Below are 55,316 nucleotides of genomic sequence, written 5' to 3'. Positions count from 1 at the left end.
GTCGTTGTCCCCTACGAGGTGCAGACGGGTACGGCCCTGGGATGTGTGCGGAAGGCGGCTCCCTTTCGGGGCAGTTGGGAACCGGAGGCGGGACGCAAGCGTCCGGGCGCAAGAAGAGGCGTCGCCGGGCGCTGCGGTGACGCTCGGAGCGTCCAACCGCCGGTGGCTAGTAATGAAACTGTAGCAAACCTCACAGGAAAACGGAAGGACGCCCGCGGCCGCCCCGTCCCCGCTCGTTACCATGAGCCGGTGCTCCCGCCCTCCGGCGAGCAGTTCCTCCTCGAGTCAGGGACCGCCCGCGCCGTTGTGACCGAGGTCGGCGCGACGCTGCGCAGCCTCGAGCTCGGCGGCGAGGAGGTGCTCCTCTCCTTCGCTGAGCACGAGCTCTGCCACGACGGCCGGGGGCAGGTCCTCGCCCCCTGGCCGAACCGCCTCGGGGAGGGCAGCTACTCCTTTGACGGCGTCGAGGGCGTCGCGCCGCTCAACGAGCCGGAGCGCCACAACGCGATCCACGGCCTCGTGCGCTGGAGCTCCTTCCGCCCCGCGCTGCGCAGCGCCTCCGAGGTCGTCCTCGAGACGCTCCTCCAGCCCCAGCCCGCCTACCCCTGGCGCCTGCGCCTCGTCGTCCTCTACTCCCTCACCGACCGTGAGCTCGCGGTGACCGTGGTGGCGACGAACGAGAGCGGCCGCCCCGCCCCCTTCGGGGTGGGCTTCCACCCCTACTTCGCGGCGCCGCGCGGCGCGGGGGCGGCGGCGGTCGCGCTCCCCGCGGCGCGCCACCTGCTGCTCGACGAGCGCGGGCTGCCGACCGGCTCCGAGGCCGTCGCCTCCTCGGCGAACGGCGCGCTGCTCTCCGGTGAGGAGGCGCTCGGCGAGGCACACTTCGACGACTGCTACGCAGCGCTCCCGGCCGGTGCCGACGGCCGCTGGAGCGTTGTCTTCACCCCCGTCGCCGGCGCGCCGCGGCGGCTCGCGCTGCGCGGCGACGGCGCCTTCAGCCACGTGATGCTCTACAGCGCCGACCAGCTCAGCGGCAACGAGCGGCGGAGCGCGGTGGCGATCGAGCCGATGACCTGTCCGCCGGACGCCTTCCGCAGCGGGGAGGGCGTCGTCGCGCTGCAGCCCGCGGAGGAGTTCCGGGCCTCCTTCGCGATCTCGCTCCTCTGAGCGGCGCGGCCCCGATCAGGCGGGGGCCGCTCCCGGGCTCGCGCCGATCGCCGCCTCTAGCGCCGCGGCGACGGCGTCGGTGCGCGCCGGCGACTCGAGCTTCGCGCCCGCGGTGTCGCGGACGTAGAAGGTGTCGATCACCTCGTGGCCGAGCGTGTCGACGAGGGCCGACACGACGTCGACCTCGAGCTCGGCGAAGGCCTCGGCGATGTGGTGGAGGAGGCCGATGCGGTCCGGGACGCGCACCTCGATGATCGTCGCCAGCGCCGAGGTCTCGTTGTCGATGAGCACGTGGTGCTGGGCTGGGGTCGCCGAGGAGGGGCGCCGGCCGCGGGCGTAGGCGGCCTCCTGGCGGGCGAGCTCGTCGGCGAGGGGCATCTGGCCGTCGAGGGCGGCGGCGAGGTCGCGCTCCACCTTGGCCCAGTCCGGGAGGCGCTCGAAGACCGGCTCGACGTCGAAGACGTCGATCGCCATCTCGGCGTTCCCGCTCCCGGCGGTGGCGCGTCGCACGTTGCAGCCGTGCAGCGCGAGGACGCCGGTCACCGCGGCGAGGAGGCCGGGGCGGTCGGGGGCGACGACGGTGACCCGCTTGCCGGAGGCCTCGACGGCGAGCTTCCCGGCGGCGAGCAGCTCGCGTTGCGCCGGCGTCGGCTCGACCGCGGCGGCGACGGGGATCGGCTTGCCGTCGAGGACCTCGCCGGCGCGCTCGACGAGGCGCTGCACGAGCTCGGCCTTCCACGATCCCCAGGCGGCGGTGCCCGTCGCCTGGCCGTCCGCCTGGCAGAGCGCGGCGAGGAGCGAGAGGCGGCGCTGGTCCTTCACGAGACGGGCGACGACCGCGGCCGTCGAGGGGTCCTCGAGGTCGCGGCGGGTGGCGAACTCCGGGAGCACGAGGTGGAAGGCGACGAGGTCGACGATCGTCTCCACGTCGGGCTCGGGGAGGCCGATGCGGCGCGAGATCCGGGCCGCGACCTCCGTGCCCACCTCGGAGTGGTCCCCGGGGAAGCCCTTCCCGATGTCGTGCAGGAGGGCGCCGAGGACGAGCAGGTCGGGGCGGTCGACCTCGCCGAGGTGCTCCGCGGCGCGCGCCACGGCCTCGAGCAGGTGACGGTCGACGGTGAAGCGGTGGTAGGCGTTGCGCTGCGGCTTGTTGCGCACGGCCGACCACTCGGGGATGAGGAGCTCGAAGAGGCGGCGCTGGTCGAGCGACTCGACGACGGGGACGAGCGCGTCGCCGGTCTGCAGGAGGGCGAGGAAGGACTCGCGGGTCGCGAGGTTCCAGGGCTCGCGGGGCGCGCTCGCCCGTGAGGCGAGGCGGTCGAGGGTCTCCTCGGCGATCAGCGCATGGCGCTGCGCGGCGGCGAGCGCGACCCGCAGCAGGAGGCTCGGGTCGATGCCGGGGTCGGCGCCGGGATCGAGGGCGACCTGGCCGTTCGAGAGGTGGAGGTCGTCGCCGATCGGCCGCTCCTCGGGCTCGGTCGGAGCAAGCGTCGCACGCGCCCGCTGCCAGGCCTCCGAGGCGGTCGCCGCCACCGTGCGGCCCGCCTCGGCGACCGCGGCCATCAAGAGGTCGGCGTCGCCGAAGCCGAGGATCTCGGCGACCTGGTCCTGCTCCTGGAGGAGGAGGCGGTCGCCGGTGTTGCCGGTGCGCGACTGGAGGGCGACGCGCGCCGCGAGGATCGTCTGCTCGGCGTCGCGCACCGCCGGCGAGTTGGCCATCGGGGCGAGGGCGGGGATCGCCTCGGCGATGGCGCGCAGCGCGCCGAGGTCGCGCAGCCCCCCGGCGGACTGCTTGAGGTCCGGCTCGAGGAGGAAGGCGAGCTCGCCGAAGCTCTTGTGGCGGGCCCCGACCGATTCCTCGAGCTCGCTGAGCAGCTCGCGCGACTCCTTGCGGTAGCGGGCCCTCGCCTCGCCGAGAAGGCTCTCGGCGAGCGCCCGGTCGCCGGCGACGAGGCGCGCGTCGAGGAGGCCGAGGGCGACCTTCAGGTCCGAGCGCACCATCGTGAGCGCCTCGCCGCGGGTGCGCACGCTGTGGTCGAGCCCGATCCCGGTGTCCCAGACCGCGTACCAGAGGTGGTCGGCGACCGCCGCGGTGCGGCGGCGCCCCTTGTGGAGGAGGAGGAGGTCGAGGTCGCTCCCCGGGCAGAGCTCGCCGCGGCCGTAGCCGCCGACGGCGAGCAGGGCGAAGCCCTTGGCCTTTCCACCGGTCGCCTCCGCGAAGCGCTGCGCCAGCCACTCGTCGGCCGCCGCGGCGTAGCGGCGCGGGAACTCCGTCGCGGCGAGCTGGCCGGCGCGCACGGCCGAGAGCAGCGCCTCGCGCGCGCCCTTCAGCGCCACCGCCTCCACGCTCATTGTGATGGTGGAGGTCCTTGGCTGCTCGCTCGGCACACGCGACAGGCTATTGCCCGACGGCTCACCCGCCTTCGACGGCGCCGCGTCGCTCAGGCCGGGGTCGCCTCGAGGACGCCGGCGTGCGCGCGGCGCACATAGACCCGCTCACCCTCGCCGAGGGCGAGCTGTTCGAAGCTGCGGCGGGCGAGCTGCACCGTGGTCGGGGCCTCCCCAATAGGGAACCTCCCCCGGGGTGTCAACGCGGGCCGTCCCGCTCGCGCATCCACGGCCGGTCGCGGCTCCGTAGACACTCCGAGCGCCCGACCGCACCGGCCGGCCCGATCGCCTGGAGGTCCCTTGGAATCCATCAGCAGGAGAAGGTTCTTCAAGCAGGCGGGAGGTGCCGTCGCGATCGCCGGGGCGGCCGCGGTGGCACCCGCCGCCGTCGCGAGCGCGGTCACCGCCGGCCCGCCACGCAAGGGCACGGCGAGCGAGCCCGAGCTGCTCGCCTCCGAGCAGCTGAACGAGGGGGACAGCATCATCGCCCACGTCGTCGACCCGCAGAGCGGGGCGATCAGCCTGTTCGTCGGCACCCGCGAGGTGCTCATCCACGACCGCACCGTCGCCGCACGCCTCGTGCGCGCGACCCGCTGAGAGGACTCGCCATGTCGTCACACCGTGAAGCCCCCGAGATCGCCAAGGACCCCGTCGCCGACAGCACCGACCTGTACGCGTTCGTCAGCCCGGACAGGCCCGGCACCGCGACGATCATCGCCAACTACATCCCGCTGCAGGCGCCCGCCGCCGGACCGAACTTCTTCGAGTTCGGCGACGACGTCCTCTACGAGTTCCACGTCGACAACAACGGCGACGGCGTCGCCGAGGTCACCTTCCAGTTCGAGTTCCACAGCCAGAACACCGACCCGGAGACCTTCCTCTACAACACCGGCCCGATCGAGTCCCTCTCCAGCAAGTACTGGAACCGCCGCCAGTACTACAGCGTCACCCGCGTCGCGCGGCACGGGCGCACGGTGAGGCTGGCGAAGGACCTCATCTGCCCGCCCTGCAACATCGGGCCACTCTCCACGCCGAACTACCCGCTCCTCGCGAGCGAGGCCGTGCACCCCCTCCCGAGCGGGCGCCGGGTCTTCGCCGGCCAGCGGGCGGAGGCCTTCTTCGTCGACCTCGGCTCGATCTTCGACCTCGGCGACCTGCGCCCGATCGAGAACCTGCACGCCACCTTCGGCCTCCCGGCGCTCAAGGCCGCGGCGGGGGTGAACGCCACCGCCTCGGTGAACGTGCACAGCATCGCCCTCCAGGTGCCGATCGAGGACCTCACCGAGGGCGGCAGGATGCCCGCCAGCGCGACCTCGCCCCACGCCACGATCGGCGTCTGGACGACCGCCAGCCGCCGCCGTGCCCGCGTGCTCGGCTCGAGCGGCGGCGCAGGCGCCGAGAGCGGCCCCTGGGTGCAGGTCTCGCGCCTCGGCAACCCGCTCGTGAACGAGGTGCTGGTGCCGCTGTCGAAGAAGGACTACTGGAACGCTCAGGCCCCCAAGGACGACCACCAGTTCCTCGCCGGCGCGGCCCACCCCGAGCTCGCAGGGCTGCTCAACGTCTTGTACCCGGGCGCCTTCCCGAACCTCGCGGCCTACACCAAGGCGCGCGCCGACCTCGCGGCGATCTTCCTCACGGGGATCCCCGCCGGCGTCGTCTCCCCGGCCTTCTCGACCTTCACCGGGAAGACTGAGGCCGACATGCTGCGGCTGAACGTCGCCATCCCGGCAGCGTCCTCGCCCAACGCGCTCGGGGTCGTCGGCGGCGACGTGGCCGGCTTCCCGAACGGCCGCAGGGTCGCCGACGACGTGGTGACGATCGAGCTGCGCGCCCTCGCCGGGGCGACGATCCCGCTCGTCGACAAGAGCTTCACCCCCGACAAGGCGATCTCCGCCGTGAGCGACGGGGTGAGCGGCACGGGGATCCCGCTGCTCGCGACCTTCCCGTACCTCGGGACGCCGCACAGCGGCTACGACGTGCCGGCCGCCGCGGCCCCGGCGGCCTGAGCCGTGGCCGAGGCGGAGCTCGCGCCGAGCACCGTGGCGAGCGTCGTGCTCGACATCGGCGGCGACGTCGGCGCCCTGGTGCTGCACGCCGCCGCCGAGCGGTTCGGCGACGAGATCGACCTCAACCCCGACGACCCCGCCCGCCCGCACACCCACAGCGCGGTGCGGGAGCGCCGGGTCGGCTCGCAGCGGCGGTACGCGGCGGTCTACCCCGAGCTGCTCAAGGGCTCCTACACCCTCGCCGGCTCGGGGCAGAGGGTGACGATCGAGGGCGGGAGGATCACCGAGCTCACCTACGAGCCGGCGAAGTAGCGGTACCGAGGAACGTCATCACCCTCTCGGCAGCGCCGGGAGGCCAACCCGAGGAGGGAAAGATGCTGGCAATGATTCTTGGTCCGGACGGTCTCATCGTGGTCGTCGTCGCGGCGGCGGTGCTGCTCTTCGGCGGCGCGAAGCTGCCGCAGCTGGCACGCGGCCTCGGCAGCGCCTCGCACGAGTTCAAGAAGGGCATCGCCGAGGGCGACCCGCCCGCGGCCGAGCAGAAGAGCGTCCCCGCGGAGGGCACGACCGCCCCCGCCCCGGACGGCGCGCACTTCCCGGCCTGACCTCGGAGCCCCTCGGCGCCGCGCCGCGCCCGTCCAGTTCGACAAAGGTGCTGTTGGTAGGGTCGGTGCAACAAGAGAGGCTGGTGGCTCATGATCCGACCGACTGGAAGGTCCTCAGGGCTGCGCCCGGTGCACGGTGTGGCTGTGGTCGCGGGAGTCGCGGTGGCCGCGGTCGTCGCCTTCGTGGTGCTGTCGTCGCTCGTGAGCGTCGTCGGCTACGTCGTGAAGTTCGCCATCGTCGTGGCGATCGTCGCCCTCGTCGTGAAGCTCGTCCTACGGTCGGGGCGGCGCCCCTAGCGCACGGCAATTGCCGGGCGCGCTTCAATTGCACGGTGTGCGGTCGCTACGTCCTCACGACGCCGAGCGACGAGCTGGTCGAGTTCTTCGGGGTCGACCACAGCGTCGTCGAGCCCGCTGAGCCACGCTTCAACGTCGCACCCACCCAGCTCGTTCCGGCGGTCGCCTGCGAGTCCGACGGCACGACCCGACGCCTCGAGCAGTTCCGTTGGGGCCTCGTCCCCCCCTGGGCGGAGAGCCCCGCGGTCGGGAACCGGATGATCAACGCGCGCGCCGAGACGCTCATGAGCTCGCGGGCCTACCGGGACGCCTTCGTGAAGCGCCGCTGCCTCCTGCCCGCCGACGGCTTCTACGAGTGGCAGCGCCCCGAGGGCGGCGGGCGGGCCCCCCGCCTCCCCTGGTACTTCGCCCCCCGCGAGGGGCCGCTCCTCGCGCTCGCCGGCCTCTGGGAGCGCTGGCGCCACCCCGAGGGGGCCTGGCTGCTCACCTGCACGGTGATCACCACGCGGGCGAACTCGCTGATGGCGCCGGTGCACGAACGGATGCCCGTGCTCCTCGCCCCCGAGGACTTCTCGCGCTGGCTCGAGCGCCGTCCCCTCACCCCCGCCGAGCAGGCCGCGCTGCTCGCCCCCGCCCCCGAGGACTTCCTCACCGCCCGGCGCGTCCCGAGCGACGTCTCGAACGTGAAGAACGACGGGCCGCAGCTGCTCGCCGAGGTGGCGGGCTAGGCGCCGAGGTTCGCCTCGCCGGCGCGGCGGAGGGAGGGCGCGCTCGCGGCGGTCCCGGTGAGCGCGGCGGCGCGGGTGAGGGCCAACTATCGAACGTGTGTTCGATAGTTGGCTACAGTCGTCTTCCCATGGCCGCGGCGCCCCTTCCCCGCGCGAGCACCGAGCAGCGCGAGGAGCTGCGCGCCCTCGCCCTCCGCCATCAAGGGCCGCAGCTCGCCGGGGAGCGCTTCGTCCCCCTCCTGCCCCCGCTCGCCGCCCTCCTCGCCCTCCCTGGCCTGCAGCGGGGGAGCACGGTGCTCATCGAGAACTCCCCCTTCCCCGGGAGCACGGCGCTCGCCCTCGCCCTCCTCGCCGCGGCGAGCAGCGAGGGGTTGTGGTGTGCGGTCCTCGGCCTTCCCGAGCTCGGCCTCGCCGCTGCCGCCGAGCTCGGGGTCTGCCTCGAGCGGCTCGTGCTCGTCCCCGACGCGGGGGGGCGGGAGGCGATGTTCCTCGGCACCCTGCTCGAGGGGTGCGACGTCGTCTGCGCGACCCTGCAGCGACCGCTCCCCTCTCTCGAGGCGCGGCGCCTCACCGCCCGCGCGCGGGAGCGCCGCGGGGTGCTGCTCCTCCTCCCCCGGCGGCGCAAGCGGCGCTCCGCCCCTTCCTGGCCGGAGGGGTGCGACCTGACCCTGACGGTGACCGGGGGGAGCTTCGTCGGCCTCGGGGCGGGGGAGGGCCGCCTCGCCGCCCGCCGTCTCGAGGTGGCGGCGCGCCGCCGCCGGGGTGGCGCCGCCCGCAGCGGCGCGCTCTGGCTGCCCGCCGCCGACGGGCGCATCGTCTTCGAGGAGCCCGATTCCCGAGGCGGAGATGGCGCGGCGCTCTCGCTCGGCTGACCCGCCGCCGCCCCCGCCCCGCGGCGCGGCGCGCCCGGCGCGCGTCCTCGTGGTGCACTGCCCGGACTGGCCGGTGGTCGCCCTCGGGGAGGGTGCCGAGGCCGTGGCGGTCATGGAGAAGGGGCGCGTGTTCGCCACCTCGGCCGCGGCGCGCCGCTTCGGGGTGGCGCGCGGACAGCGTCGCCGCGATGCCCAGAGCCGCTGCCCCGCCCTCGTCGCACGAGCGCGTGACGAGGCCGCCGAGCGGCGGGCCTTCGAGCCGGTGGTGCGCGCCCTCGAGGCCTTCGGGCCGCCGGTCGCCCTCGGTCGCCCCGGCTGGGCGGCACTCCCGACGCGCGGCCCGGCCCGCTACTTCGGGGGAGAGGGGGCCTTCGCCGAACGGGTCGGCGAGGCGCTCGAGGCGCTGCTCGGGGCGGGGGCCTTCCGGGTCGGGGTGGCCGACAGCGCTTTCGCGGCGGGGCTGGCGGCGCGCACCGGCGCCCTCGTCCCCTCCAGGGAGACGGCGACCTTCCTCTCCCCTTTCCCGGTGGCGGTGCTCGGCGACCCGGCGACCGCCGACCTCCTCGGACGCCTCGGCGTCTACACCCTCGGCGAGTTCGCGGGGCTCGGTGAGCGCGACGTCCTCGCCCGCTTCGGGGTGGAGGGGGGGCGCCTGCAGGCACTCGCCCGCGGCGAGGAGGTCACCCCCCTTTCGCCGCGCGCCCTCACGGAGGCGCTCGTCGTCGAGGTGGCCCCCGACCCGCCGATCACCCGCGTCGACGAGGCGGCCTTCGTCGTGCGCGCGCTCGCCGCCGAGCTCGCCCACCGCCTCTCGGTGGGCGGCCTCGCCTGCAGCCTCCTCGAGGTGGCGGTCGAGCTCTCCGACGGGGGGCGGGTCGTCCGCCGCTGGAGCCACGAGGGCCCCTTCTCCGCCGTGCTCGTCGCCGAGCGCCTCCGCTTCCAGCTCGAGGTCTTCCTCCTCGGGCGGGGGGAGGGGGAGGAGGGCGCGAGGGAGGGGCGCGGGATCGAGGGCCTCCGCCTGGAGGCCCTCGAGGTCGCGGCGGACTCGGGCCGCGCCTTCGAGCTGTGGGGGACGCCGGTGCACGACGAGGAGAGGGTGGGGAGGACCTTCGCCCGCCTGCAGGGGATCGCCGGCCCGCAGGCGGTGCTGCGCGCCGTCCTCGTCGGCGGCCGTGGACCGGGCGAGCGGGTCCGACTCGTCCCCTTCGGGGAGGGCCTCGCCGTCGGCGAGAGCCTCGCGGGCGCCCCCTGGCCGGGTGGCCTCCCCCCGCCGTCGCCGGCCCTCCTCGACGGCCGCCCGCTCGGGGTGCTCGACGCCGCCGGCCGGAGCGTGGCGGTGAACGGGCGGGGGGCCGTCACCGCCCCGCCGGCGCTGCTCCTCGAGGAGGGGGTGGGGTGCGCCGTCGTCGCCTGGAGCGGCCCGTGGCCCGCTGACGAGCACTGGTGGGAGGCGGCGCGCCACCGTCGCCGCGCCCGGATCCAGGTCCTCCTCGAGGACGGGAGGGCGCTGCTGTTGAGCCTCGAGCAGGGCGCCTGGCAGCTCGAGGGGCAGTACGACTGACGCCAGGGGAGAGCGCCGACGCATATCGAACATACGTTCGATATCGTGCGGCCGATGGGCACCTTCAACCCGATCGTCCCGTGGTCCGAGCTCGAGCGGCGCCTCTCCGGCCGCCCCGCTGGGAAGGGGGAGCGTCCCCTCCTCGTGGGGGACGGGGGCGACGCCCCGGGCTTCTCCCGCCACCGCCCCGAGTACCTCCCTCCGCCGGCGCTCTCCCGCGCCCCGGGCACGGTGCCCTACGCCGAGCTCCACTGCCACTCCCACTTCAGCTTCCTGGACGGCGCCTCGAGCCCGGAGGAGCTCGTCGAGGAGGCCGTCCGCCTCGGCCTCGAGGCGCTCGCCCTCACCGACCACGACGGTTGTTACGGGATCGTGCGCTTCGCCGAGGCGGCGAGGGCCTTCGGCCTCCCGACCCTCTACGGCGCCGAGCTCTCCCTCCCCGGCGCGACGGGCGAGCGCGCCGAGGCGCGCGCCGGGGCGATCGACCCGCAGGGGACCCACCTCGTCGCCCTCGCCGAGGGCCCCGCCGGCTACGCTCGCCTTTCGGCGGCGATCGCTCGCGCACAGCTCGCTGGCGGGGAGAAGGGACGGCCGCGCTTCTCCTTGGAGGAGCTCGCCGCCGCGCACGGGGGGAGCTGGACCGTCCTCACGGGCTGCCGCCGGGGGGCCGTCCCGCGAGCGCTCGAGGAGCAGGGCCCGGCGGCCGCGGCGCGCGAGCTCGCTCGTCTCGTCGCGGCCTTCGGGCGCGAGCACGTCGTCGTCGAGCTCTTCGACGAGGGCGCCCCCCTCGACGGGGCGCGCAACGACGCCCTCGCCGCCCTCGCGGCGCGTGCCGGTGTCGCGCTCTGCGCCACGACCAACGCCCACTACGCGACGCCGCGGCGCTACCCCCTCGCCACCGCCCTCGCGGCGATCCGCTCCCGGCACAGCCTCGAGCAGGTGGAGGGGTGGCTCCCGGCATGGGGCGGCGCGTCGCTGCGCTCGGGGGCCGAGCAGAGCCGCCGCTTCCGCCGCTACCCCGGCGCCGTCGAGACCGCGGCGGCGCTCGGGAGGGCCTTCTCCTTCGACCTCTCCCTCCTCGCGCCGGGCCTCCCCCCCTTCCCCCTCCCCGCGGGCGAGCGGGAGATCGACCACCTCCGCCGCCTCGCCGAGGAGGGGGCGCTGCGGCGTTACGGCCCCCCCCAGGCGGAGCGGGTCCCCGGCGCCCGCCGGCAGATCGCCCACGAGCTCGAGGTGATCGAGGCCCTCGACTTCCCCGGCTACTTCCTCGTCGTCTGGGACATCGTCGAGTTCTGCAACCGGGAGGGGATCTACTGCCAGGGAAGGGGCTCGGCCGCGAACTCGGCCGTCTGCTACGCCCTCGGGATCACCAACGCCGACGCCGTCGGCCTCGGCCTGCTCTTCGAGCGCTTCCTCTCGCCGGCGCGCGAGGGGCCGCCCGACATCGACCTCGACATCGAGTCGGGGAGGCGCGACGAGGTGATCGCCTACGTCTACGAGCGCTACGGCCGTGAGCACACCGCGCAGGTGGCGAACGTCATCACCTACCGCCCCCGCTCGGCGATCCGCGACGTCGGCCGTGCGCTCGGCTACCCGCCGGGGACCCTCGACGCCTGGTCCAAGGAGCTCTCGACGCACTTCTTCGCCCACGTCCCCTCCGCCAGCGAGCCCGAGCTCGGGATCCCCGCCGAGGTGCGCGCCCTCGCCGGGGAGCTCGAGGGCTTCCCCCGCCATCTCGGCATCCACTCGGGGGGGATGGTGATCTGCGACCGCCCCGTCATCGAGGTCTGCCCGGTCGAGTGGGCACGACGCGAGGGGCGGACGGTCCTGCAGTGGGACAAGGACGACTGCGCGGCGATCGGCCTCGTGAAGTTCGACCTCCTCGGCCTCGGGATGCTCGAGGCGCTGCACCGCATGGTCGATCTCGTCGCCGCCCACCACGGGGAGGCGCTCGACCTCTCCCAGCTCCCCCAGGAGGAGGCGGTCTACGAGATGCTCTCGCACGCCGACTCGATGGGGGTCTTCCAGGTGGAGAGCCGCGCCCAGATGGCGACCCTGCCGCGCCTCCGGCCGAAGGAGTTCTACGACCTCGTCGTCGAGGTCGCGCTCATCCGCCCCGGGCCGATCCAGGGAGGCTCGGTCCACCCCTACCTCCGGCGGCGCAACGGCGAGGAGGAGGTCACCTACCCCCACCCCTTGATGAAGGCGGCGCTCGAGAAGACCCTCGGCGTCCCGCTCTTCCAGGAGCAGCTGATGCAGTTGGCGATCGACGTCGCCGGCTTCAGCGCGGCCGAGGCCGACCAGCTCCGCCAGGCGATGGGGTCGAAGCGCTCACGGGAGAAGATGGAGCGCCTGCGCGGGCGGCTCTACTCGGGGATGGCCGAGCGGGGGCTGAGCGAGGAGGTCGCGGACGCCGTCTTCGAACAGCTCGCCGCGTTCGCGAACTTCGGCTTCCCCGAGTCCCACGCCGTCTCCTTCGCCTACCTCGTCTACTCCTCGTCCTGGCTGAAGCTGCACTACCCGGCCGCCTTCCTCGCCGGCCTCCTCAACTCCCAGCCGATGGGCTTCTGGTCGCCGCAGAGCCTCACCGCGGACGCCCGCCGCCACGGTGTGGTGGTCCTCGGCCCCGAGGTGAACCGCTCCGGTGCCGAGGCCACCCTCGAGGGGCCGCCCGCCGCGCCGGCGGTCCGCCTCGGCCTCTCCTCGGTGCGCGGCGTCGGGGTGCCCCTCGCCGAGCGCATCGTCGCCCTCCGCCCCGAGGGCGGCTACGGCGACCTCGAGGCCCTCGCCGCGGCGAGCGGGGCGGGCGCCGCGCAGCTGGAGGCGCTCGCCACCGCGGGCGCCCTCGGTGACCTCGCCCCCCTCAGCGACGGCCGCTCGCGCCGCGGCCTGTCGCGACGCGAGGCGCTGTGGGCGGCGGGGGCGGTGGCGGGCGCCGCGGGGCGCCTCCCGGGCACCGCCGTCGGGGCGCACGCCCCGCCGCTCCCGGAGATGACCCCCCTCGAGGAGACCGCGGCGGACCTCTGGGCGACGGGGGTGCACACCGGTGCCCACCCGCTCGCCCTCCTGCGCCCCTTCCTCGACGGCCGCGGGGTGCGCACCGCCGCCTCGCTCGTCGGCGGGGAGGAGCAGGGAGGGAGGGTGGTCGTCGCCGGGGCGGTCACCCACCGCCAGCGCCCCTCGACCGCGGGGGGGACGGTCTTTGTCAACCTCGAGGACGAGACCGGGGTGCTGAACGTGATCTGCTCGGCGGGGCTGTGGCTCCGCTACCGCAGGGAGGCGGCCTCCCCGGCCCTCCTCGTCACCGGCCGCCTCGAGCGCTCGGGCTCGGGCGGCGAGGCGGTGAACGTCGTCGCCGAGCGCCTCGAGCGCCTCGAGCTCCCCCTCGCGCTCGCCCGCTCGCGGGACTTCCGTTGAGGGCGACTGGGGAACGCGGTCGATCTGCCATCATCGCCCCCGTGAGCCAGGCACCCGACCCGACGCCCCCCGCCGGCGAGCCGATCGTCTCCTGGGCGGGACGCTTCTTCGAGGACTTCCGCGTCGGCGACCGCTACCGCCATCCGCTCGGGCGGACGGTGACCGAGACCGACAACATCTGGATGACCCTGCTCACCCAGAACACCGCGCCCGTCCACTTCGACCGCCACTACGCCTCCCAGACCGAGTTCGGCCGCCCCCTCGTCGACTCGACCTTCACCCTCGCCCTCGTCACCGGGCAGAGCGTCGTCGACGTCAGCCAGAACGTCTTCGCCAACCTCGGCTGGGACGAGGTGCGCCTCCCCGCCCCCGTCTTCGAGGGCGACACGATCTACTCCGAGTCCGAGGTCCTCGAGGCCCGCGAGAGCCGCTCCCGCCCCGAGGTCGGGATCGTCACCGTGGCCACCACCGGCTTCAAGCAGGACGGGACGATCGTGATCACCTTCAAGCGGACCCTGATGGTCTACCGGCGGGGCTTCGGTCCGCAGGTGCGGGCGGTCGAGCCCCGGCGCTGAGGGCTCCCCCAGCCCGAGAAGCTCAGCCCGACAAGCTCGGGTCCTCGACGAACTCGAGGAGCACGCCGCCTGGCCAGGCCGGGTCGACGAAGCCGATCTCGGTGCGCCGGCTGCCCGGCCGCTTGGAGTGGTCGATCAGGGTGCAGCCCTCGCGGGCGCAGGCCGAGAGCGCGGCGTCGACGTCGTCGACGGCGAAGGCGAGGTGATGCAGGCCACCCCCCTGGCGGGCGACGAGCGCCTCGACGCCCCCCGAGGCGGTGGGGGCGAGCAGCTCGACCAGGCACTCCCCGGCCTCGAAGAAGCGCAGCTCCACGCCGGGGAGGCTCTCGTCGAGGAGGTGCGGGAGGCCGAGCACCTCCCCGAAGACGCCGCTCCCGGCGTCGAGTGCGGGCACGGCCCAGCCGAGGTGGTGCAGTCGGGTGGCGCGCCCCTGCAGGCCGATCTCATTGACGTCGAACATCGCTGTTCGCCTCCTCGGCGGCGGCGCTCTTTGCCGCCACCGGCGAAGGTTCGCGCGACTTCGCCCCCGCTGCACGGGAACGGTCAGCGCGTCGCGGCGGTGAACCAGTCGTGGATGCCGCTTCCGTCAAGGAAGGTGCAGTCGTCGCGGGCGGCCAGCAGGTCGAGCGCGGCCGTGAACGAGCCGATGCGGTGGGGGACGCCGAGGAGGTGCGGGTGGAGGGGGAGCGAGAGGACGACCGCGCCCTCCTCGAGGTCGGGGGCGAGGCCGTCGAGGGTCGCGTGCAGGCGGGCGAGGTACTCGCCCGTCGGGTATTCGTGGGCGGCGAAGAGCACCGAGTCGTTGAGCTCGAGGGAGTAGGGGACCGAGAGCACCGGCCGGGGCGAGGCCTCGAGCCAGACCGGGACGTCGTCGATCACCCAGTCGAGGACGTAGTCGACCCCTGCGCCCGAGAGGTGGTCGAGGGTGGCGAAGGTCTCCTGCAGGCCGGGGCCGAGCCAGCCCCGCACGGGCCTCCCCGAGAGGGCCGCGAGGCGGCGCAGGGACTCGGCGATCACGAGGGCCTCGTCGCCTGCGCGGTGCAGGGTCTCCTGCTCGACGCCGTGGCCGACCAGCTCGTGGCCCGCCTCGGCGAGGGCGGCCGCGGCCTCGGGGTAGTCCTCGATCACCGAGGCGTTGAGGGCGACCGTCGCCGGCAGGTGGCGGGCGGCGAGGGCATCGAGGAGGCGGGGCAGGCCGCGGCGCATGCCGTAGGCGACCCAGCTGAAGTTCGGGACGTCGGGGACGGTCTCGCTGCCGTGCGGCGCCCCGAGGATCCGCCGCGGCATCGGCCGGTCGTAGGCCCAGCTCTCGGCGTTGATCACGACCTGCACGACGAGGCGCTTGCCCGCGGGCCCCTCGAGGTCCCGTCGTGCCGGGCCGCGCGCGATCGGCGCGTGGCGACCGGTCACCTCAGTGCGCGGTCCGCCGCTTGGTAAACCAGGCCGCGGGGGCGTCCTCGCGCAGCGCGTGCGTGTCGACCAGGGCGTCGAGGATGCGCTGGGAGAACTCCTGCCCCGCCCGCTCGAGCTGCGGGGTGTCGAGGGGGAGCTCGGTGAGGCAGGCCTCGACGCGCAGCGTGTCGCTGTTCAGGGTGTAGGTGAGCTCGATCCGACCGCGCGTCGCGTGGCGCTCGATGAGCGAGAGGCACAGCTCGTCGATCGCCAGCCGGAGGTCGGCGATCTCGTCGTAGGTGAAGTCCGCGCGCGCCGCCACCGCGGCGCCGGTGGTGCGCGCGAGGGCGAGCCAGTCGGCCTCGATCGGCAGCACGAGCGTCACCTCGGTCTCCTCGTGGGGCACGAGCTCGAGGTTGGGGTGGGTCACGTACAGGCCTCCGCCCGGCTCGGGAAGAGCCGGAAGACGGTCGTCAGCCCGGTGATCTCGAAGACCTTCAGCAGGTTCGGCCGGGTGATCACGAGGCGCAGGTCACCACCCGCGCTCTCCCGGCGCTTCAGGGCGCCGATCAGGATGCCGAGGCCGGTCGAGTCGAGGAAGGTGACGTCGGAGAGGTCGAGCACGACGACCGGCGGCTCCTCCTCCTGCAGGCGGACGAGCGCCTCGCGCAGCTGCGGGCTGCTCGAGAGGTCGATCTCGCCGCGCAGCGCGAGCACCGGGACGCCGTTGTCCGAGGTCTCACTGATGTCGAGCAGCTCGTCCATCTGGCTCCTGCCGTTCTCGTGCCCGGCCGCGAGGGGTGGCCGTGCTCAGGCGGCCCTTTCCGGGTACAACTCTAGATCGCGCTTCCAGCCCGTGACATGGGATTCCGCGCGCGCAAGGAGGCGGCGGCGGGGAGAACTCCAAAGGTTGCTACCCGGTCCCGGAGGCTCGCAAACCTATGCGCCGCGCGGCTGGGCCGCGGTCTCGTGCTCGTCGCGGCCGAGCTCGTAACGGATGAAGCGTGGCATCAAGCGGGCGACGATCGCGATGCCGACGATGCACCCGAGGCCGCCCGAGACGACCGAGAGCTGGTTGCTCGAGGCTGCCGCGACGAGCCCCGCCTCGGCGTTGCCGAGGCGGGGGCCGCTTTGGACCACCGCGAGCTGGATCGAGGTGAGCCGACCGCGCAGGCGGTCCGGCGTCTCGGTCTGGATGATCGTCGAGCGGAAGACGGCCGAGATGACGTCGGCGCCGCCGGCGATCGCGAGCAGCCCGAAGGCGAGGACGACCTGGCGGGCGAAGCCGAAGGCGGTGAGGGCGACCCCCCAGCAGACGATCGCCACGCAGACGGCGTAGCCGGGGCGGCGGATGCGGCGCGTCCAGCCGGAGAAGGCGGAGGCGACCACCGCGCCCGCCCCCGGCGCGGCGTAGAGGAGGCCGACGGTCCCGGCCCCGCCGTGGAACTGGACGGTGGCGAGCGCCGGGAAGAGCGCAGTCGGCATGCCGAGGATCGTGGCGTTGAGGTCGGCGATGAAGCAGCCCTGGATCGCCTGGCGCCCTTTCAGGAACTGGAAGCCCTCGGCGATCGAGCGCAGCCCGAAGCGCGTCGCCCCGCCGAGCGGCGGGTGCGCGCCGACGGTGAGCACCGCGCCGACGGCGACGACGAAGCTCCCGGCGTTCAGGAAGAAGACGATCTCCACCCCGAACGCCGCGAGCAGGATGCCGCCGAGGGAGGGGCCGAGGACCTGGGAGACCTGGCCGATCAGCTGGCGGAGGGCGTTCGCCGAGATCAGCAGCTCGCGCTCGACGATCGAGATCAATAGCGCCTGCCGGGCCGGCCCGTCGACGCCCTGCAGCGCGGCGTTCGCCCCGGCGAGGACGTAGATCAACAGCAGCGAGGGGTGGTGGCGCGCGGCGTTCAGGGCGAGGCCGCAGGAGACCACCGCCATCGTGCTCCCGGTGAACAAGAGCAGCCGCCGCCGGTCGAAGGCGTCGGCGATCGAGCCGCCGAGCACCGAGCCGACGAGGGAGGGTCCGAGCTGGACGAGGCTGATGAGGCCGACGTCGAGCGAGGAGTGGGTCAGCCGGTAGACCTGGTAGGCGACGGCCACCACGGCGAGCTGCGAGCCGACCGCGGAGACGGCGGCGCCGATCCAGACCCTGCGGAACTCGGGGTAGAGCCGGAGCGGCGTGGTGTCGACGAAGAATTTGCCCACGACCGACGCCACCCTACTGGCTGCGGGTCGGTCCTTCGCAGTCCGAAGGATCGACCCGGCGCCCCCGGGAGGAGCGCGCGCTCCCGGGATAGGGTGTCGACGCTTCAGCGGAAGAGCGGCGCCGCCGCTCCCGACACCTCCGGAGGCAGCGCGGTGAGTGACGTGCGCGCGCTCGTAGAGCGGCTCGAGAAGATGGACACCTGCACGGTGTCCGACGCCCTGGACGCCCTCGGCCTGCCGGGCTCCATCATTGGCATCCGCCCCCTGTGGGAGTGCCCGAAGATCGCTGGCCGCGTGAAGACCGTGGGCCTCGGCCCCGCCGCCGAGGCGAAGGGCCTGCCCGCCCGCCACCTCGGTTCGGCGGCGATCGCCGCCTCCGAGCCGGGCGACGTGATCGTCGTCGACAACCGCGCCGGCAAGGGCGAGTCGGCGGGTTGGGGCGGCCTGCTCTCGCTGGCGGCGAGCATCAAGCAGGTCGCCGGCGTCGTCGTCTACGGCGCGGCGCGCGACGTCGACGACGTCGCCGAGGTCGGCCTCCCCTACTACGCGCACTCCGCGACCCCCCGCACGGCGCGGGCGCGCACCGTCGAGATCTCCAACGGCGAGCCGCTCGAGCTCGAGAACGTGGTGCTCGAGGAGGGCGACCTCGTCCTCGCCGATCGCTCCGGGGTGGTCTTCCTCTCGGCCGCGAACGCCTCGGAGGTGCTCGACAAGGCCGACGAGCTCTACGCCAAGGAGGCGGAGATGGCCGCTCAGCTCCGCGCCGGGGTCACCGTCACCGACGTGCTGAGCGGCAACTACGAGTCGATGCTGAAGAAAGGATGACGATGGCCGACGACGAGGTCCTCACCAGTCTGCGCAAGCTCAACACCGCGGTGGTCTCCGACACCTGTGACCGTCTCGGGCTCATCACCCAGGCGAGCGGGATCATCCGCGTCGCCGGGTCGGGCACGATCGCCGGTCGCGCCTTCACGGTGCAGTACGTGCCGGTCGGCACCGAGGGCGGCACCGTGGGCGACTACATCGACGACGTCGAGCCGGGCTCGGTGATCGTGCTCTCCAACCACGGCCGCACCGACGTCACCGTGTGGGGCGGGATCCTCTCCGAGGTCGCCGAGCACCGGGGCATCTCGGCGACGGTGATCGACGGCATCTGCCGCGACGTGCAGCGCGCCTTTGACGTCGACTACTCGCTCTACGCGCGTGCGCACTGGATGCGCACCGGCAAGGACCGCGTGCGCGCCGAGGCGATGCAGATCGCGGTCGCCGTCGGCGGCTGCCTCGTGCGCCCCGACGACGTGATCGTCGGCGACGCCGACGGGATCATCGTGCTGCCGCGCGAGCGGGCCGAGGAGATCGCGAAGCTTGCCACCGAGATCGAGTCGACCGAGCAGGCGATCAGCGACGAAGCGCTGAAGAACAACACGCGCCTCTCCGACGCGCGCGCGAAGCACGGCTACCACAACCTGCAGACCAAGCGATAGAGCGCCCGCGCCGCCGGCCTCCCGGCCCTCACGGGGCGGGGCGAGGGCTCTAAGGTGCGGACGCCCTGCGGGGCAGAGCCTCCGGCCGGCACTCCGCCGCCGGTGCAGCACGTCACGGGCGCGAGGGCGCCGGACGAAGGGAAAGGAGCACCGAGATGATCCTGGTGACCGGGGGACTCGGTTTCATCGGCCTGCACACGGCGCGGGCGCTGCTCGACCTGGGGGAGACCTGCGTCCTCACTCAGTACCGCGTGGCGCGCGAGCCCGACTTCATCAAGGACGAGGTCGGCAAGCGGGTCTTCATCGAGCAGCTCGACGTGACCGACACCGAGTCGTTCATGGCGATCGGCAAGAAGCACCACATCGACGGCATCGTCCACCTCGCGGTGCCGGGCCTCGGTGCCCTCAGCCCCGCCGACGACTTCCGCGTGAACATGAACGGCCTGCTGAACGCCCTGCAGGCGGCCCAGGACTGGGAGGTCAAGCGGATCGGGATCGCGAGCTCGCTCGCCGTCTACTCCGGGGTGCGCGAGCTCCCCTACCGCGAGGACATGCCGCTGCCGATGACCGGCGGCAACCCGACCGAGGCCTTCAAGAAGTCCTACGAGATCCTCGGCACCCACTTCGCCGGCCGCACCGGGATCGACCTCGTGAACCTCCGCATCGCTGGCATCTGGGGGCCGCTCTACCACTCGATGGCGAACCTCCCCTCCAAGCTCGTGCACGCCGCGGTGAAGGGCGAGAAGCCCAACCTCGAAGGGCCGCGCGGCGTCCCCTACGCCGAGGACGGCGGGGACATGTGCTACGTGAAGGACTGCGGGCGGGGCATCGCCCTGCTGCAGGTCGCGGAGAAGCTCAACCACCGTACCTACAACATCGCTTCCGGGCGGGCGACGAGGAACGAGGACCTCGTCGCCGCGGTCCACAAGGTGCTCCCCGACGCCGAGCTCGAGCTCCCCGCCGGCCACGCCCCGAACAGCCCCGGCGAGGTGCCCTACCTCGACCTCAGCTGGATCCACGAGGACACCGGCTTCGAGCCGCAGTACTCGACCGAGTCGGGGATCGCCGACTACGTCGGCTGGCTGCAGGCGGGCAACGCCGAATAGCCCCGCGGCGCGAAGCGCCGAGACCACTACCACGGCCCGGGCGTTTTCTGCCGGGGCCGTGGCCGTTCGAGGAGGAGCCGATGCTCGGACCCGATGAGCTGCTGAGCACCACGCGGGCGGTGCGCCGACGGCTCGACCTCGCTCGGCCCGTGCCCGAGGAGCTCGTCGAGGAGTGCCTCGCCCTCGCGCTGCAGGCACCGAGCGGCTCCAACCGCCAGGGATGGCACTTCGTCGTGGTCACCGACGGCGCGCTGCGCGCCGGCCTCGCCGCCCTCTACGCGCGGGCCTTCTCCCGCTACGAGGAGCGCATCGCGGCGGGGCCGGCCCCCGACGCGGCGACGGCGCGGGTGCACGACTCGGCGCGCTACCTCGCGGAGCACCTCGGCGAGGTCCCCGTCCACCTCGTCGCCTGCGCCGAAGGGCGCCCCGAGGGGCGGTCGACCTCCTCGCTCGCCGCCTACTTCGGCTCGATCCTGCCGGCGGTGTGGAGCTTCTGCCTCGCGGCGAGGAGCCGCGGCCTCGGCACGGCGTTCACGACGATGCACCTCTCCTACGAGCGCGAGGCGGCCGAGCTCCTCGGCATCCCCTACGACGAGGTCGCGCAGGTCGCGCTCGTCCCCGTCGGCTACCTCCTCGGCGCCGCGCTCAGGGCCGCGCCCCGCCGCGACCTCGGGAGCGTCGTCCACCGCGACCGTTTCTGAGCCGCGGCGCGCCCCTCAGAGCTCGAGCGAGGGCGGGTAGAAGATCTCCTCGAGGGAGAGCTTGCGGGGGGTGAGCCCCTGCTCGTGGGAGTAGCTCGTCATCGCCTCGAGGATCTTCCGGTTGGCCTGCACCCCGTAGGGGAAGAGGTCGCTCGAGAGCTGGGACTCGATCTCGCCGCCGACGACGCCGGCCTCGAGGAAGGGGCCGAGGTCGGTGACGACCGCCTCGCGGGCGCGCTCCTTGGCCTCGAGGAACGCGGAGTAGAGGTTGAGCATCACCCAGGGGTGCGCCTCGGCGACGTCTCGGCGCACGGCGACGCAGTGGTTGATCGGGAAGAAGCCGCTCGAGGTGTAGTAGCGGCGCGCCTCGGCGACGGGGTCGGGGAACAGGCGCCGCACGCCCGAGCCGGGGCCGAACTGGATGCGGCTCTTGTCGACGAGGTTGTTGTCGGTGATGTAGCCGAGCGCGCAGTCGAGCTCGCCGGCCATCAGCATCTCGCCGATGTTCGAGTCCGCGGGGACGTACTTGAAGTCGACGCCGTCGGGCGCGACGAAGCCGGTCGCGCCGCCGTGGCTCATCTCCGGCTGGCGCTCCATGAACCAGTGCATCTGCTCGGGGGCGACCCCGAACTCGTGCAGCAGCACGGCCCGCTTCCACAGCGCCGCGGTCTGCTGGTACTCGGGGATGCCGACGCGCTTTCCGACGAGGTCGGCGGGGGCCGCGATGCCGGCGTCCTCGCGGACGAGGATGCCGAGGTGGAAGAAGCTCCGCGAGGTGAAGACGGGGAGGCCGATCCAGGTGTCGTCGCCCCGCGCGCGGGCGATCATGAGGCTCGACATCGAGAGCTCGCTCGCCTCGAACTCCTGGAAGTGGAGCTGGCGCCAGAAGATCTCCGAGCCGTGCACCTTGCTGGCGTGCAGGTTGATCCCCTGCGGCTTCACCGCCCCGGTGAGGATCGCGCGCGAGCGGGGGTTGTCGCCGATGGCGAAGGCGAGCTCGAGGTCCGGCATCGGAATCTTCCTTTCCCCGGCGGCTTCGCGGGCGCGATCACTTCGGGCCTCGAAGCTAATGGCTCGGCGCGCGCTTCGGCCCGGGCGGCGCAGGGGCCGCGGTTAGCGTCGGGGAGGTGGAGCGCGCGCTCGAGGGGCCGGCGGCGCTGCGCGCGGCCCTTCAGGGCGGCGGCGTGCTCGTCGCACCGAGCGTCTTCGACGGCCTCTCGCTGCGTGCCGTCGAACGTGCGGGCTTTCGGGCCGCGCACGTGAGCGGGAGCGCCGGCGCGGGCTCGGCCTTCGGCCTCCCCGACATCGGCCTCGTCTCGATGACCGAGGTCGTCGAGCACGTGCGTCGCCTCGCGGCGACGACGAAGGTCCCCCTCGTCGCCGACGGCGACACCGGCTACGGGGGGCCCTCCCAGGTGGCCCGCTTCGTCTCGCTCCTCGAGAGGGCGGGCGCCGCCGCAGTGCACCTCGAGGACCAGTCCTTCCCCAAGCGCTGCGGCTTCCTCCCGGGCAAGAGCGTCGTCGACGCCGCCGAGTTCGCCGAGCGCCTCGCGGCGGCGGCCGCGGCCCGCAGCGACCCCGATTTCCTCGTGATCGCCCGCACCGACGCGCTCGACCTGCTCGGCGTCGACGAGGCGGTGGCGCGCTGCCGGCGCTACCGCGCGGCGGGCGCGGACCTCGTCTTTGTCGAGGGGATCTCGTCGCGCGACGAGCTCGAGGTGATCGGGCGCGAGGTGGCGGGACCGAAGATGCTGAACATGGTGGGCTCGATCGCCTCAGTGGAGGTCACCGACGACGAGCTCGCGGCGCTCGGCTACGCCCTCGTCATCTATCCGGCGCTGCTCGTCGACGCCGCCTCGCGGGCGATGGACGACACCCTCGGCGAGCTCGCGCGGGAGGGGCGTGCCTTCCGCGCCACCCCCTACCTCGGGCCGGTCGGGCTGGCGCGTTCGATGGGGATCGAGGCCTGGCTGCCCGGGCTCTTCGACGCCGCGCCGTGAGCCGCGCCACCCCGCCGTCCCGGACTGCGCAGGAGCGGTCGGGCGTCATGTGGGAGGGTCGGTAATCGAATCGTCACCCGAGAAGCTCGAGCTGGGCGGCCTCGTCCGCGCGATGCGCCGCGCCGACCCCTCCGACGTCGCGGACGCGATGGCCTCCGCCGCCGCCTCGCTCGGCGGCGCCGACCTCGTGCTCTACGTCGTCGACTTCGAGCAGCAGGTGCTCGAGCCGCTCCCCAACCGCTCCGCCCACGAGGAGCTGCCGCACTCCGAGGACGTGAACAGCACGGTCGCGGGGAGGGCCTTCCTACAGCGCGAGGTCGTCGCGGTCGAGCGCGCCGACGGTACGCGCGTCTGGGCCCCGATCGTCGAAGGCTCCGATGTCACCGGGGTGCTGGCGCTCACGCTTCCCGCGGGCGACCCCGCAGTGCTGGCGCAGTGCGAGGACCTCGGCGTGCTCGCCGGCTTCGCGCTCGCGATCCAGAGCCGGGTCACCGACACCTACGGGCTGCATCGCCGGCGGAAGTCGATGTCGCTGGCGGCGAGCATGCAGTGGGACCTGCTCCCACCCCTCACCCTCGCCACGCCGCGCGTCGCGGTGGCGGGCATGCTCGAGCCCGCCTACGAGGTCGGCGGGGACTGCTTCGACTATGCGCTGAACGGCTCCCAGCTCGACTTCGCCTTCATGGACTCGATGGGCCACGGGCTGCGGTCGGCGATGCTCGCCGCGCTCGCCCTCGGCTGCTACCGCCACGACCGCCGCGAGAGCCGGACCCTCGAGCACATCCACGAGAGCGTCGACCGCGTCGTCGCCTCCGAGCACCGCGGCGACGGCTTCGTCACGGGCCAGATCGGCCGCCTCGACCTCGACAGCGGCGTCCTCCACTGGATCAACGCCGGCCACCCCGCGCCGATGCTCATCCGCCACGGGCAGGTGGTCGGGGAGCTCGTCGGGCCACCGACGGGGCCGTGGGGCACCGGTCACGGCGTCTGCACGGTGCACCAGGAGCCCCTCGAGCCCGGTGACGGCGTGCTGTTCTACACCGACGGGATCACCGAGGGCCGGGGGACCGAGGGCTTCGGCACCGAACGGCTGATCGACCTCGTCGATCGCTGCGCCTTTGACGAGGTCCCCATCCCGCTCATCGTGCGGCACCTCGTCCGTGCCGTCGTCGAGCACCACGAGGGAGCGCTCCGCGACGACGCCACGGTGCTCATCGTCCGGTGGCAGAGGCCCGCCGACGACGCCGCCGACCGGTAGGGAGCGGCCGCCGCTTCAGTGCAGGATGCAGAAGTCCGACGCGCCCTGCGGGGTGGCGTCGCTCGCCGCCAGCCCCTCGACTCGGGCGCGCGCCGGGCCGTGCCCGCACCAGGCGACGAGCGCCTCGACGGCCGGCTCGGGGCCCTCGAAGTCGCCGCGCAGCCTCCCGTCGGTGAGGTTCTCGACGGTGCCCGAGACGCCGAGACGCCCCGCCTCGACGCGGCAGCTCTCTCGGAAGTAGACCCCCTGCACGAGGCCGCTCACGAGGATGATGCGCCGCACCGTCGGCGGGGCGTCGGGCACAAAGGGAACCTACCGGCCCCCTACGCGGCCGCGCGCTCGAGGGCCGCCTCGGGCTCGGCGAGGACGACGGCGAGCAGCTCGTCGACGTCGCTCACGAGGTGGAAGCGCATCGCGATGCGCACCGACTCGGGCAGGTCCTCGAGGTCGGGGCCGTTGCGGGCCGGCAGCGCGACCTCGGTGAGGCCGGCGCGGTGGGCGGCGAGCACCTTCTGCACGACGCCGCCGATCGGCAGCACCTTGCCTCGCAGCGTGACCTCGCCGGTCATCCCCACCTCGGGCCGGACGGCGCGCCCGGTGAGCAGGCTCACGAGGGCCGAGGTCATCGTGACGCCCGCCGAGGGGCCGTCCTTTGGGACCGCGCCCGCCGGGACGTGCACGTGGAAGTGGCGCCCGGCGAGGGCCTCGGGGCCGATCCCGAGCTCGGGGGCGTGCGCCCGCACGTAGGAGAGGGCGATCTCGGCCGACTCCTTCATCACCTCACCGAGCTGGCCGGTGAGGGTCAGGCCCTCGCCGCCGGCCGCGGCGTTCGCCTCGACGAACAGCACGTCGCCCCCGGCACCGGTGACGGCGAGGCCCGTGGCCACACCCGGCACGCTCGTGCGCTCGGCGACCTCGGTGAAGACCTTGCGGCGGCCGAGCCAGGAGGCGACGTCCTCCTCCCCGACGACCACCGGGGCGCTGCGCTCGCCGGAGACGATCCTGGTCGCCGCCTTGCGCAGCAGGCGGGCGATCTCCCGCTCTAGCTGGCGGACGCCCGCCTCGCGGGTGTACTCGGCGACGATGCGCAGCAGCGCGGCGTCGCTCACCTCGACCTCGGACTCGGCGAGCGCGGCGCGCTCGAGCTGGCGGGGGAGGAGGTGGTTGCGCCCGATGCGGACCTTCTCCTCCTCGGAGTAGCCGTCGAGGCGGAGCACCTCCATGCGGTCGAGGAGCGGCCCGGGGATCGTCTCGAGGACGTTCGCCGTCGCGAGGAACAGCACCTTGGAGAGGTCGAGGGGGACCTCCAGGTAGTGGTCGGTGAAGGTGTGGTTCTGCGCGGGGTCGAGCACCTCGAGCAGCGCCGAGGCGGGGTCGCCGCGGAAGTCGCTGCCGAGCTTGTCGACCTCGTCGAGGAGGAGCACCGGGTTCATCGTCCCCGCCTCGCGCAGCGCCCGCACCAGGCGGCCGGGCTGCGCGCCGACGTAGGTGCGGCGGTGGCCGCGGATCTCGGCCTCGTCGTGGGTGCCGCCGAGGGCGACCCGCACGAACTTTCGGTCAAGGGCGCGCGCCACCGACTCGCCGAGGGAGGTCTTGCCGACCCCGGGGGGGCCGACGAGGACGAGGATCGCCCCCGCGCCGCGCCCCACCGAGACGAGGCCCCGCTCGTGCTGCAGCTTGCGCACGGCGAGGTGCTCGAGGATGCGCTCTTTCACCTCGGGGAGCCCTTCGTGGTCCTCGTCGAGGATCGCGGCGGCGGCCTTCACGTCGAGGTTGTCCTCGGACTCGACCCCGAAGGGGAGCTCGAGGACGGTGTCGAGCCAGGTGCGGATCCAGCCGCCCTCCGGGCTCTGCTCGTTGGTCCGCTCGAGGCGCCCGATCTCGCGCTCGACGGCCTTGCGCACCTCGTCGGGGAGGGTCGCCTGCTCGGCGCGGCGGCGGTAGCCGGCGGGGTCGTCGGCCCCTTCCTCGCCCTCCTCGGAGAGCTCGCCGAGCTCCTTGCGGATCGCGTCGAGCTGGCGGCGGAGGAGGAACTCGCGCTGTGTGCGCTCCATCCCCTCCTCGACGTTGGTCTTGATCTGCTCGCGCAGCGTCAGGTCGGCGAGGACCTCGCGCGCCCAGCCGAGCACGAGGCGCAGGCGCGCCTCGACGTCGAGCGCCTCGAGCACCTCCAGCTTCTGGGCGAGGGTGAGGTCCGGCGAGTAGCCCGAGAGGTCGGCGATCTCGCCGGGCTCGGTGGCCTCGCGCAGCTCGCTCGCCAGCCGGTGCGCACCGCTGGTGAGGAGGATGTTCTCGAGCACGGCGCGGTACTCGCGGGCGAGCTCGCGCACGGCGTCGGTGATCGGGGCCTGCTCGACCGCGTCGACCTGCACCCACAGCGCGTCGCCGGTGCTCGGCACCGCCGCGCCGACGTGCACCCGCTCGACGCCGCGCAGCACGACCGCGAGCGGCCCCTTCGGGATCTCGCCGCGCTCGAGGATCTCGGCGACGACGCCGATCGAGGAGTAGCGCCCCTCCAGGTGGGGGACGAGGAGGAGGCGGTCCGAGGCGGCTCGCGCCGCCTCGGCGGCGGCACGCGCCTCGTCGGACTCGAGGGCGAGGGTGAGCATCATCCCAGGGAGCACGACCCCCGAGGTGAGGGGGAGCAGCGGCAGGGTCTGGCGGAGTTCAGGCATCTTCTCCTCGCCGTTCAGCGGGTGTAATTTCGATTACGCGTCGTTGCGTGAATGTTCTAACGCCCCCGGGGCCGCGGTATTCCGCCCCCCCTCGACAGGCCTGCGGGTGCTCAATACGATCGGCTGGGCCGGGCGTCCGCCGCGGCGCGGAGGGGAGCCACATGGGCAACATCGAGCTCGGCGCGGCGCTGTCGGGGAACGCGAGGACCGAGCCGGTCCACCAGGGGCGGGTGAAGGCCCAGGGGATCGACCTGCACGTCACCAAGGTCCACCCCTCGGAGATGTTCTGGCGCCAGCTCCACTTCCAGGAGTTCGAGGTCTCCGAGATGTCGATGTCCTCGCTGCTCGCGGCGCGTGCCCACGGCGACGACACCTGGGTCGCGCTCCCGGTCTTCACCTCCCGGCAGTTCTTCCACACCGGCATCCTCGTGCGCGCCGACGCCGGCATCGCGAAGCCCGAGGACCTCGTCGGCAAGCGCGTCGGCGTCCCTGAGTACCAGCAGACCGCGGCGCTCTGGGGACGCGGTGTCCTGCTCCACGAGTTCGGGGTGAAGCCCGAGGACCTCCACTGGTTCATGGAGCGCCCCCCCGAGCAGAGCCACGGCGGCGCGACCGGCTTCACGCCCCCCGCCGGGGTGCAGCTCGACTACGTCGACCGCGACTCCAACATCGGCGAGATGCTGATGGCGGGCACCCTCGACGCGACCCTCCTCTACATCGCCGACCGCAACCTCGTCGACCGCAGCCGTGCCGACCTCAGCACCGGCACGACGATCACCCGCCTCTTCCCCGACCCCCGTGCCGAGTCGATCCGCTACTACGAGAAGACCGGCTTCTACCCGATCAACCACTGCGTGGTCGTCCGCCGGGACGTCGTCGAGGCGTACCCGTGGGTGGTGCTCAACCTCTACTCGATGCTCCTCGAGGCCAAGCAGCTCGCGCACGCCGAGGCGCTCGCCACCGCGACGCCCTACCGCGAGGCTGGGCTGCTCAGCGGCGAGAGCCTGCAGGCGCTCCACAAGGACCTCTTCCTCTACGGCGTGCAGGCCCAGCGGGAAACCCTGGAGACGATCACCGAGTACTCCCACGAGCAGGGGCTGACGCCGCGCCGCCTCGGCCTCGAGGAGCTCTTCTACCCGCCGACGCTGGAGCTGTAGCGATGGCCGCCTTCAGCGGGGACAAGGCGCGACTCGCCGCCGAGATCGCGCAGTCGTGCCGGATCATGGGCAAGCTCGGCCTCACCCACGCCGCCCTCGGCCACGTGAGCTACCGCCCCGAGGGCGCCGACACCGTCCTCATCAAGGGGAAGGGGGTCGACGAGGCGGGGCTGCGCTACACCTCGGTCGACGACATCTTGGAGATCGACTTCGACGCCGAGAAGGTGGGCGGCCCCGACGGCCTGCAGCCGCCGTCGGAGAGCTTCATCCACCTCTGGCTCTACAAGCTGCACCCCGAGGTGCGCTCGGTCGCGCACATCCACCCCGTCCCCGCGGTGCTGCTCACGATCGGCGAGCGGGAGATCGTGCCGATCGTCGGCGCCTTCGACATCGGTGCCGCGCAGATGGCGATCGAGGGGGTGCCGACCTACCCGAGGAGCGTCACCGTCGCCAACGACGAGCTCGGCGAGGGGCTCGCGACCTTCATGGGCGACCACAAGGTGACGATGATGCGCGGCCACGGGATCAGCGCGACGGGCTCGAGCGTCGCCGACGTCACGGTGCGCTGCGTGACCGCTAACCGCCTCGTCTCGATGATGTACCAGGCCTGCCTGATCGGCGACCCGCAGCCGATCCTCCCCGAGGACCAGGAGATCATCTCCGCCCCCCTCGACCCGGCGCGCCCGCGCGGCTCGGCGGGGGGCGAGGTGGGGATGCTCGCCGCCTATCGCTACTACCGGAGCCTTGCCGACGAGGAGGCCCTCGCCTAGCCCTCGGCCAGCTCCGACCGCCTGGAGGTTCCTCTCGCCGAAACCACAGCTTGGCCGTCTAGCCTGTCCCGCCATCCCCGGGGTAGTTGCACGGCGGGGGCAGGATCGAGCGAGGGGCGGGTTCGCGGGCGTGGAGAACGGGCAGACTTCGGCGGCATTGGCGCGCGTCGCGGCGGCGGTCGGCTCGGTCGTCGTCGGCAAGGAGGCAGCGCTCGAGCAGCTCCTCGTGGCGCTGCTCTGCCGGGGGCACGCGCTGTTGGAGGACGTCCCCGGCGTCGGCAAGACCCTCCTCGCTCGCTCGCTCGCCACGGTGAGCGGCGCCTCGTTCGGGCGCGTGCAGTTCACCCCCGACGTGCTCCCCTCCGACGTCACCGGTTCGAGCGTCTACAACCAGAAGAGCGGCGAGTTCGAGTTCCGCGCCGGGCCGGTCTTCACCCAGGTCCTGCTCGCCGACGAGATCAACCGGGCCACCCCGCGCACCCAGTCGTCGCTGCTCGAGGCGATGGAGGAGCGGCAGGTCACCGTCGACGGCGAGACCCGCCGCCTCCCCGAGCCCTTCTTCGTCGTCGCCACGCAGAACCCCGTCGACCTCGAGGGGACCTTCCCCCTCCCCGAGGCCCAGCTCGACCGCTTCCTCGTGCGCGTCGACCTCGGCTACCCGAGCCTCGCCGAGGAGCACGAGATCCTCACCCGCTACGAGCGGGCCGACCCGCTCGCCACGCTCACGGCCGTCACCTCCCCCGAGGAGATCGTGGCGCTGCAGGCCGCCCGCACCGAGGTGCTCGTCTCAGAGGAGGTGCGCGACTACCTCCTCGACGTCGTGCGGGCGACCCGTGGCGATGCGCGGGTCCGCCTCGGGGCGAGCCCCCGCGCCGCCCTCGCGCTGCACCGTGCGGTGCAGGCCCGCGCCCTCATCGCGGGCCGCGCCTTCGCCCTCCCCGACGACGTGAAGGCGCTCGCCGGGGCGGTCCTCGCCCACCGCCTCGTCCTCTCCGCGCAGGCGCGCCTCAGGGGCGTGAGCGAGCTGCAGGTGGTGGCGAGCATCGTCGACGGGACGAACGTCCCCGTCGAGGAGCTCGATCCCGAAGCCAGCCCCGCGAGCTGAGCCGCCCCGCGATGAACTGGCTCTGGGACCTCAACCCCGAGCTCGTCGCCATCGTCGTCTTCGCCGGCATCGCCGGCGTCGGGGGCTGGCTGCATGCCGCGGCGCTCGCCCTCTTCGGGGCGCTCGGCCTCATGGCGAGCCTCGTCCTGTACCTCTGGCAGCGGACCTGCCTCGTCGGTCTCGCCTACTCGCGCCGCCTCTCCCAGCACCGCGCCGAGTTCGGGGAGCACGTCACCTTGGAGAGCGAGCTCGTGAACGACAAGCTCCTCCCGCTCCCCTGGATCCGGGTGACCGACGTCGTCCCCGAGCGGCTCGACTTCCCCGGCCTCTCGGTGGAGCACCGCGAGGAGGAGGGGGACCGGGCGCTCCTGCAGGCCTTCTCGCTCCTTCCCTTCCAGCGCTCGCTCCGCCGCATCGAGATCGTCTGCGACCACCGGGGGCGCCACCTCTTCGGCGGCAGCGAGGTGCGCTCGGGCGACCCCCTCGGCCTCCGCCACCGCGTCGCCCGCCAGGAGCGGGCCGACGAGCTCGTCGTCTACCCGAAGATCCTCGCCGTGCCGCCGCTCGACCTCGCGGCGCGCACCCCGATCGGCGAACGCCGCGCCCGCTCGCTGCTGCTCGCCGACCCCACCCGCATCGCCGGCATGCGTCAGTACCGCGCCGGCGACCCCCTCCGCCACGTCGACTGGCGGGCGACGGCGCGCTCGGGGGAGCTCCTCGTGCGCGACTTCGAGGCGACGACGAACCCGCGGGTGGCGGTCTTCTTCGATCTCGACCAGTCGGGCTCAGAGGGCGCCGAGGAGGCGCGGGAGTTCTCGCTCAGCCTCGCCGCCTCCTTCGTGGTGCACTTCGGGGGCAAGGGCCTCCCGGTCGGCCTCTTCGGGCCGGGCCTCGCTGACGGCGACCCCGTCGCCGCCGACCCTTCGAGCGCCCCCGACGCGATCGGCCGGATGCTCGAGCTGCTCGCGCTCTGCGAGCCCGACCCGCAGGCGAACCTCGCCGGGGTGCTGAACCTCGAGAGCCGTCGCCTCCGCCGTCAGGCGCTCGTGCTCGTGATCTCCTCCCGCTTCTCGCCGACGGTGCTCGGCGTCCTCGCCGAGGTGCGCCGCCGGGCCCCGGTGACGGCGCTGTTCGTCGACGGCCCGGGGTCGCTCGCCCCCCCGGCGGGCACGGTCGACGCGATCCTCCGCACCGAGCGGCCACGCGACTGGCGGCGAAGCGATGCGCTGGCGCTCACCGAATAACCCGCTCCCTGCGGCGGCGCTCGCGGCGAGCGAGGCGACGTGGATCGCGCTCGTCATCTCCGCGCTCGTGAACACCACGGGCACCCTGCGGATGGACGTCCCCTACCTCGCCCTCGCCCTCCCCGCGGCGGCGGGCGCGCTCGTCGGGCGGGCGATGCGCTGCGTGCGCGCCCCGCTGTGGCCACGGGTCGTCCTCGGGAGCGTCGCCGGCCTCGCCGTGATCGCCCTCGGCGCGGGGGCGCTCGCCTCGCGCAGCGTCGCGGGGGCCTTCGGGCGGGTCGCCGTCGACCCCTTCAGCGTCCGCGGCGCGACCCCCTCGGCGGTCTCGACGATCGCGTGGCTCGCGGTCGCGGTGGTGGTGCTGCGGGGCGTCGTTCTCGGCCTCTCGCACGGCTCGTTCCGCCAGATCGGACGCTCCGCGGCGTGGACCGGCCTCGCCTTCCTCACCCTGTTCATCGTGCTCGCCGCGGTGCCCGGCCGCGCGCTGCACGCCGCGACGCGCGGCGCCGGGCCGCTGTTCGTCGTCTACTTCCTCGAGGTCTTCCTCCTCGGCTACGTGATGCGCAACCGCGAGGCGTCGTCGGTAGGGGCCGGGATGACCCGCGGCGGCGACCGCCGGGTGTGGGGGGCGATCCTCCTCGTCCCGGTGATCGTCGTCGTCGGCGCCGGCTTCCTCGCCGCCGCCGCGCTCGGCGCCTGGGGGAGCGGCCTCACGACCGCGGCTCTCGACGCCGGGCACGCCCTCGGCGGGGCGTTGCGGGCGGCCGGCCTCGGGCTCGTCTTCGCCATCGTGCACGTCACGTTGGGCATCGCCGCGGGGATCGGGGCGATCGTCGGGCTGTTCGTCCACCACCCGATCCCGAAGGGCGGCGCGCTGCACGCGGCGAAGAGCGCGAAGCCCCCGAAGGTCTACCCGCCGCCGAAGATCCCCCCCTTCGTCGGCGGCATCGTGGCGGCCGGCCTCCTCGGGGGGCTGGCGGTGCTCGTCATCCGCCACCGCCCACCGCGCGCCAAGGCGCCGAAGGTGGCGACGCCCCCCGAGCTCGTGAGCTCGGTCTTCACCTGGGGGAAGCTCTTCGCGCTCCTCTTCGCGGCCGCCCGGCGCCTCCTCTCCCGCCTGGGCTCGCGGCTCTCCCGGCGCCGTGCGCCGCGGCGCCGGACCGCGCACCCCGTCGGGGTGCGCGGCGACTACCGCCGGGTGCTGCTCGCCGCGCACGAGGCGGGCCGCGGGCGCTCCCTTTCCGAGACGCCGCGGGAGTTCGCGAGCCGCGTCGCGCCCGAGCTCGGCGAGGGGGCGGAGCTGCTGGCGGGCCTCACCGACCGCTACGAGCGCGCCCGCTACGCCGGCGCGCCCTCCGAGGGGGGCTCGGAGGGCGCGGCCGACGTCCTCGTGGCGGCGTTCGCCGCCCTCGTCGGCGGCGCGGCGGACGGGCCTGCGGTGGCGGCAGCGGGTACAACTTCTTCTGACTGACGGGGAGGCGCGATGGCCGAGGACGAGATCGAGAGCGGCGCGGCGGCGGAGCTGCCCGCGGAGCCGCAGCCGCACCGCATCGAGAAAAGCGGTTCGGGTGCCGCCTGGGTCGGGGCGGGGGCCGGCGCGGTCGTCCTCGCGGCGCTGATCGTCTTCATCGCGGAGAACGCGAAGGCGGTGCACGTCACCTTCCTCTTCCTCCACGCGCAGCTCGACCTCGGCCTCGCGCTGCTCATCGCCGCGCTCGTCGGCGCGGTGCTCGTCCTCATCATCGGCACGGTGCGGATCCTCGTGCTGCGCCGCCTCGCCAAGCGTCACGGCGTCGAGGACGTCGCCGCCTTCCGCCGCCTCGGTCGTGCCGTCGCCCGCCGCCGCGGCGAGCGCCCACCCGGTTAGGCGACGACGCCCGCCGAGTAGAGGCCGGCGATCGCCGCCTCGGCGTAACCGAGGGTGGCGAGGACCTCGCGCGTGTGCTCGCCAAGGAGCGGCGGCGGCCCGCTCGGCCCGAGCTGGTCGCCGGCGCCCGCCAGCGGGTAGCCGGTCCCCACGTACTCGCCGACGGTCGGGTGCTCGAGGCGGACGAGCTGGCCGCGCTCGGCGACCCAGGGGTCGTCGTAGAGCTCGCCGGTGGTGTTGATCGGACCGCAGGGGACCCCGGCGGCGACGAGGCGTTCGAGGAACTCGGCGCGCGTCCCGCTCGCGAAGCGCGCTTCGAGCAGCTCGGCGAGGGCATCGCGGTTGGCGACGCGCCGCTCGTTGGAGGAGAAGCGCTCGTCGTCGGCGATCGGGAGGCCGAGCGCTGCGCAGAACTGCTGCCAGAGGCGCTCGGAGCCGACGGCGACGTTGATCGCGCCGTCGCTGCAGCGGTAGGCCTGGTAGGGGGTGATGATCTGGTGCGCGGTCCCCATCGGCGCCGGCGAGCTGTCTCGGTAGAAGTGCAGGCCGGTGGCGTAGACATGCAGCGCCAGCTGCGCCTCGAGGAGCGAGACGTCGAGGTACTGGCCCCTGCCGGTCGACTCGCGGGCGTAGAGCGCCATCAGCACCCCGATGATCGCCCAGTTGCCGGCGTTCAGGTCGGCGATCGGCAGGCCGATCTTCACCGGCTCGCCGCCCGGCTCGCCGGTCGCCGCCATCAGCCCGCCCATCCCCTGGGCGATGAGGTCGTAGCCGGGCCGGTCGCGGTAGCGACCGCTCTGACCGAAGCCCGAGATGGCGACGTGCACGATGCGCGGGTTCAGGGCGGCGAGCGCCGGGTAGTCGAGGCCCCAGCGCTCGAGGGTCCCGGGGCGGAAGTTCTCGACGACGATGTCCGCGCCCTGTGCGAGGCGGCGGATGATCTCCTGGCCCTCGGCGCGCTGCAGGTCGATGACGACGCTCTTCTTGTTGCGGTTCGCCGAGAGGAAGTAGAGCGACTCCGGCGCGTCCTCCGGGCCGACGAAGGGAGGCCCCCAGAGCCGCGTGTCGTCCCCGTGACCCGGCGGCTCGACCTTCACGACCTCGGCGCCGAGCTCCCCGAGGAACTGGGTGCAGTAGGGGCCGGCGAGCACGCGCGAGAGGTCGAGGACCTTGATGTGCTCGAGGACGCGGGCCATTGCGCCGGGATGCTAACGGGGCACCGCCCGCGGCTCAGGGGCGTGCCCCTCCGACCCTCGCGGTGGGCACGCCCGAGAGCGGGAAGACTTGTCGCGTGGCGAAGCTGAAGCTGGACCTGCACGACATCTACAACCGCGGCCACGACATCGACGCCGCGCTGCGGGGGATCATCGACGAGGCGGTCCGCATCCACGCGAGCGAGGTCGAGATCATCCCCGGCAAGGGCTCCGGGGCCCTCAAGAAGCACGTGCTGCGCTTCCTCGACGAGCCCGAGATCAAGGCGCTCTACCACCGGGTCGAGAAGGACTCGAAGAACTTCGGCCGCCTGTTCGTCCACTTCCGCTGGAAGTAGCAGAAAGTGGCCAAAATCTGCTACGAGCTGCTCTTTTGTCGGTCGGGGACACCAGTCTGACGCAGATCTGACGCAGCGGATTGAAACACCTCGTCGACTGCCGACCGGGTGCGATCCTCGCTGCCGGGACGCGGCCTCCGCCACGGTTAGTCGTCGGTAGCCTGCAGGACGTGTCGGGAAGTATTCGTCACTATCGGCGCTACCAGCGCTTCCCCGTCTATCCCGTAGGTGTGCCGCGACCTCGCAGTCGCCGCGTGCGCCAGCCTGACCAGAAACCGCGGACTTGGCGGAGTCGAGCCGGCGCCTGGATCCTCCGGCTCCTCGGGGGCTAGGAAGCACTCGTTGTTGCGTATCCCAGACGCCCGGAGATCGCGTCCCGCGTGGAGGCTGTCGCACAGATGGACAGCAGTGCGGACCTCAACGTGGATGACTCGAGCGACATCACTCGCTGATCAGGGTCGGATCCATCGATAGCCGCCGATCAAGCCATCCGGAGCCGGTGATTTCGCACCTTGAAGAGGTTGTGAACGGTGCAGATGAGTCTCCACTCGCTGGTAGCAAGCACGATGCCGCGTCCCGACAGTCGTCGGAAGCGGAGGTTCGCTTTGATGTTGCCGAAGACCGGCTCGGTCGTCACCTTCCGGAGCGCGTAGCGGCGCCGTCCTTCGGGTGAGTCGAGCCGTTCGAGCATCTGTTTACGTAGCACTGCGGGGTCGCCTCGCCCCCGCTGCCGGTTGGTGAACAACCTCCACGCCCAGGCCGCGGAGATGTCCATCTCGACTGCTGCTGCGGGGAGCGAGAGCTCGCCTCGTTCGACACGAGCAAAGATTGCCTCCCGAAGCTCGAGCCGAGTGTCGCCAGGTTCGAGATTGCCGTTGACCACGGGCATCGGGGTGACGAGTAGCTCTGCGTCGACATCCATCGTCACGTTCTCGACATTCCAGTAACCGGTGTCGGCAGCGAAGGTCGCGGCTGGTGCAGCGCCGGCACGTGCGAGGTTCTCCTCGGTTGCGCGCACCATCGGGATGAACATCGTCGTGTCGCTCGCGGCGTTCGTCACCTCGGCGGCCACGATGACCTGGTCAGCGCTGACCGCGGCCTGCGCGTTGTAGCCCTGGATGAAGTGGCCGTGACTGCGCAACGGACGGGAGTCCGGATCGGTCGGGTTCGCGATCCGTTCCTTCGCGCGGCCACTCGTTGGTGACGGCTTGGCGCCCGAGAGCTTGTGCCCGAGCTCGGCCTCCTTTTGTGCACGGGCGGCGAGACGGAACTCATAGTCCGAAGCGTCGGCCTCGTCGAGCTGGCGAAGCGCCTCGGCAACGCGAGCCCGGCGGCCATCGCGACGTCGCCAGCGATCCGGAAGCTCGTCGCCGCGGGCGTCGCCCAGTCGCTCGTCGTCATCGTGGTCGACCTGCTCTGCTTCGCCCAGGACCTCCTCGGCGAGCTGTCGGCGCGTCCGGTTTGCCGCCAGCGACGCGTTGGCCTCGAGTTTCGTGCCATCGATCGAGACCACGCCCGACATGACGAGCCCTTCGGAGACGCAGAGTCCGAGCACCTGAGCGAACAGGTCGCAGAGCGCATCGGCGTGTCGGCGACGAAAGCGCGCGAGCGTCGCGTGGTCGAACTGCTGGTTCGCGGCGACGACCCGGAAGGCGACGTCCTCTATGAGCCGCTGCTCGATCCGTCGCGAGGAGCGCTCACCGACGCTGTAGGCGTAGAGCAAGGCGGCGAGGACCGTGGCTGGGTCGTAGGCCGCGCCGCCGCGGCCGTCCTCACGGAGTCCCGCGTAGAACGCGGTGAGGTCGAACTGCGCGACGACATCGAGAATGAAGTACGCGAAGTGGTCCTCGGGCAGCCAGTCAGCGACCGACGGCGGTAGCAGATAGAGCTGGTCGCGGTCGGCTTCGCGCAAGTTGATCGCCATGGACAATTGTCTCGCGCGCCCTCGGAAAACGCGAGTACCGAGGCATTCGTGCGACAGCCTCCGTGGTGGTGTAAATCGTCAGAGACGAGCTGACCCGACGTAGCAATGCACTCACTCGTTCTTCTATCTGTGCTTCTCGCCGCGCAGACGAGAGGTGCGACGGGCGGTAGAGCGCGGAGTCAGACGCGGCTCCGACTGCCGACGCAAAAGCGCCTCGTAACGCCGGGATTGGGTGCAGCGACGCGCTGTGCCGACGGAACGCCTGCTATCGTTACATGTAACGAAGGAGGCATCATGGCTCCAATAGGTGCATCGAGACATCGCGTCGCTGAACACCGCGCGCGCTTGCGTGCCCAGGGGCTGCGGCCCGTGCAGATCTGGGTGCCTGACGTGCGTGCTCCGGGATTCGCAGCAGAGGCGCACCGCCAGGCGAGGGCTGTCGCTGCGAGCGAGCACAGTGCTGACGACCAAGCTTTCGTCGATTCGGTGTCGCTCTGGCCCGAGGAGTGAGACGAGGCGAGATCTGGACCGTCGCCGGTGGCAGTGACTACGCCGGCAAACCGAGGCCAGCAGTCGTCCTCCAAGACGACAGGTTCGATACCGACTCCGTGACGGTATGTCCGTTTACGACTGACCGCACTGAGGCGCCACTGTTTCGGGTGGAGATCGAGCCGGGCACTGACAACGGGCTGAACCAGGCGTGCCGGCTCATGGTCGACAAGATCACGACGGTCCGTCGTTCGCGGCTCGGTGATCGTATAGGCGAGCTTTCCGATGCCGACATCGTCCGGCTCAATCGGGCCGTCGTCGTCTTTCTCGGTGTTGCTTCGAGCGGCTGAACGGGTCCCTCGGGCCAGTCCGATAACGCGACTGTCGCTCGACCACCGAGGTGCCCCACAACAGTGAATGGGCCTGAATCGGTTGGCTGCTCCTCGGTGCACCCGAGCGCGGCGGCGCTCGGTCATGATTCGGCGGGAGTGAGCGAGAGGGCGAGCTCCACAGCCTCCTCCCGCTGCAGCGGGCAAGGCTGAATCTCGGCCCGGATGCCTCCCACCACCGTTCGGACATTGCGGACACACGATGTCGGGTCGACGCTCGAGATCTCGACCACGCGGCCATCGCGCTCGACCGGTATCCAGTCGATGTGCGTTGGTCGCTCCTCGGCCTCGACGGGCGCCTCGGCGATGGTGAAGCCCACCCCCGGACCTTTGATGTAGATCAAGGCGACGCGGGGAGGACCGTCTCCTTCCTCGAAGACGGCTCCGCCGCTGAAACGCCAGCCTTCCGGCACCCGCGGGACGAGGACCTGGAAGGGCACCGCCTCAACAATCTCGGACAATTGCCGGTAGTGGCGAGGTCCAGGAGTGGACGGCAGCACGCGGCCGCTCGGCGGCGCGAACAGTGCGTCGTCGAATGCCTCTGGGAAGTCGAGATCGGTGACCTCCCTCTCGAGAATCGGCTCACCCCGGTAGTAGTTGATGCGCCTCAGGGTGCAGCCGGTCGCAAGATCGATAATTAGTCGATGCTCGTTGCCGAGATCGAAGGCACGCGCCGCTCGCGGCCGGGGTGCTTCGTGCACGAGCTCGAAATCGATCGGCGTGAACAGGACCGTCGCCGCCGGTCGGCCGGAGTACTCACCGACGGCCTCGACTTCGAGGCTGCCTGGCTCGCTCGACCAGGAGGAATCGCACACCCAACCTGCATGCACGGGACGAGCCATGCTGCGGTTCTCCAGCGACCGGCTGCCGAGACCGTCGGCGTTCTCCCACCAGAAGATTGAGCCGTCGGTCGCTGCGATCCCCGAGAGCTGCGCTGCGCGGCGACCCTCACCGACGCCCTCCTCCCGGTAGCGCGCGGGACGAAGGGTCGAAAACGGGTCTCGCCAAGACTGCGCGTCGAGTTCCATCCACGTTTCGCCGTGCCAGTTCGGCTGGTTCGAGGGAACCCTCGTCCGTCCCTCGGACGGGACGAATGTGCGGCCGAGGGCCCGCTCACGTTCCTCGGTCATTGCCCGAGCGCCCGGGCCACTTGTCTGTCGTGTAGCCACGTGGACACGGCGAATTGCCATCGGCAGGTCGTGCGCCAACACGAACAGGTCACCCAGCTCAATCGCTGGCTGTGTGGCGTCGCGATTGGCGAACAGATTGGACCTCGCCGTCGAGTAGGTCTCGCCCGTCCGTGACATGCGCTCGCGAACGAGTCGCTTCAGGTCTTTCTCTTCCCTCGGCATCGAAACCTCCGGCGCCGACGAAGACGCCCCAGCAGCGCAGTTTCGCCGACGGCGGTCGGTCTTAGGCGGGCCGGTTCGGGAGTGTGCCCCCCTTTGCCCCTGGGCCGGCTCCGCTGGGAGGAGCCGATGGGGTTGTGCGATGAACCCTCGCTGAACCGATTCTCGGACCTCTTGGTCGACCAGTCAGGGGACTTCGCAGGTATCACCTATCGCGTATACACGTGTGATCCATCGTGCATCCCCGCGCCGTCCGCGACATCTCACCCGTTGACGCAGTTCTGACACGCGAGCATGGAAACTCGAGGTCACCAACGGTCAACAGTGGACCATCAAACTACCTGGTCAGGAGCCACTTCTACGGACTCGGCCTCGTTGTCGGACTGCCTCTGTCACTTCCGCTGGAAGTAGCAGAAAGTGACGAAAAACGAAGCCGTCGTCGCCTCGCCTCGGGCCCCTGCGGATCACTGCGAGGTCGACAGGCGGCGCGCGTTCCGAGCCCGAGCAGCCTCGAGGGCGCTTGTGGCTGCGGCCGCGGGCGAGACGATCGTGGCGCGGGGTTGGCCCGCAGGCTTTAAGGTCGCGCCGAACCGGAGGGAGCATCATGGAGATCTCGGTCAGCCTGCCCACAAGCCTCCCCGCCAAGGGCGTCATCACCTGGGCGCGGCGCGCCGAGGGTGCCGGTTTCAAGATCCTCACCTCGGGCGACCGCATGATCACGACCGACCTCGAGACTCTGGTCTCCTTCGCCGCGGTGGCCGCCTGCACCGAGCGGATCGAGCTCATCACCTCGGTGATCCTCTCTCCGCTGCGGGCCAACCACCTCGCCTTCGCCCGTGAGGTGGCGACGCTCGACCACTTCTCCGAGGGGCGGCTCACGCTCGGCCTCGGTGTCGGGTCGAGGGCCGAGGACTATGCCGAGTCGGGGGTCGACTTCCATCGCCGCGGTGCGCTGATGGACGCGCAGCTCGAGCGGATCACCTCGATCTGGCGGGGGATGCTCCCCGAAGTCGGCCCCGCCCCGTACACGCCGGGCGGCCCGCCGATCCTCTTCGGGGGCCGCGCGCCCGCGGTGCTGCAGCGAGTCGCGCGCTGGGGCGCGGGGTGGATCTGCCCGACTTCGGGCGGCGTCGAGGGCTTCACCGTGGCCAAGGAGGAGCTCGCAAAGCTCTGGGAGGCCGAGTCGCGCGACCGCCGCCCGCGGCTGTTGGCGAACGGGCCCCGCTACGCACTCGGCGCGAAGGCCGAGGCCGCGGCAGACGAGGCCGTCCGCGCCTACAACGCCGCGCACGCCACCTCGTCAGTGACCCAGACGCTGCGGCCCGTGATGACGAGCGGCGAGGAGATCCGTGAGCAGATGGCGGCGTTCGCCGCGGCCGGCTGCGACGTGCTCTGCCTCTCGCCGGCGGAGTACGAGCCGGAGCAGATCGAGCTGCTCGCCGAGGCGATCGGCCTGTAGTCAGCCGCGGCGCGCCACCGCCTGGCCGTAGGCGGCGTCGGCGCCACCGAGCCCGCAGTACAAAAAGAGCGAGACCTCGTCGTCGCCCCGCGCCGGCACCCCTTCGCCGAGCAGGCGGCCGAGCGCCACGAGGGGCAGGCCGGCGAGCTCGCTGAGCGGCGAGGTGAGGTCGTCGGGCGCGTCGCTCACGACGCGGCGGGTGCGGACGAGCAGCTCCGCCGGTGCCTCGTGGGCGGACGTCGTCTTCGCTCCGATCGAAGTCACGTGGGCCCTGGGAGCGACCCAGTCGGCCTCGATCACGGGCTCGCGGCTCGTCGTGCACAAGATGACGACGTCCATGGCATCGGTCGCCTCGCGCGCCGAGCCGACGGCGACGGCGTCGAGGGAGAGCTCGTCGCGGGCCCGTGCCGCGAAGGCCTCGCGGTGAGCAGGATTGGGGCTGAAGACGGAGAGCGCAGCGACCTCGCGCGCCCCCGTCAGCCCCCAGATCTGCGCCCATCCGTTGCGGCCGCTCCCGAGCAGGCCGACGCGCAGCGCCCCGGGACGGGCGAGGAGGTCGGCGGCGACGGCGGCGACCGCCCCGGTCCGCCGTGCCCCGATCTCGTTGCCGACGATGACGGCGTCGATCGCGCCCTGTGGCGTCCAGGTCACGGTGAGGTGCTCGAGCGGGGCGTTGGCCGGCCCGGCGACCCGCAGGCCGACACCCCGCTCACCGTCGCCACCGGCCCCGAGGATGAGGCGCACGTCTCCGACGTTGAGCGAGAGCCGCGGTGGCGAGTGGTACTCGCCCCGCTCGTGGGCGAGGAGCGCCTCGCGCATCGCCGCCACCGCCTCGGCGGGGGTGAGGGCGAGGGCGTCGTCGTCGGTGAGGATGCGCACGGGAGGCTCCTTGTGGGGTTCTTCGTCCGATCCTCCTACCATGCTCGACGATGGCCCGCCTGCTCCTCCTCCGCCACGGTGAGTCGGCGTGGAACGCCGTTGGACGCTGGCAGGGCCACGCGGACCCGCCGCTCAGCGCCCACGGCGAGGAACAGGCACGGCGCGCCGGCGAGGCGCTCGGGGGGATCGGCCGGGTCGTCTCCTCGGACCTGCGGCGGGCGCGGCGTACCGCGGAGCTGCTCGCCGCGGCCTCGGTGCTCGGGGAGGCCTACCCCGAGCTGCGCGAGCGCGACGTCGGCGTCTGGTCGGGCCTCACCAACTCCGAGGTCGACCGGGACTACCCCGGTGACCGCGCCGCGGGCCGCACCCCGCCGGGCTGGGAGAGCGACGAGGCGCTTGTCGGGAGGGTCCTCCCGGTCCTCGAGCGCCTTGTCACCGGAGACGAGGCCGCGGTGCTCGTCGTCGCGCACGGCGGGGTGCTGCGCGCCGTCGAGCACCGTCTGCGCGGCGAGGCGGCGACCGCAGGCAACCTCTGCGGCTACTGGATCGAGGCCGACGGCGGGCTGCGCGTCGGCGAGCGGGTGCGCTTGCTCGAGGGCTGAAGCGGTCGCCTCAGGCGACGCCGTGCGCGCGCGAGGGCGTGTCCGCGTCGTCCGCGGAGGCGGGCGCGAGGCGGTCGACCTCGGCGATCTCGTCGGCGCTCAGCTGCCAAGCGCCGGCGGCAGCGTTGGCCCGCGCCTGCTCGCCCCAGGTGGCGCCGGCAATCACCGAGACGACGCCGGGCTCGGCGAGCAGTCGGGCGAAGGCCAGCTCCAACACGGCGTGGCCGCGCGCCTCGGCGAAGGCGGTGAGCGCCTCGACGACGTCGAAGTTGTGCTCGGTGAAGACCGCCGCCTTGCGCTCGGGGCTGGCGGCCGCGAGCCGCGTCCCTTCCGGGAGCGGCTCGCCGCGGCGGAACTTGCCGGTCAGCAGGCCGTGGTAGAGGGGGAAGTAGGCGTTGAAGGCAACGCCCGTGGCGACGCACTCGGGGAGCACGTCGAACTCGGCCTTGCGGTTGAGGAGGTTGTAGTCGTTCTGGACGCTCACGAAGCGGGGCGCTCCCCCCGCCACCGCCGCCTCGGCGGCGCGCAGCTGGGCGACGGAGAAGTTGGAGCAGCCGATCTCGCGCACCTTGCCCTCGGCGACGAGCTCCCCGAGGGCGGCGAGGGTCTCGCCGATCGGCGCGTCGGGGTAGGGGTGGTGGAGCTGGAAGAGATCGATCACCTCGACCCCGAGGCGGCGGAGGCTCGCCTCCGCCGACCGCCGGACGTGCGAGGGAGGGCCGTCGTACTTGGTCGCGATCACCGCCTCGTCACGGTGGCCGGCGAGCGCGCTGCCGAGACACTCCTCGCTCCTGCCGTCCGCATAGGAGTCGGAGGTGTCGAAGTAGTTGATCCCGGCCTCGAGCGAGGCGTGCACGACCTCCGCGCTCTGTTCCTCTTGGAAGCGGATGCCGAAGTTGTTGCACCCCATTCCGACGACCGAGACCGAGAGGCTCCCGATGCTGCGCCGTTCCATCACACCTCCTCGGTCACCCGCTCGCGTCGGTGCCGCGCCCTGCCGGCGGGGAGACTCAGGGGGCGCTCGCGCCGACGAGCTCGCGGGGGCGCTCGGCGACGACCTTGGTGAGGCGCGCCGTGCGCAGCACGCGGATCACCTGCCAGCCGAGGTCGAAGCGCTTGCTGATCTGCGCGAAGTGCGGGTTCAGGTGGTGGGTGTAGTGCTCGCCCTCACCGAAGATGAGGAACGAGAGCGCCCGGACGTTGATCGCGTAGCCCGCGCCACCCTCGACGAAGGACTTGGCGCGATGGCAGTCGGAGTTGATCGACCCGCCGAAGCGGAGCACCACGGCGATGTGCACCCCGACGCAGAGGGCGCCGAAGGCCACCGCGGCGAGCTCCCAGGCGAGGCTGCGGCCGACGCCGAGGATCGGCGGGGCGAAGAGCGCGAAGGCGAGGGCGTAGAGGACGCCGGTGACCACGGCGCCGACGACCGGCGTGCCGTAGACGGCGCGGTCGAGGGCATCGAAGGGGCGGTCGTCGGCGAGGTCGTAGGTGTCATCGCGGATGTCCGGGCACTGCGCCTCGGCGTGGAAGATGGCGGCCATGTGCCAAGAGACGCGCTTGTAACCGTCGATCCCCTCGCGCTCGCTGATGATCACCGGCGAGTGCGGGTCGTGGCGCACCTCGTCGAGCCAGACGTCGGTGTAGAGGTGGTGCTTGCGGTGGATGCGCCGCCACTCCCAGTGCCGCATGAAGACCGTGAGGTAGGTCATCAGCCGCCCGATCTCGTAGACCGGCCGCGACATGCGGTGCGCCCGGTGGGTCACCCCGCGGTGGAGAAAGACGGTGATCGTGACGCCCGCGAAGCCGGCGCCGATGAGGCCGGCGAGGACGGTGAGGCCCGCGAGGGCGAGGATTTTCACGCGCTCGTGGTGAGGGGGCGTCGTTGCTGGTCGTGGCGCACCCCACGACCGTAGCGGCTGGGGGAGGCGGTGGGCAGCGTCAGGGCCGTTGCTTCAGTCCGAATCGCTGAAGGCCTCGTGCAGCACGGCGAGGCTCCGGCTGAGGAGCCGGGAGATCTGCATCTGGGAGAGGCCGAGGCGGGTGGCGATCTCGGACTGGGTGAGGCCCTCGACGAAACGGAGCTCGATGATCAACCGGTCTCGCGGCGCCAGCGCGGCGAGCTGGGGGAGCAGCGTCGTGCGGTTCTCGACCGTGGCGAAGTCCTCGTCGAGCGCACCGAGGCGGCTGCCGAGCGAGTCCCCTTCGGGAGCGGGGGCGTCGAGGGAGGCGGAGCGATAGGCGTGTGCCGCCTCCAGCGCCTCGAGGACCGCCTCCTCGCTCACGTTGGCCTCCGAGGCGAGCTCGCGGACGGTGGGCGAGCGACCGAAGCGCTGGGAGAGTTCCTCCACGATCGGCCCGAGGCTGAGGTACAGCTCCTGCACCCGGCGCGGCGCGCGCACCGACCAGCCGCGGTCGCGGAAGTGGCGCTTCAGCTCCCCGATGATCGTCGTCGCTGCGTAGGCGGAGAACTCGAAGCCGAGGTCGGGGTCGAAGCCCTCGACCGCCTTGATGAGGCCGATCGAGCCGGCCTGCACGAGGTCGTCGAAGGGCTCGTTGCGGTGCGCGAAACGCCGCGCGAGCTGCTCGACGAGGGGGAGGTACGCGGTGATCAGCTCGTCGCGCAGCTGAGGGTCGCGCGTCCGTGCGAACTCCTGGAACTTCTCCCGGAATGCTTCGGCGTCTTTCGGATCGCCCGTCATCAGTGCCCGGCCGGTTCGCGACCTTTGCGGAAGGATCCGCCTCGCGCGCCGTCGGTGAGCTTGCCGACCTCGTACTCGTCGGTCAGTGCCGCGAGGATCCGCCGGGAGAGGTCGTCCTCCTCGCCCTCGTCGAAGCCGATCGCGTTCACCTCGCAGCGCACGCTGATCGCCGACTTGTCCCACGAGCATTCGAGGACCATGCGGCTCTCACCGGTGGCCCCCACGGCGCAGGTGCTGCACAGCTCACTGACCGCGAGACGCAGGTCCTCGATGTCGTCGATCCCGAAATCGATGCCGGTGGCGATGGCGCTCACTCCCATGCGGGCGAGCGTCCACATCTCCGGGTCAGCCGGGAGATCGAAGCTGGCCTGAGACCGTCCTCCGTCGTCCAGGCTCATCCGGCGAGCGCAGCGTCGAGGGTCTCGTGCACGGTGAAGAGGCCGAGGAGGCCCGTCACCTCGAGCACCTTCAACACCGGGCGCGCACTGATCACGAGCTCCAGGCCGCCGGCCGCGCCTTCCTCGAGGCGCTTGTGCGTCGAGATGAGCACCCCGAGGCCGGTCGAGTCGAGGAAGCTCACGCCACCAAGGTCGGCGACGACGCGGGTCGCGTCGGCCGGAGCCGCGTCGAGCTGCTCGCGCAGCTCCGCGGCCGTCGAGATGTCGACCTCCCCGGTTGCGTGGATCACGTAGACGCCCGCCCGTTCCTCAACCGTTACCTCCAACAGCCCTGCCACGTGCTCCCCTCCCGCGTCATCGGCGCCGGCAGTCGCCCCAGCGCTTCGCACCAACCCACCTTGGATTGGCGCACACCTTACGGCCCAAGCTGGAGGAGGCGTCACAGCGTGACCGAGAGCGCCCGCGGGCGCGCGCGTCAGCGCGCGAGAAGTGCGGGTCAAGGCCGCTTCAGCGAACGTTCGGGCTAAAGGTGTAGGTGGTGTCGAGCACGGGGGAGGGGATCACCCCGAGCACCTTGGCGCCGTTGCTGATCGTGATCGACTGGGCGCGGGCGGCGATGACGATCGAGGCGCTCCCGGTGACGGGAATGGGGGTCGCGGTGGCCGGCACGAGCACGCTCGCCAGCAGTGGCTTCGCGGCGTCGATCGGCGAGCGGACGACGACCCAGCAGGGGCGGTCGATCGACAGGCTGATCGTGTAGTGCGCGCTCGGCACGGCGTAGGTCGCGCTCGCGGCACCGCTTGAGACGAGGCCGAAGTGCGCGGCCGCCGGCCGCTCCACCGTGGCTGCCGAGGCGACCGAGGCCGTCGGGTGGAGGTCGGCCTTCACCGCGGCCAGCAGCTTCGGCTGGAGCTTCAGCACCGCCAGGCCGAGGTTCGAGAACACGACGATCGCGAGCAGGCTTAGCACCGCCCCGCGCACCGCGGAGGGGGCCGGCCGCCGGGGCGGTCGCTGGGGCAGCGCAGGAGGGAGGGGGGCGGCGATCCGCACCGGCGCCGTGTCGAGCCCGAGGCGAGTCACCGGGAGGCTGATCGTGTCCGCCGACGTCTCGTGCGCTGCCGGCGACGTCGCCAGCGAGAGCGCCGCGAAGCGCAGCTGCTCGAAACCGGTCGAGTCGAAGGACCCGAGCATCACGTGGTGGGTGGGCGCGCCCCCGGGGAAGGGGCCGTCAGCAGTCTCTGGGAGTGTCGACATCGCCAGCTCCGTCACGGTTGTAGGCGCCTTCAGCCGGCGAACGCCGGTGCGGTCGTCGCGAGATCACGGAGGGCTGCGGCGGGGAAGTCGGCGATCGCCCGCAGCGAGAGCTCGCTCGTCGCCTCTTCAAGGCAGCGGTCGCAGCCGGCGCCGAGGTGGCGGCGCGAGCGGAGCAGGCGGGTGCTCGAGCGGTCGAGGAAGACGAGGAAGGCGTCGCTCGACTCCTCGATCACGAGGCGGTCGTAGGGGCGCCAGTCCGTCGTCACCGGAAGGTGCTCGTCGAGGCCCTTCACCATCCGCCGGAAGCGGTGGTTTGCCTCGTCGAAGAGCCAAGTGCTGTGACAGGAATCGATTACGAGCAGTGCCTCGGGCGCCTGCTGGGTGTCACGGTCAGAAATCGGCTGCGGCATCTGTTCCTCACTCGGGCCACGCCCACCGCAGGGGATTGCGGTGGAACAACTTCTCCGTCTGGCGATCTCGCTGGCGAGCGATCTCGTTGGTATTGGGCTACCCGACCGCCCCCGCCGCCAAACGCTCCGTGTACCACCGAGGTGGCCGTTTTCGGGTGAAAGGTCGCGTCGGGCCGCGGACCTCGGTAGGGGGTGAGGGTGCCCTTGAGGGGCCGCCACGCAGCGCCGAGCAGCCACCTGGCGCCCCGGTGTTGCCGGGAGGGGCTCGCTCTGGAGCGCTTGCGGCCGCGCACGCGAAGACGCCGCCCGGGCGAACCCGGGCGGCGTCTTCGGGGGAGGGAGTGGTTGCTTTGGGACTACGGAAGGACGTCGGTGTGCGTGCGCTCTTCGCGAACGACCGTGCGGTTCGTATCGCCGAGGCCGTCGGTGGTCGTGCGGGCCGAGGTCGTCCGCTCGGTCCGACCGCGGGCCGACATCGGGCCCCACACCGTGAAGCCGAGGATGAGGCCAAGCGCGCCGGCGATCATGAGGATGACCCCGATGATGCCGATCGACGCACCGTGCACATGGTAGTAGACGGCAAATCGCAAAATTGCACCCACTGCCATGAGGAAAATGCTGCTACCAATCGCCATGCTCAATTCCTCCTGTGAAGACCTGTTAATACGTCTTCCCCGTTCAGCGGTGGAGAAAACATTGGTCCGATAAAAGGGCTATGCGCCCTGCTCTTCGGTGTGCCGTGCACGCCGAAGGATCGTCGACACTCGCTGGTGGGAGACCTCGAAGCGGCGGGCTATCGACGTCACCGACTCGCCTTCACGGGCGAGCGAGTGCGCGAGCCCCTGCTGGAGGCGCGCCCCCGCGCGGGTGACGCGACTGGCAACCCTTCCGGCGAGGATGACGGCGCGCGGCCGGCCCTCGCCGAGGACGTGCCGCATGGGACGCCCCGCCTGGCGGTCGGCACGCACACGCTCCAGCTCGCCGAGGAGCTCTCGCTCGTCCTTGAGGTTCGCGGCCACCGCTTGCTCGACCTCGTCGAGGGCGGCGATGACTGGGTCGCTCCCCCGAGTCTGTTCAGTCTCGGCCACTGCCATCTTCCTCCGCGCCTCCTTGTTGGGCGCCAGGGCCGGCGCCGGGGGATAGCTACCCGCATTCCTCCGGACTAACCAACGCGCGCATTTGGCCACTTCAAAGGGGGTATTTCGGGTCGCCAAGGGTTGGGACGGCCGCGGGCGGGGCATGTTCAAAGTCCGGACCCCCAAAGGGGGCGCGGTTCGGTAAGAGGTCTTGCCCTCACTAGTGAAGAGGGGGTGCTCAAGTGCGTGTGTTTGCGCGGGTCCCTGGTTCGGTTCGAGCCGTGCGCGAGTTCGTGGTGTCGGTGATCGGTGATCGTCCCGCGGCCGAGGATGCCGCGCTGCTCGCCTCCGAGCTCGCGACAAACGCCGTCCGCTACGGCGAAGGACAGATCGAAGTGAGCGTCCAGGAGATGGACGACGTGATCCGCGTCGAGGTCCACGACGACTCGCGCGAGCTGCCGGTGCTCCGCTTCCCGGGGGAGCGCGGTTCGGCCGGCCGTGGCCTGCAGATCGTCGCCACCCTCGCGCTCGGCTGGGGCGCCGAGACGCGGGGCGCGGGGAAGGCCGTGTGGTTCACCCTGCCGAGCGGAACGGTGCACCGCCAGAGCGCCTGATCCAGGCCTCCAGGGCTTGGCCCCAGGATGCAGATAGCCTGAGGCCGATGCTTTCCCGGCAAGGGAGCGCCGTCGCAGCGTTCTTCCGCGCGCGCCTCTCCACGCGCCCGCGCCCGGTGTGGACGCTCAGCGCGATCGATGTCATCGCTGCCGCGGCGGTGATCGCGGCGGCTTTCGCGCCGGCGACGATGCACCACTTCATGCGCGTCGGCATCATCTGCGGCATCCTCCTCGCGGCGGCGGCGGCGGCGACCTGGGCGCTCGGCAGCCGCCTCGAGCGGGCCGGCCTGGTCATCGGCGTGCTGGTGCAGGTCGCCATCCTGTCCGCGGTGATCGCCGAGGCGCCGACCCCGCAGGGCGCGATGCTCGGCTGCCTCACCTTCATCTGGAGCGCTGTCTACTCGGCGTCGTTCTTCGCCCGGCGGGAGATGTACGTCGTGCTCGCGGCGGCGACGATCGGCTCGGCGGCTGCGCTCGCGAGCAACGGCATCCACCGCTGGCTGGGCTTCTGGGTGGTGCTCACGGTGACCACGGTGACCACCGGCGTCGTCCTCGAGCGCTCCGTCGGCCAGTTGCGGCGCGAGGCCGAGACCGACGCCCTCACCGGGCTGCTCAACCGCCGGGGCTTCTTCAAGGCGGCGGAGGTCGCCCGCTCGATCTCAGAGCGCGCCGGACTCGTCGTCGCCGTGGTCGTGATCGACCTCGACAACTTCAAGGGCGTGAACGACCTCGAGGGCCACGCGGGCGGCGACCGTCTGCTCGTCGCGGCGACCGCTTCCTGGCGCTCCCAGCTGCGAGCCGGCGACCTCCTCGCGCGCTTCGGTGGCGACGAGTTCGTGCTGCTGCTGCCAGGCCTCTCCCCGCCCGAGGTGGGCGCCCTCGTCGAGCGCTTTCACGAGGTGCACCCGATCGCGTGGACCTCGGGCGCGGCCTTCCTCGCCGAGGGGGGGACGATCGAGGAGGCGCTCGTGCGAGCCGACGAGCTGCTCTACCGGGCCAAGGTCACCCAGGGCGGCCCCGACCGCAGTTCCTGAGGCGTTCAGCCGCTCCGGGCGGCACCTGGCAGGGCGAGGCTGAACCACACGGTGTTGCGCCACCCAGGAATCGCGGCTGGCCGTACGCCCCACTCGTCGGCGAGCGCATCGACGACCTGCAGCCCGCGCCCCGTCGGGTCGCTGCTCACCGGCGAGCGCCGGACGGCGCCACCCGTGCCGTTGTCGGAGACCTCGACCGCCACGCCGTCGTCAGCCGCGTCGATCCTCACGTCGAAGGGGGTCGCGCCGTGGCGGAGCGCGTTGGTGGCGAGCTCGGAGACCATCAGCGCGACGAGGCCGACGAAGGCCTCGGGCAGTCCTACAAGTGACTTCTCGGCGAAGTGCCGGGCCCGAGGCACCGACCCCGAGGCGCGGGGGAAGTCGTGCTCGAAAATCATTCGGCCACGGTGAAGGTGCCGGTGAGGCCCGTGACCTCGATCACGCGGAGCACGATGGGCGTCGGTCGACGGAGGAGCACCCGCGCGTGGTTGGACGCGTGGACGAGGACGGCGATCCCGGAGCTGTCCATGAAGGAGAGCTTCTCGAGGTCGAAGACCAGCTCCTCGGGGTCGTTCGCGAGGGCCTCGTCGACGACGGTACGCACACCCTCGGCGTTCGAGAAGTCGAGCTCGCCGGCGATGGCGATGCAGGGGGCTCCCCCCTCGGTCATCTCGAGGTTGGCGGTGACCCCGCCCTCGCCTAGTTCAGCCATCGGACCCCCAGGATCGCGGTGTCGTCATCGGAACCGTACGCACCAGCATGCACGACCACGTTGTCCAACAACTCTCCCAAAGAGCCGTGCTCGGCGTTAATCATCGACGTCAGCTCGGCGAGCGACTCGTCGATCAACTGACCCCGCCGCTCCACCAGCCCGTCCGTGAAGGCGACGAAGGTCGCGTAGGGGGGCAGGTCGACCTCGAGCTCGCTGTACGGGAGCGGGGTCGAGACGCCGACGGGGGCACCGACGACGGTCGCGATGGAGCGGCAGGCGCCGTCCGCGAGCAGCAGCGGGTTCAAGTGGCCGGCGTTCGCGATCGTGAGGGTGCGCATGCGCTGGTCCGCGAGCGCGAGCAGCACCGTCGCGAAGTGTCCATCGCTCTCGAGGTCGTGGAGCTGGGTGAGCTTGGTGAGGATCCCGGCGGGCGAGTCGCCCCCCGCGAGGTAGGCGCGGATCGAGTAGCGCAGCTCGGCCATCACGGTCGCGGCCCGCAGCCCCCGCCCCGAGACGTCGCCGACGACGAGGAGGAAGCGGTCGTCGTCGATGCCCACGACGTCGTACCAGTCGCCGCCGATGTCCATCCCCCGCACGCCCGGCAGGTAGCGGGCGCCGATCTCGACGCCGGGGAGCGGAGGGATGGACTCGGGGAGGAGGGCGTGCTGCAGCGTCTCCGCGATGTGGCGCTGCTCGTCGTAGAGGCGGACGACCTCGCGCGCGGCAGCGTCGCGCTCGCCGGCGATCGCCTCGGCGGCGGCGCGGCGGCGCACGAGGCGCTCGACGAGCCACGCCGCTCCGAGGGTGATGAGCAACCCGAGGCCGAGGACGATCCACTTCAAGTCGGCGAAGAAGGTCCCGCCGAGGGAGGCCCCAGGGGTCATCACGAGGAGGAAGGAGCCGGTGCCGAAGGGGACCGAGACCGAGGCCCGGCGGCCGGTGATCGGGAGCTGCGCCTCGTCGGTGGCGAGAAGGTCGGCGGGGGCCTCGCGGCGACCGAAGTAGATCGCGTAGTGCAGGTTGGCGAACGAGGAGTCCGAGGCGACGGGCGCCCGCCGGCTTGGGTTAAGCGAGGTCTCTTCGTAGACGAGGTAGGACGAGCCCTTCGGCGCGTAGGCGTAGCCGATCCGCTCGCCGGTGGGCCCCGTCACGATCATGCTGCCCAGTAGCCCGCTCCTTGCGGTGCGCGTGAAGAAGGTGCTTGCGAGCGCTCGGTCCGCGGCGATCTCCGGGGCCACGCCCACCTTGGCCATCAGCGCGACATGGCCGGGAGAGAGGGCCCACAACGAGCCCGAGACTGCCCCGGCATGGAGCTTCAGCGCCGCGGCCATGTAGCGGTCGAACTGGCGGGTGTCCCCCCCGGTCGCCTGCGCGAGCTCGTCGGCCGAGGCGAGGGGCGTCTCGATGCTCGGGATCGCCCCGGCGATCGCCGCCCCGGCGTCGTTGACGCGCAGGGCGAGCAGCCGGTTCTCGTTGCGGTTGTAGATGACGTTGGTGGTCACGCTGGCGGCGGCGGTGAGGGCGAAACCGACGAGCAGGACTGCGAGAGCGGCCCCGTGCACCCGCGAGCGACGGCGCGCGCGAGGGGGGGCCGCGGCACGCGGGGCAGTCGCGGTGGCCGATCCCGCGCCTTGCTCATCCGACGCCATCGAGCTCCTCCCGCCCGCGGCCGAGTTCGGGCGCTCCCAGCCGCGGCCGACACTACCGGACGGTGCGTGCGTCGTGGAGGGCGGTTTTGCAACAGGGTGCTGCGTCACCGCAGCTCAGCCCCGGTCACTGATGGCATTCGTTCGCCAAAGCATGACCTTCGCAGGCGCCGTCCGCGGCCACGCCCGCCGCTCTTTGCGGTACAAGGTCGACCTCCTCCAAGCTGTGGGAGGAGAGAGAGGGTTGCCGTGGAGCGCTACCAGGTCATCATCGTCGGGGGAGGGCCCGTCGGCGTCGCGCTCGCCGTCGACCTCGCCCAGCGCGGCGTCGAGGTCCTCGTCCTCGAGCGCCACCGCGAGGTCGGCCGCATCCCGAAGGGCCAGAACTTGATGCACCGCAGCCTCGAGCACTTCGCGGCCTGGGGCTGCGTCGACGAGTTGCGCAGCGCGCGGCTGCTGCCTCCGGGGTACCCGATCGGGGGGATCACCGGCTACCGCAACCTCGCCGGTGAGCACTGGTACCTCCCCGAGGGCCTCGCCGGCGCCGGCGCCTACTTCTCGGAGGCGAACGAGCGCCTTCCGCAGTACCGGACCGAGGAGGTGCTGCGGGTACGTCTCGGCCAGCTCCGTTCCGCGACCCTGCGCTTCGGCGTCACGGTGACCGCCGTCGAGCAGGACGCGGAGGGCACGCGGGTGCGCTTCGTGACCGACGAGGTTCCCGATCGGGAGGAGGTGCTCGCTGCGGACTATGTGGTCGGCTGTGACGGGGCGCGCTCGCTCGTGCGCGAGCAGTCGGGGGTCAGCCGCCGCAGCCGCGACTTGGACCAGAAGATGGTCCTCGCCGTCTTCAGCTCGCCAGAGCTGCACGAGTGGCTGGCGCGCTTCCCCGAGCGCACGACCTACCGGGTGCTCGACCCCGCGCACGCCGGCGTCTGGCTCTTCTTCGGCCGGGTGCGCCTCGGGGAGACCTGGTTCTTCCACGGGCCGGTGCCGCGCGAGACGACCGCGGAGGACACCGGGACGATCCTCGAGCTCATGCACGCCGCCGCCGGCGTGGACTTCGCCTGCGAGTTCGAGCACATCGGCTTCTGGGAGCTGCGGATCGACGTCGCGACCGAGTATCGGCGCGGGCGGGTCTTCATCGCGGGGGATGCCTGCCACAGCCATCCTCCCTACGGCGGCCTCGGCCTCAACACCGGCCTGGAGGACGTCCGCAACCTCGGTTGGAAGCTCTGGGCGGCGCTCGGGGGTTTCGGCGGTGATCGCCTCCTCGACTCCTACTCCGCCGAGCGCCAACCAATCTTCGAGCAGACCGGCGAGCAGGTCATCGCCGCCTGGGTCGACGACGACGCCGCCTTCCTCGCCCGCTACTCGCCGGAGCGCGACCCCGAGGAGTTCGCCCTCGCCTGGGGCGCCCGCACCGGCGGGGAGATGGCGCCCTCGTGGTACGAGCCGCACTACGACGCCTCGTCGATCGTCGTCGGCGGGGGCGGGGTGACCGGCATCCGCGGTGAGCACCAGTTCACGGCGCGTGCCGGCCATCACCTCGCGCCCTGCCAGCTCTCCTCGGGGAAGGACCTCTTCGCCGAGCTCGGCGACGGCTTCGCACTCCTCGCGTTCGACGCATCCGAAGCGGCCGCCGTGATCGCGAGCGCGGCCGCGGCGACCGGCGTGCCGCTCGTCGTCGTCGAGGACAGCTACGCCGACGACCGCCTCCGCTACGGCGCGCGCCTCGTGCTGGTGCGCCCTGACCACTTCGTCGCCTGGCGCGGCGACGCGCCACCGGAGGCACCCGAGGGGCTGCTCCGCGCAGTGACCGGTCGTTGAATCTGGCAGCGTCCGCCGTTACCCTGCTGTCGGCGCCGACGCAGCGTTTGGGGGGGTCGGGAGCGGGTAAAACCCTCCGGCGGCGAGTAGGGAAGGTGAGGCGCAGTTGACTCCGGAGACCAGTGTCGTGGCCCACGGGGCCCACGTCGTGGACTTCTACGCCTCCGTCGCCGATCTCACCCAGCGTGCCTGCAGCTATCTCGCGCACGCCCTCGACGAGGGTGCTGCGGTCGTCATCGTCGCCACCCCCGCGCACCTGCAGGCCTTCGGCGAGCTGCTCGCCGCCCGCGGTGTCGACCTCGCGGCGGCCCGGGCCGAGGGACGACTCCTCTCGGCGGACGCCGCGCGCACCTTGTCCCGCTTCGTCGTCGACGGGGCGATCGACGAGGGCCGTTTCGAGGAGGTGGTCGGCGGGCTGCTCCGTAGCGCCGCGGCCGGGGGGCGCCGCATCGCCGCCTACGGGGAGATGGTGCAGCTGTTGTGGGAGCAGGGCGAGGTCGGGGGCGCCCTCGAGCTCGAGACGTGCTGGAACCGCCTCGCGGGCTCCCAGCCCTTCTCGCTCTACTGCGCCTACCGGAGCGAGTCCATCGACGAGCACGCGGAGGGCCGCGAGGCGATCGAGCGCCTGCACGACTCGCTCGTCGACGAGCGCGCTTCCTTCGGCGACTCCGCTGAGCGCGCGCTGTCGGAGTTCCCCTGCCACCGCGGCGCGGCGAGGGCGGCTCGCCACTTCGCCCTCGAGGTCCTCCGCCGCTGGGAGATGGGCGCGCGCGCCGAAGAGGTCGCGGTCGTCGTCACCGAGCTCGCCAGCAACGCCCTGCGCCACGCCAAGTCGCCCTTCACCGTGGAGCTGGCGCGCCGTGACGGGCGCCTCCGCGCCTCGGTGCGCGACGGCAGCGAGCAACCCCCGGTCGTACGCGAGCTCACCAACGAGCGCTACTCGGGGCGCGGGCTCGTCGTCGTCGCACGCCTCGCGAGCGACTGGGGCTACGACTTCCTCGATGGCGGCAAGGCCGTCTGGGCAGAGTTCGACTACGAGGTCGCCGCCGACGCGGTTCAGGTGGCGCCGACGTAGACCGGTTGCGGTCGGAACCTGAGGGGCTCCTCGTCGAGCTCCTCGAGGAAATGCGCCGTCCACCCCGCGAGACGGGCGATCGTCGTGATCACGAGGCCCGCGGCGCGCGGCATGTCCGCGGCGAACATGATCGCCGCGAGGCCGAAGTCGACGCTCGGCCGGGGGAGCTGATGCAGGTCGGCCAGCTCGAGCACCGCCCGCACCACGGCGAACCGTTCCGGTGTCCCGACGCGCTCGACCTCCTGCTGGAGGGCCGAGAAGCGCGGGTCCCCGTCGGGGTACTCGCGGCGCCCGAAGCCCGGGAGGACCCCCTGGTGGCGGAGGGCATCGTCCATCGCCTGCTCGGCGCCCTGGGACTCGGCGTCCTGCAGCAGCGCGTGCGCGAGCTCGCTCGCCGAGCCCTGCGCCCGCGCCGAGGAGGCGCTCACCCCGACGAGCATCGCGTCGAAGTAGGTGGCGCGCGCCGAGGCGGCGATGCGCACCGCGAGGGCGGGTGGCGTCAGCTCGTGATCGGCCAGCACCACGAGGGCGGCGTTCACGGCGCGCACCACCTCTGGGCGGGCGCCGCCCTCGGCGAGGCGGTCGGCGAGGCGCTCGGCGAGCGAGCCGCGGACCGTCCTCCCCCCGTCGAGGCGCAGCTCGGATGCGCGTCCGGGGGGCGCGGCGGGCGGCAGGCAGTCGACGATCGTCGCCAGCAGCGCGGTCGCCATCTCGACGATCGAGGGCCGGCGGAGGTCCGAGGCGAGGCTGGCGCGGGCGCCGCTCATCATGATCGACCACTTGAGCCGGTTGCGCATCGTCATCTCCGGAGCGGGAGGGAGCTCCAGGGGGACCCACCCGGCGGGCGCGTCGGACTCCCAGAGCAAGGCGGCGACCTCCTCGAAGGAAGCCGTGGTGGCGAGCTCAACCGCGGGGATGCCGCGGTAACGGGGGCCGGTCGGCAATAGCTGGGTGATCGCCGTCGTGATACGGATCGAGTGGTCGTCGGCCTGGCGGCCGCTCTTGCCCCGACGGGCGATCCGCTCGACCTCGTCGAGGTCGAAGAGGCGCCGTCGGGCCTCGGGCGCGGGGTGAGACTGGAGGATGCCCCGGCTCACGTAAGAGTAGAGCGTGGCGAGCTTGATCCCAAGGCGACGGGCGGCTTCCGCGCTGTCTACCATCTCGCCCATCGGGCCAGCATAGGTTGCTGCGACCTTCACGACAGGTTGACGTATCGATCAACCTTGCACGAAGGCGGTTCCCGGCGTTACGGTGGGCCAACGCACGGCGGCAAAGGAGCGAGGGGCATGGCAACTGAGCGGAGCGTTCGCACCTCCCGGGGGGACCGCTTCCTGCGGTCGTTCATCGACACCGA

Annotated in this window: 58 protein-coding genes; 32 read left to right on the top strand and 26 right to left on the bottom strand. The window is 72.4% G+C overall.

Going from position 1 to position 55,316, the window contains the following annotated elements; translation table 11 throughout:
- The first annotated feature begins 249 nt into the window (after nt 1–249).
- Entirely contained in the window at nt 250–1,167 is a 918-nt protein-coding gene (locus VNF07_12565) for an aldose 1-epimerase family protein (protein HVB07070.1), read from the top strand.
- A gap of 15 nt (nt 1,168–1,182) precedes the next feature.
- Here the strand turns inward: VNF07_12565 and VNF07_12560 are convergent, their stop codons facing one another.
- A complete protein-coding gene (locus tag VNF07_12560) occupies nt 1,183–3,555 on the bottom strand; it encodes a [protein-PII] uridylyltransferase (protein HVB07069.1) in 2,373 nt (790 codons plus the stop codon).
- 300 nt (nt 3,556–3,855) lie between these two features.
- Between VNF07_12560 and VNF07_12555 the strand changes: the two genes are divergently transcribed.
- The 10 genes from VNF07_12555 to VNF07_12510 all read left to right on the top strand — a co-directional run bounded on the left by VNF07_12555 (nt 3,856) and on the right by VNF07_12510 (nt 13,616).
- Nucleotides 3,856–4,152, top strand: a complete 297-nt coding sequence (locus VNF07_12555; GenBank protein HVB07068.1) for a hypothetical protein — start codon at nt 3,856–3,858, stop codon at nt 4,150–4,152.
- An 11-nt stretch (nt 4,153–4,163) separates the two neighbouring features.
- Nucleotides 4,164–5,561, top strand: a complete 1,398-nt coding sequence (locus tag VNF07_12550) for a DUF4331 domain-containing protein (protein ID HVB07067.1) — start codon at nt 4,164–4,166, stop codon at nt 5,559–5,561.
- A gap of 3 nt (nt 5,562–5,564) precedes the next feature.
- The gene (locus VNF07_12545) at nt 5,565–5,873 is read left to right on the top strand and encodes a hypothetical protein (protein ID HVB07066.1); all 309 of its coding nucleotides are present in this window, start codon (nt 5,565–5,567) and stop codon (nt 5,871–5,873) included.
- Between the two features lie 62 nt (nt 5,874–5,935).
- The gene (locus VNF07_12540) at nt 5,936–6,166 is read left to right on the top strand and encodes a twin-arginine translocase TatA/TatE family subunit (protein HVB07065.1); all 231 of its coding nucleotides are present in this window, start codon (nt 5,936–5,938) and stop codon (nt 6,164–6,166) included.
- A gap of 129 nt (nt 6,167–6,295) precedes the next feature.
- Complete coding sequence (locus VNF07_12535) at nt 6,296–6,463, top strand: hypothetical protein (protein HVB07064.1); 168 nt, start codon at nt 6,296–6,298, stop codon at nt 6,461–6,463.
- A 35-nt stretch (nt 6,464–6,498) separates the two neighbouring features.
- Entirely contained in the window at nt 6,499–7,191 is a 693-nt protein-coding gene (locus VNF07_12530) for an SOS response-associated peptidase (GenBank protein ID HVB07063.1), read from the top strand.
- Between the two features lie 128 nt (nt 7,192–7,319).
- A complete protein-coding gene (locus VNF07_12525; GenBank protein HVB07062.1) occupies nt 7,320–8,063 on the top strand; it encodes a hypothetical protein in 744 nt (247 codons plus the stop codon).
- Entirely contained in the window at nt 8,038–9,624 is a 1,587-nt protein-coding gene (locus tag VNF07_12520) for a DNA polymerase Y family protein (protein HVB07061.1), read from the top strand. The genes VNF07_12525 and VNF07_12520 overlap by 26 nt, the downstream gene beginning before the upstream one ends.
- Nucleotides 9,625–9,678: 54 nt before the next feature.
- Nucleotides 9,679–13,041, top strand: a complete 3,363-nt coding sequence (locus VNF07_12515) for an error-prone DNA polymerase (GenBank protein HVB07060.1) — start codon at nt 9,679–9,681, stop codon at nt 13,039–13,041.
- A 41-nt stretch (nt 13,042–13,082) separates the two neighbouring features.
- Nucleotides 13,083–13,616 (top strand): MaoC family dehydratase, encoded by a 534-nt coding sequence (locus tag VNF07_12510; GenBank protein HVB07059.1) that lies wholly within the window; start codon nt 13,083–13,085, stop codon nt 13,614–13,616.
- Between the two features lie 22 nt (nt 13,617–13,638).
- Here VNF07_12510 and VNF07_12505 read toward each other — a convergent pair whose 3' ends face one another.
- From VNF07_12505 to VNF07_12485, 5 genes are all read right to left on the bottom strand, one after another.
- A complete protein-coding gene (locus VNF07_12505) occupies nt 13,639–14,076 on the bottom strand; it encodes a VOC family protein (protein ID HVB07058.1) in 438 nt (145 codons plus the stop codon).
- 83 nt (nt 14,077–14,159) lie between these two features.
- Nucleotides 14,160–15,026, bottom strand: coding sequence for a polysaccharide deacetylase family protein (locus tag VNF07_12500; protein HVB07057.1), 867 nt, complete (start codon nt 15,024–15,026; stop codon nt 14,160–14,162).
- A gap of 1 nt (nt 15,027) precedes the next feature.
- Complete coding sequence (locus tag VNF07_12495; GenBank protein ID HVB07056.1) at nt 15,028–15,438, bottom strand: hypothetical protein; 411 nt, start codon at nt 15,436–15,438, stop codon at nt 15,028–15,030.
- A complete protein-coding gene (locus VNF07_12490) occupies nt 15,435–15,773 on the bottom strand; it encodes an STAS domain-containing protein (protein ID HVB07055.1) in 339 nt (112 codons plus the stop codon). Before VNF07_12490 ends, VNF07_12495 begins: the two co-directional genes overlap by 4 nt.
- A 174-nt stretch (nt 15,774–15,947) precedes the next feature.
- On the bottom strand, nt 15,948–17,207 hold the full coding sequence (locus VNF07_12485; GenBank protein HVB07054.1) for an MFS transporter: 1,260 nt from the start codon (nt 17,205–17,207) through the stop codon (nt 15,948–15,950).
- Between the two features lie 153 nt (nt 17,208–17,360).
- Between VNF07_12485 and VNF07_12480 the strand changes: the two genes are divergently transcribed.
- The 4 genes from VNF07_12480 to VNF07_12465 all read left to right on the top strand — a co-directional run bounded on the left by VNF07_12480 (nt 17,361) and on the right by VNF07_12465 (nt 20,498).
- On the top strand, nt 17,361–18,032 hold the full coding sequence (locus VNF07_12480; GenBank protein HVB07053.1) for a hypothetical protein: 672 nt from the start codon (nt 17,361–17,363) through the stop codon (nt 18,030–18,032).
- Nucleotides 18,033–18,034: 2 nt separating this feature from the next.
- Nucleotides 18,035–18,691 carry a hypothetical protein gene (locus VNF07_12475; GenBank protein HVB07052.1) on the top strand — a complete coding sequence of 219 codons (657 nt, stop codon included), beginning with the start codon at nt 18,035–18,037 and terminating at the stop codon, nt 18,689–18,691.
- A gap of 155 nt (nt 18,692–18,846) precedes the next feature.
- Nucleotides 18,847–19,797 (top strand): NAD(P)-dependent oxidoreductase, encoded by a 951-nt coding sequence (locus tag VNF07_12470; protein ID HVB07051.1) that lies wholly within the window; start codon nt 18,847–18,849, stop codon nt 19,795–19,797.
- 80 nt (nt 19,798–19,877) lie between these two features.
- Complete coding sequence (locus tag VNF07_12465; protein HVB07050.1) at nt 19,878–20,498, top strand: nitroreductase family protein; 621 nt, start codon at nt 19,878–19,880, stop codon at nt 20,496–20,498.
- Between the two features lie 15 nt (nt 20,499–20,513).
- Here the strand turns inward: VNF07_12465 and VNF07_12460 are convergent, their stop codons facing one another.
- The gene (locus VNF07_12460; protein ID HVB07049.1) at nt 20,514–21,509 is read right to left on the bottom strand and encodes a hypothetical protein; all 996 of its coding nucleotides are present in this window, start codon (nt 21,507–21,509) and stop codon (nt 20,514–20,516) included.
- 116 nt (nt 21,510–21,625) lie between these two features.
- Here VNF07_12460 and VNF07_12455 point away from each other — a divergent pair, with 116 nt between their 5' ends.
- Together VNF07_12455 and VNF07_12450 are read left to right on the top strand one after the other, a co-directional pair.
- On the top strand, nt 21,626–22,498 hold the full coding sequence (locus tag VNF07_12455) for an isocitrate lyase/PEP mutase family protein (protein HVB07048.1): 873 nt from the start codon (nt 21,626–21,628) through the stop codon (nt 22,496–22,498).
- 112 nt (nt 22,499–22,610) lie between these two features.
- Nucleotides 22,611–23,756: a PP2C family protein-serine/threonine phosphatase gene (locus VNF07_12450; GenBank protein ID HVB07047.1), complete on the top strand. Its 1,146-nt coding sequence runs from the start codon at nt 22,611–22,613 to the stop codon at nt 23,754–23,756.
- 15 nt (nt 23,757–23,771) lie between these two features.
- Here the strand turns inward: VNF07_12450 and VNF07_12445 are convergent, their stop codons facing one another.
- Nucleotides 23,772–24,059: an acylphosphatase gene (locus VNF07_12445; GenBank protein ID HVB07046.1), complete on the bottom strand. Its 288-nt coding sequence runs from the start codon at nt 24,057–24,059 to the stop codon at nt 23,772–23,774.
- 20 nt (nt 24,060–24,079) lie between these two features.
- A complete protein-coding gene (lon, locus tag VNF07_12440) occupies nt 24,080–26,431 on the bottom strand; it encodes an endopeptidase La (GenBank protein HVB07045.1) in 2,352 nt (783 codons plus the stop codon).
- 161 nt (nt 26,432–26,592) lie between these two features.
- Between lon and VNF07_12435 the strand changes: the two genes are divergently transcribed.
- From VNF07_12435 to VNF07_12410, 6 genes are all read left to right on the top strand, one after another.
- Nucleotides 26,593–27,588 carry a PhnD/SsuA/transferrin family substrate-binding protein gene (locus VNF07_12435; GenBank protein ID HVB07044.1) on the top strand — a complete coding sequence of 332 codons (996 nt, stop codon included), beginning with the start codon at nt 26,593–26,595 and terminating at the stop codon, nt 27,586–27,588.
- A gap of 2 nt (nt 27,589–27,590) precedes the next feature.
- Entirely contained in the window at nt 27,591–28,358 is a 768-nt protein-coding gene (locus tag VNF07_12430; protein ID HVB07043.1) for a class II aldolase/adducin family protein, read from the top strand.
- Between the two features lie 130 nt (nt 28,359–28,488).
- On the top strand, nt 28,489–29,463 hold the full coding sequence (locus VNF07_12425) for a MoxR family ATPase (protein ID HVB07042.1): 975 nt from the start codon (nt 28,489–28,491) through the stop codon (nt 29,461–29,463).
- 11 nt (nt 29,464–29,474) lie between these two features.
- The gene (locus VNF07_12420; protein HVB07041.1) at nt 29,475–30,707 is read left to right on the top strand and encodes a DUF58 domain-containing protein; all 1,233 of its coding nucleotides are present in this window, start codon (nt 29,475–29,477) and stop codon (nt 30,705–30,707) included.
- On the top strand, nt 30,685–32,178 hold the full coding sequence (locus VNF07_12415; protein HVB07040.1) for a DUF4129 domain-containing protein: 1,494 nt from the start codon (nt 30,685–30,687) through the stop codon (nt 32,176–32,178). Before VNF07_12420 ends, VNF07_12415 begins: the two co-directional genes overlap by 23 nt.
- Before the next feature lie 12 nt (nt 32,179–32,190).
- A complete protein-coding gene (locus VNF07_12410) occupies nt 32,191–32,574 on the top strand; it encodes a lipopolysaccharide assembly protein LapA domain-containing protein (protein ID HVB07039.1) in 384 nt (127 codons plus the stop codon).
- Here the strand turns inward: VNF07_12410 and VNF07_12405 are convergent.
- Nucleotides 32,571–33,770 (bottom strand): CaiB/BaiF CoA-transferase family protein, encoded by a 1,200-nt coding sequence (locus VNF07_12405; GenBank protein ID HVB07038.1) that lies wholly within the window; start codon nt 33,768–33,770, stop codon nt 32,571–32,573. The two genes, VNF07_12410 and VNF07_12405, sit on opposite strands and share 4 nt — an antisense overlap.
- 95 nt (nt 33,771–33,865) lie before the next feature.
- On the opposite strand from VNF07_12405, the gene VNF07_12400 reads away from it, so the two are divergent.
- Nucleotides 33,866–34,123: a Smr/MutS family protein gene (locus VNF07_12400; GenBank protein ID HVB07037.1), complete on the top strand. Its 258-nt coding sequence runs from the start codon at nt 33,866–33,868 to the stop codon at nt 34,121–34,123.
- A 481-nt stretch (nt 34,124–34,604) separates the two neighbouring features.
- On the opposite strand, the gene VNF07_12395 is transcribed toward VNF07_12400, so the two are convergent.
- On the bottom strand, nt 34,605–36,047 hold the full coding sequence (locus VNF07_12395; GenBank protein HVB07036.1) for a transposase: 1,443 nt from the start codon (nt 36,045–36,047) through the stop codon (nt 34,605–34,607).
- Between the two features lie 105 nt (nt 36,048–36,152).
- Here VNF07_12395 and VNF07_12390 point away from each other — a divergent pair, with 105 nt between their 5' ends.
- Both VNF07_12390 and VNF07_12385 read left to right on the top strand, forming a co-directional pair.
- Entirely contained in the window at nt 36,153–36,557 is a 405-nt protein-coding gene (locus VNF07_12390; protein HVB07035.1) for an antitoxin MazE family protein, read from the top strand.
- On the top strand, nt 36,554–36,886 hold the full coding sequence (locus VNF07_12385; GenBank protein HVB07034.1) for a type II toxin-antitoxin system PemK/MazF family toxin: 333 nt from the start codon (nt 36,554–36,556) through the stop codon (nt 36,884–36,886). The genes VNF07_12390 and VNF07_12385 overlap by 4 nt, the downstream gene beginning before the upstream one ends.
- A 122-nt stretch (nt 36,887–37,008) precedes the next feature.
- Here VNF07_12385 and VNF07_12380 read toward each other — a convergent pair whose 3' ends face one another.
- A complete protein-coding gene (locus tag VNF07_12380; GenBank protein ID HVB07033.1) occupies nt 37,009–38,277 on the bottom strand; it encodes a hypothetical protein in 1,269 nt (422 codons plus the stop codon).
- A gap of 601 nt (nt 38,278–38,878) precedes the next feature.
- Here VNF07_12380 and VNF07_12375 point away from each other — a divergent pair.
- Nucleotides 38,879–39,733 carry an LLM class flavin-dependent oxidoreductase gene (locus VNF07_12375; protein HVB07032.1) on the top strand — a complete coding sequence of 285 codons (855 nt, stop codon included), beginning with the start codon at nt 38,879–38,881 and terminating at the stop codon, nt 39,731–39,733.
- Here the strand turns inward: VNF07_12375 and VNF07_12370 are convergent, their stop codons facing one another.
- Nucleotides 39,734–40,612, bottom strand: a complete 879-nt coding sequence (locus VNF07_12370; GenBank protein HVB07031.1) for a hypothetical protein — start codon at nt 40,610–40,612, stop codon at nt 39,734–39,736. It abuts the gene before it with no gap.
- 50 nt (nt 40,613–40,662) lie between these two features.
- On the opposite strand from VNF07_12370, the gene VNF07_12365 reads away from it, so the two are divergent.
- Nucleotides 40,663–41,214, top strand: a complete 552-nt coding sequence (locus VNF07_12365) for a histidine phosphatase family protein (protein ID HVB07030.1) — start codon at nt 40,663–40,665, stop codon at nt 41,212–41,214.
- A gap of 10 nt (nt 41,215–41,224) precedes the next feature.
- Here the strand turns inward: VNF07_12365 and VNF07_12360 are convergent, their stop codons facing one another.
- The 9 genes from VNF07_12360 to VNF07_12320 all read right to left on the bottom strand — a co-directional run bounded on the left by VNF07_12360 (nt 41,225) and on the right by VNF07_12320 (nt 47,066).
- Nucleotides 41,225–42,169, bottom strand: coding sequence for an aldo/keto reductase (locus tag VNF07_12360; protein ID HVB07029.1), 945 nt, complete (start codon nt 42,167–42,169; stop codon nt 41,225–41,227).
- A gap of 55 nt (nt 42,170–42,224) precedes the next feature.
- Entirely contained in the window at nt 42,225–43,076 is an 852-nt protein-coding gene (locus VNF07_12355; protein HVB07028.1) for a fatty acid desaturase, read from the bottom strand.
- Nucleotides 43,077–43,169: 93 nt separating this feature from the next.
- Entirely contained in the window at nt 43,170–43,916 is a 747-nt protein-coding gene (locus tag VNF07_12350) for a SigB/SigF/SigG family RNA polymerase sigma factor (GenBank protein HVB07027.1), read from the bottom strand.
- Nucleotides 43,916–44,236, bottom strand: coding sequence for a hypothetical protein (locus tag VNF07_12345; protein HVB07026.1), 321 nt, complete (start codon nt 44,234–44,236; stop codon nt 43,916–43,918). The genes VNF07_12350 and VNF07_12345 overlap by 1 nt, the downstream gene beginning before the upstream one ends.
- Before the next feature lie 74 nt (nt 44,237–44,310).
- A complete protein-coding gene (locus tag VNF07_12340) occupies nt 44,311–44,640 on the bottom strand; it encodes an STAS domain-containing protein (protein HVB07025.1) in 330 nt (109 codons plus the stop codon).
- A gap of 181 nt (nt 44,641–44,821) precedes the next feature.
- Complete coding sequence (locus VNF07_12335) at nt 44,822–45,568, bottom strand: hypothetical protein (GenBank protein HVB07024.1); 747 nt, start codon at nt 45,566–45,568, stop codon at nt 44,822–44,824.
- Nucleotides 45,569–45,597: 29 nt separating this feature from the next.
- Entirely contained in the window at nt 45,598–45,978 is a 381-nt protein-coding gene (locus tag VNF07_12330; protein ID HVB07023.1) for a hypothetical protein, read from the bottom strand.
- Nucleotides 45,979–46,334: 356 nt separating this feature from the next.
- Complete coding sequence (locus VNF07_12325; protein ID HVB07022.1) at nt 46,335–46,613, bottom strand: DUF6458 family protein; 279 nt, start codon at nt 46,611–46,613, stop codon at nt 46,335–46,337.
- A 78-nt stretch (nt 46,614–46,691) separates the two neighbouring features.
- Entirely contained in the window at nt 46,692–47,066 is a 375-nt protein-coding gene (locus VNF07_12320; GenBank protein ID HVB07021.1) for a hypothetical protein, read from the bottom strand.
- 230 nt (nt 47,067–47,296) lie between these two features.
- On the opposite strand from VNF07_12320, the gene VNF07_12315 reads away from it, so the two are divergent.
- Nucleotides 47,297–47,668 carry an ATP-binding protein gene (locus tag VNF07_12315; GenBank protein ID HVB07020.1) on the top strand — a complete coding sequence of 124 codons (372 nt, stop codon included), beginning with the start codon at nt 47,297–47,299 and terminating at the stop codon, nt 47,666–47,668.
- Between the two features lie 47 nt (nt 47,669–47,715).
- On the top strand, nt 47,716–48,702 hold the full coding sequence (locus tag VNF07_12310) for a GGDEF domain-containing protein (protein HVB07019.1): 987 nt from the start codon (nt 47,716–47,718) through the stop codon (nt 48,700–48,702).
- A 5-nt stretch (nt 48,703–48,707) separates the two neighbouring features.
- Here the strand turns inward: VNF07_12310 and VNF07_12305 are convergent, their stop codons facing one another.
- From VNF07_12305 to VNF07_12295, 3 genes are read right to left on the bottom strand one after another with little or no spacing between them, the layout of a single operon-like run.
- On the bottom strand, nt 48,708–49,100 hold the full coding sequence (locus tag VNF07_12305; protein ID HVB07018.1) for an ATP-binding protein: 393 nt from the start codon (nt 49,098–49,100) through the stop codon (nt 48,708–48,710).
- A complete protein-coding gene (locus VNF07_12300; protein HVB07017.1) occupies nt 49,097–49,414 on the bottom strand; it encodes an STAS domain-containing protein in 318 nt (105 codons plus the stop codon). The genes VNF07_12305 and VNF07_12300 overlap by 4 nt, the downstream gene beginning before the upstream one ends.
- Nucleotides 49,402–50,976, bottom strand: coding sequence for a PP2C family protein-serine/threonine phosphatase (locus tag VNF07_12295; protein HVB07016.1), 1,575 nt, complete (start codon nt 50,974–50,976; stop codon nt 49,402–49,404). Before VNF07_12295 ends, VNF07_12300 begins: the two co-directional genes overlap by 13 nt.
- A 333-nt stretch (nt 50,977–51,309) precedes the next feature.
- Here VNF07_12295 and VNF07_12290 point away from each other — a divergent pair, with 333 nt between their 5' ends.
- Complete coding sequence (locus VNF07_12290) at nt 51,310–52,887, top strand: FAD-dependent oxidoreductase (protein HVB07015.1); 1,578 nt, start codon at nt 51,310–51,312, stop codon at nt 52,885–52,887.
- A 127-nt stretch (nt 52,888–53,014) separates the two neighbouring features.
- A complete protein-coding gene (locus VNF07_12285) occupies nt 53,015–53,962 on the top strand; it encodes an MEDS domain-containing protein (GenBank protein HVB07014.1) in 948 nt (315 codons plus the stop codon).
- Here VNF07_12285 and VNF07_12280 read toward each other — a convergent pair.
- Nucleotides 53,944–55,131, bottom strand: coding sequence for a citrate synthase (locus VNF07_12280; protein HVB07013.1), 1,188 nt, complete (start codon nt 55,129–55,131; stop codon nt 53,944–53,946). The two genes, VNF07_12285 and VNF07_12280, sit on opposite strands and share 19 nt — an antisense overlap.
- Nucleotides 55,132–55,316 lie beyond the last annotated feature (185 nt).

The sequence above is a fragment of the Acidimicrobiales bacterium genome (genome assembly GCA_035533595.1).
GTDB lineage: Bacteria > Actinomycetota > Acidimicrobiia > Acidimicrobiales > Bog-793 > DATLTN01.
Note: the sequence above shows the minus strand (reverse complement) of the source record. Positions and strands in the feature narration are given on the sequence as shown.

What these genes read in the sequence shown, in the direction of transcription:
- VNF07_12550 (HVB07067.1), top strand. Translation starts at nt 4,164, where the DNA reads ATGTCGTCACACCGTGAAGCCCCCGAGATCGCCAAGGACCCCGTCGCC.
- VNF07_12325 (HVB07022.1), bottom strand. Translation starts at nt 46,613, where the DNA reads ATGGCGATTGGTAGCAGCATTTTCCTCATGGCAGTGGGTGCAATTTTG.
- VNF07_12380 (HVB07033.1), bottom strand. Translation starts at nt 38,277, where the DNA reads ATGCCGAGGGAAGAGAAAGACCTGAAGCGACTCGTTCGCGAGCGCATG.
- lon (HVB07045.1), bottom strand. Translation starts at nt 26,431, where the DNA reads ATGCCTGAACTCCGCCAGACCCTGCCGCTGCTCCCCCTCACCTCGGGG.
- VNF07_12430 (HVB07043.1), top strand. Translation starts at nt 27,591, where the DNA reads ATGGCCGCCTTCAGCGGGGACAAGGCGCGACTCGCCGCCGAGATCGCG.
- VNF07_12375 (HVB07032.1), top strand. Translation starts at nt 38,879, where the DNA reads ATGGAGATCTCGGTCAGCCTGCCCACAAGCCTCCCCGCCAAGGGCGTC.
- VNF07_12490 (HVB07055.1), bottom strand. Translation starts at nt 15,773, where the DNA reads ATGGACGAGCTGCTCGACATCAGTGAGACCTCGGACAACGGCGTCCCG.
- VNF07_12415 (HVB07040.1), top strand. Translation starts at nt 30,685, where the DNA reads ATGCGCTGGCGCTCACCGAATAACCCGCTCCCTGCGGCGGCGCTCGCG.
- VNF07_12515 (HVB07060.1), top strand. Translation starts at nt 9,679, where the DNA reads ATGGGCACCTTCAACCCGATCGTCCCGTGGTCCGAGCTCGAGCGGCGC.
- VNF07_12390 (HVB07035.1), top strand. Translation starts at nt 36,153, where the DNA reads ATGCACTCACTCGTTCTTCTATCTGTGCTTCTCGCCGCGCAGACGAGA.
- VNF07_12420 (HVB07041.1), top strand. Translation starts at nt 29,475, where the DNA reads ATGAACTGGCTCTGGGACCTCAACCCCGAGCTCGTCGCCATCGTCGTC.
- VNF07_12465 (HVB07050.1), top strand. Translation starts at nt 19,878, where the DNA reads ATGCTCGGACCCGATGAGCTGCTGAGCACCACGCGGGCGGTGCGCCGA.
- VNF07_12280 (HVB07013.1), bottom strand. Translation starts at nt 55,131, where the DNA reads ATGGGCGAGATGGTAGACAGCGCGGAAGCCGCCCGTCGCCTTGGGATC.
- VNF07_12540 (HVB07065.1), top strand. Translation starts at nt 5,936, where the DNA reads ATGCTGGCAATGATTCTTGGTCCGGACGGTCTCATCGTGGTCGTCGTC.
- VNF07_12505 (HVB07058.1), bottom strand. Translation starts at nt 14,076, where the DNA reads ATGTTCGACGTCAATGAGATCGGCCTGCAGGGGCGCGCCACCCGACTG.
- VNF07_12525 (HVB07062.1), top strand. Translation starts at nt 7,320, where the DNA reads ATGGCCGCGGCGCCCCTTCCCCGCGCGAGCACCGAGCAGCGCGAGGAG.
- VNF07_12345 (HVB07026.1), bottom strand. Translation starts at nt 44,236, where the DNA reads ATGGGAGTGAGCGCCATCGCCACCGGCATCGATTTCGGGATCGACGAC.
- VNF07_12435 (HVB07044.1), top strand. Translation starts at nt 26,593, where the DNA reads ATGGGCAACATCGAGCTCGGCGCGGCGCTGTCGGGGAACGCGAGGACC.
- VNF07_12470 (HVB07051.1), top strand. Translation starts at nt 18,847, where the DNA reads ATGATCCTGGTGACCGGGGGACTCGGTTTCATCGGCCTGCACACGGCG.
- VNF07_12410 (HVB07039.1), top strand. Translation starts at nt 32,191, where the DNA reads ATGGCCGAGGACGAGATCGAGAGCGGCGCGGCGGCGGAGCTGCCCGCG.
- VNF07_12300 (HVB07017.1), bottom strand. Translation starts at nt 49,414, where the DNA reads ATGGCTGAACTAGGCGAGGGCGGGGTCACCGCCAACCTCGAGATGACC.
- VNF07_12330 (HVB07023.1), bottom strand. Translation starts at nt 45,978, where the DNA reads ATGCCGCAGCCGATTTCTGACCGTGACACCCAGCAGGCGCCCGAGGCA.
- VNF07_12475 (HVB07052.1), top strand. Translation starts at nt 18,035, where the DNA reads ATGGCCGACGACGAGGTCCTCACCAGTCTGCGCAAGCTCAACACCGCG.
- VNF07_12395 (HVB07036.1), bottom strand. Translation starts at nt 36,047, where the DNA reads ATGGCGATCAACTTGCGCGAAGCCGACCGCGACCAGCTCTATCTGCTA.
- VNF07_12520 (HVB07061.1), top strand. Translation starts at nt 8,038, where the DNA reads ATGGCGCGGCGCTCTCGCTCGGCTGACCCGCCGCCGCCCCCGCCCCGC.
- VNF07_12460 (HVB07049.1), bottom strand. Translation starts at nt 21,509, where the DNA reads ATGCCGGACCTCGAGCTCGCCTTCGCCATCGGCGACAACCCCCGCTCG.
- VNF07_12350 (HVB07027.1), bottom strand. Translation starts at nt 43,916, where the DNA reads ATGACGGGCGATCCGAAAGACGCCGAAGCATTCCGGGAGAAGTTCCAG.
- VNF07_12360 (HVB07029.1), bottom strand. Translation starts at nt 42,169, where the DNA reads ATGGAACGGCGCAGCATCGGGAGCCTCTCGGTCTCGGTCGTCGGAATG.
- VNF07_12310 (HVB07019.1), top strand. Translation starts at nt 47,716, where the DNA reads ATGCTTTCCCGGCAAGGGAGCGCCGTCGCAGCGTTCTTCCGCGCGCGC.
- VNF07_12305 (HVB07018.1), bottom strand. Translation starts at nt 49,100, where the DNA reads ATGATTTTCGAGCACGACTTCCCCCGCGCCTCGGGGTCGGTGCCTCGG.
- VNF07_12450 (HVB07047.1), top strand. Translation starts at nt 22,611, where the DNA reads ATGCGCCGCGCCGACCCCTCCGACGTCGCGGACGCGATGGCCTCCGCC.
- VNF07_12365 (HVB07030.1), top strand. Translation starts at nt 40,663, where the DNA reads ATGGCCCGCCTGCTCCTCCTCCGCCACGGTGAGTCGGCGTGGAACGCC.
- VNF07_12335 (HVB07024.1), bottom strand. Translation starts at nt 45,568, where the DNA reads ATGTCGACACTCCCAGAGACTGCTGACGGCCCCTTCCCCGGGGGCGCG.
- VNF07_12405 (HVB07038.1), bottom strand. Translation starts at nt 33,770, where the DNA reads ATGGCCCGCGTCCTCGAGCACATCAAGGTCCTCGACCTCTCGCGCGTG.